The sequence below is a fragment of the Campylobacter sp. B0100352/1 genome (assembly GCF_020135855.1).
Lineage (GTDB): Bacteria > Campylobacterota > Campylobacteria > Campylobacterales > Campylobacteraceae > Campylobacter_D > Campylobacter_D taeniopygiae.
Genome location: NZ_JACHTP010000013.1, coordinates 1 through 43380, shown reverse-complemented (window position 1 = coordinate 43380; position 43380 = coordinate 1). Strand labels below are relative to the sequence as shown.

54 protein-coding genes, 9 tRNA genes and 1 pseudogene are annotated in these 43380 nt (G+C 31.1%); 13 read left to right on the top strand and 51 right to left on the bottom strand.

Annotated elements, in window-relative coordinates:
• The 12 genes and pseudogenes from H2279_RS05165 to recA form a co-directional block, all read right to left on the bottom strand.
• Window positions 1-622, bottom strand: a pseudogene (locus H2279_RS05165) (ankyrin repeat domain-containing protein); the annotation flags it as partial.
• Window positions 623-679: 57 nt separating this feature from the next.
• A complete protein-coding gene (locus H2279_RS05160) occupies window positions 680-1759 on the bottom strand; it encodes a hypothetical protein (protein ID WP_337195820.1) in 1080 nt (359 codons plus the stop codon).
• Window positions 1760-1912: 153 nt separating this feature from the next.
• Window positions 1913-1997: transfer RNA gene (locus H2279_RS05155), tRNA-Leu, on the bottom strand.
• 5 nt (window positions 1998-2002) lie between these two features.
• Window positions 2003-2079 (bottom strand) — tRNA-Arg (locus H2279_RS05150).
• 9 nt (window positions 2080-2088) lie between these two features.
• Window positions 2089-2165 (bottom strand) — tRNA-Arg (locus tag H2279_RS05145).
• Window positions 2166-2170: 5 nt separating this feature from the next.
• Window positions 2171-2247, bottom strand: a tRNA-His gene (locus H2279_RS05140).
• A gap of 16 nt (window positions 2248-2263) precedes the next feature.
• Window positions 2264-2341 (bottom strand) — tRNA-Pro (locus H2279_RS05135).
• 49 nt (window positions 2342-2390) lie between these two features.
• Window positions 2391-3230, bottom strand: coding sequence for a DNA ligase (locus H2279_RS05130; RefSeq protein ID WP_337195821.1), 840 nt, complete (start codon window positions 3228-3230; stop codon window positions 2391-2393).
• On the bottom strand, window positions 3230-3886 hold the full coding sequence (locus H2279_RS05125) for an AMIN domain-containing protein (protein ID WP_337195819.1): 657 nt from the start codon (window positions 3884-3886) through the stop codon (window positions 3230-3232). Before H2279_RS05125 ends, H2279_RS05130 begins: the two co-directional genes overlap by 1 nt.
• Window positions 3876-4079 (bottom strand): hypothetical protein, encoded by a 204-nt coding sequence (locus H2279_RS05120; protein ID WP_137623825.1) that lies wholly within the window; start codon window positions 4077-4079, stop codon window positions 3876-3878. Before H2279_RS05120 ends, H2279_RS05125 begins: the two co-directional genes overlap by 11 nt.
• Window positions 4080-4144: 65 nt before the next feature.
• Window positions 4145-5389 carry a phosphopyruvate hydratase gene (gene eno / locus H2279_RS05115; protein ID WP_337195818.1) on the bottom strand — a complete coding sequence of 415 codons (1245 nt, stop codon included), beginning with the start codon at window positions 5387-5389 and terminating at the stop codon, window positions 4145-4147.
• Window position 5390: 1 nt separating this feature from the next.
• Window positions 5391-6419 (bottom strand): recombinase RecA, encoded by a 1029-nt coding sequence (gene recA, locus H2279_RS05110; RefSeq protein ID WP_137623827.1) that lies wholly within the window; start codon window positions 6417-6419, stop codon window positions 5391-5393.
• A gap of 132 nt (window positions 6420-6551) precedes the next feature.
• On the opposite strand from recA, the gene H2279_RS05105 reads away from it, so the two are divergent.
• The 4 genes from H2279_RS05105 to H2279_RS05090 are packed head-to-tail and all read left to right on the top strand — an operon-like array spanning window position 6552 to window position 8677.
• On the top strand, window positions 6552-7415 hold the full coding sequence (locus tag H2279_RS05105) for a menaquinone biosynthesis family protein (RefSeq protein WP_337195817.1): 864 nt from the start codon (window positions 6552-6554) through the stop codon (window positions 7413-7415).
• A 9-nt stretch (window positions 7416-7424) separates the two neighbouring features.
• Complete coding sequence (gene fliQ, locus H2279_RS05100) at window positions 7425-7694, top strand: flagellar biosynthesis protein FliQ (protein WP_137623829.1); 270 nt, start codon at window positions 7425-7427, stop codon at window positions 7692-7694.
• Entirely contained in the window at window positions 7691-8467 is a 777-nt protein-coding gene (locus H2279_RS05095; RefSeq protein ID WP_337195816.1) for a UDP-N-acetylmuramate dehydrogenase, read from the top strand. Before fliQ ends, H2279_RS05095 begins: the two co-directional genes overlap by 4 nt.
• Before the next feature lie 36 nt (window positions 8468-8503).
• Window positions 8504-8677 (top strand): hypothetical protein, encoded by a 174-nt coding sequence (locus H2279_RS05090; protein ID WP_171000080.1) that lies wholly within the window; start codon window positions 8504-8506, stop codon window positions 8675-8677.
• On the opposite strand, the gene H2279_RS05085 is transcribed toward H2279_RS05090, so the two are convergent.
• The 5 genes from H2279_RS05085 to topA all read right to left on the bottom strand — a co-directional run bounded on the left by H2279_RS05085 (window position 8667) and on the right by topA (window position 14422).
• The gene (locus H2279_RS05085) at window positions 8667-9428 is read right to left on the bottom strand and encodes a hypothetical protein (RefSeq protein WP_337195815.1); all 762 of its coding nucleotides are present in this window, start codon (window positions 9426-9428) and stop codon (window positions 8667-8669) included. The genes H2279_RS05090 and H2279_RS05085 overlap by 11 nt on opposite strands.
• A 16-nt stretch (window positions 9429-9444) precedes the next feature.
• Window positions 9445-10206, bottom strand: a complete 762-nt coding sequence (locus tag H2279_RS05080; RefSeq protein WP_407920025.1) for a 3'(2'),5'-bisphosphate nucleotidase CysQ — start codon at window positions 10204-10206, stop codon at window positions 9445-9447.
• Window positions 10207-10266: 60 nt separating this feature from the next.
• Complete coding sequence (locus tag H2279_RS05075; protein ID WP_337195814.1) at window positions 10267-11442, bottom strand: cation:proton antiporter; 1176 nt, start codon at window positions 11440-11442, stop codon at window positions 10267-10269.
• Window positions 11423-12259 carry a biotin synthase gene (locus tag H2279_RS05070; RefSeq protein ID WP_137623834.1) on the bottom strand — a complete coding sequence of 279 codons (837 nt, stop codon included), beginning with the start codon at window positions 12257-12259 and terminating at the stop codon, window positions 11423-11425. Before H2279_RS05070 ends, H2279_RS05075 begins: the two co-directional genes overlap by 20 nt.
• 63 nt (window positions 12260-12322) lie before the next feature.
• Window positions 12323-14422 (bottom strand): type I DNA topoisomerase, encoded by a 2100-nt coding sequence (topA, locus tag H2279_RS05065; protein WP_337195813.1) that lies wholly within the window; start codon window positions 14420-14422, stop codon window positions 12323-12325.
• Window positions 14423-14578: 156 nt separating this feature from the next.
• Here topA and H2279_RS05060 point away from each other — a divergent pair, with 156 nt between their 5' ends.
• Window positions 14579-15844: an MFS transporter gene (locus H2279_RS05060; protein WP_337195812.1), complete on the top strand. Its 1266-nt coding sequence runs from the start codon at window positions 14579-14581 to the stop codon at window positions 15842-15844.
• On the opposite strand, the gene H2279_RS05055 is transcribed toward H2279_RS05060, so the two are convergent.
• The 24 genes from H2279_RS05055 to rpsJ form a co-directional block, all read right to left on the bottom strand.
• Window positions 15837-18320 (bottom strand): PEP/pyruvate-binding domain-containing protein, encoded by a 2484-nt coding sequence (locus H2279_RS05055; RefSeq protein ID WP_337195811.1) that lies wholly within the window; start codon window positions 18318-18320, stop codon window positions 15837-15839. The genes H2279_RS05060 and H2279_RS05055 overlap by 8 nt on opposite strands.
• A complete protein-coding gene (locus tag H2279_RS05050) occupies window positions 18295-19137 on the bottom strand; it encodes a phosphatase PAP2 family protein (protein WP_171000081.1) in 843 nt (280 codons plus the stop codon). Before H2279_RS05050 ends, H2279_RS05055 begins: the two co-directional genes overlap by 26 nt.
• On the bottom strand, window positions 19118-20287 hold the full coding sequence (locus H2279_RS05045) for a 1-acyl-sn-glycerol-3-phosphate acyltransferase (RefSeq protein WP_337195810.1): 1170 nt from the start codon (window positions 20285-20287) through the stop codon (window positions 19118-19120). The genes H2279_RS05050 and H2279_RS05045 overlap by 20 nt, the downstream gene beginning before the upstream one ends.
• Window positions 20288-20295: 8 nt before the next feature.
• The gene (gene secY / locus H2279_RS05040; protein ID WP_137623840.1) at window positions 20296-21561 is read right to left on the bottom strand and encodes a preprotein translocase subunit SecY; all 1266 of its coding nucleotides are present in this window, start codon (window positions 21559-21561) and stop codon (window positions 20296-20298) included.
• A complete protein-coding gene (gene rplO, locus H2279_RS05035; protein ID WP_137623841.1) occupies window positions 21561-21953 on the bottom strand; it encodes a 50S ribosomal protein L15 in 393 nt (130 codons plus the stop codon). The genes secY and rplO overlap by 1 nt, the downstream gene beginning before the upstream one ends.
• Window positions 21954-21956: 3 nt before the next feature.
• Window positions 21957-22400 carry a 30S ribosomal protein S5 gene (rpsE, locus tag H2279_RS05030; protein WP_002779428.1) on the bottom strand — a complete coding sequence of 148 codons (444 nt, stop codon included), beginning with the start codon at window positions 22398-22400 and terminating at the stop codon, window positions 21957-21959.
• Between the two features lie 10 nt (window positions 22401-22410).
• On the bottom strand, window positions 22411-22767 hold the full coding sequence (gene rplR / locus H2279_RS05025) for a 50S ribosomal protein L18 (protein ID WP_137623842.1): 357 nt from the start codon (window positions 22765-22767) through the stop codon (window positions 22411-22413).
• Window positions 22768-22779: 12 nt separating this feature from the next.
• A complete protein-coding gene (rplF, locus tag H2279_RS05020; protein WP_137623843.1) occupies window positions 22780-23316 on the bottom strand; it encodes a 50S ribosomal protein L6 in 537 nt (178 codons plus the stop codon).
• An 80-nt stretch (window positions 23317-23396) separates the two neighbouring features.
• A complete protein-coding gene (gene rpsH, locus H2279_RS05015) occupies window positions 23397-23792 on the bottom strand; it encodes a 30S ribosomal protein S8 (protein ID WP_137623844.1) in 396 nt (131 codons plus the stop codon).
• A 9-nt stretch (window positions 23793-23801) separates the two neighbouring features.
• Window positions 23802-23987, bottom strand: coding sequence for a type Z 30S ribosomal protein S14 (locus tag H2279_RS05010; protein ID WP_002779433.1), 186 nt, complete (start codon window positions 23985-23987; stop codon window positions 23802-23804).
• Entirely contained in the window at window positions 23980-24534 is a 555-nt protein-coding gene (gene rplE / locus H2279_RS05005) for a 50S ribosomal protein L5 (RefSeq protein ID WP_137623845.1), read from the bottom strand. The genes H2279_RS05010 and rplE overlap by 8 nt, the downstream gene beginning before the upstream one ends.
• 3 nt (window positions 24535-24537) lie before the next feature.
• Window positions 24538-24771 carry a 50S ribosomal protein L24 gene (gene rplX, locus H2279_RS05000; protein ID WP_137623846.1) on the bottom strand — a complete coding sequence of 78 codons (234 nt, stop codon included), beginning with the start codon at window positions 24769-24771 and terminating at the stop codon, window positions 24538-24540.
• A complete protein-coding gene (gene rplN / locus H2279_RS04995) occupies window positions 24771-25139 on the bottom strand; it encodes a 50S ribosomal protein L14 (RefSeq protein ID WP_137623847.1) in 369 nt (122 codons plus the stop codon). The genes rplX and rplN overlap by 1 nt, the downstream gene beginning before the upstream one ends.
• Window positions 25139-25390, bottom strand: a complete 252-nt coding sequence (gene rpsQ / locus H2279_RS04990; RefSeq protein WP_002779439.1) for a 30S ribosomal protein S17 — start codon at window positions 25388-25390, stop codon at window positions 25139-25141. The genes rplN and rpsQ overlap by 1 nt, the downstream gene beginning before the upstream one ends.
• Window positions 25391-25399: 9 nt before the next feature.
• Window positions 25400-25585 (bottom strand): 50S ribosomal protein L29, encoded by a 186-nt coding sequence (gene rpmC, locus H2279_RS04985; RefSeq protein ID WP_137623848.1) that lies wholly within the window; start codon window positions 25583-25585, stop codon window positions 25400-25402.
• Window positions 25572-25997 carry a 50S ribosomal protein L16 gene (gene rplP / locus H2279_RS04980; RefSeq protein WP_137623849.1) on the bottom strand — a complete coding sequence of 142 codons (426 nt, stop codon included), beginning with the start codon at window positions 25995-25997 and terminating at the stop codon, window positions 25572-25574. The genes rpmC and rplP overlap by 14 nt, the downstream gene beginning before the upstream one ends.
• A gap of 2 nt (window positions 25998-25999) precedes the next feature.
• The gene (gene rpsC, locus H2279_RS04975; RefSeq protein WP_137623850.1) at window positions 26000-26701 is read right to left on the bottom strand and encodes a 30S ribosomal protein S3; all 702 of its coding nucleotides are present in this window, start codon (window positions 26699-26701) and stop codon (window positions 26000-26002) included.
• Window positions 26701-27123, bottom strand: coding sequence for a 50S ribosomal protein L22 (rplV, locus tag H2279_RS04970; RefSeq protein WP_137623851.1), 423 nt, complete (start codon window positions 27121-27123; stop codon window positions 26701-26703). Before rplV ends, rpsC begins: the two co-directional genes overlap by 1 nt.
• A 14-nt stretch (window positions 27124-27137) precedes the next feature.
• On the bottom strand, window positions 27138-27419 hold the full coding sequence (rpsS, locus tag H2279_RS04965) for a 30S ribosomal protein S19 (RefSeq protein ID WP_002779444.1): 282 nt from the start codon (window positions 27417-27419) through the stop codon (window positions 27138-27140).
• Window position 27420: 1 nt separating this feature from the next.
• Complete coding sequence (gene rplB, locus H2279_RS04960) at window positions 27421-28251, bottom strand: 50S ribosomal protein L2 (protein ID WP_337195809.1); 831 nt, start codon at window positions 28249-28251, stop codon at window positions 27421-27423.
• Window position 28252: 1 nt separating this feature from the next.
• Entirely contained in the window at window positions 28253-28534 is a 282-nt protein-coding gene (locus H2279_RS04955) for a 50S ribosomal protein L23 (RefSeq protein ID WP_137623853.1), read from the bottom strand.
• Window positions 28535-28536: 2 nt separating this feature from the next.
• Window positions 28537-29151, bottom strand: a complete 615-nt coding sequence (rplD, locus tag H2279_RS04950; RefSeq protein WP_337195808.1) for a 50S ribosomal protein L4 — start codon at window positions 29149-29151, stop codon at window positions 28537-28539.
• On the bottom strand, window positions 29148-29723 hold the full coding sequence (gene rplC / locus H2279_RS04945; RefSeq protein ID WP_137623855.1) for a 50S ribosomal protein L3: 576 nt from the start codon (window positions 29721-29723) through the stop codon (window positions 29148-29150). Before rplC ends, rplD begins: the two co-directional genes overlap by 4 nt.
• Before the next feature lie 10 nt (window positions 29724-29733).
• The gene (gene rpsJ, locus H2279_RS04940; RefSeq protein ID WP_002779353.1) at window positions 29734-30045 is read right to left on the bottom strand and encodes a 30S ribosomal protein S10; all 312 of its coding nucleotides are present in this window, start codon (window positions 30043-30045) and stop codon (window positions 29734-29736) included.
• 261 nt (window positions 30046-30306) lie between these two features.
• On the opposite strand from rpsJ, the gene H2279_RS04935 reads away from it, so the two are divergent.
• Window positions 30307-30840, top strand: a complete 534-nt coding sequence (locus H2279_RS04935) for a phosphatase PAP2 family protein (protein ID WP_337195807.1) — start codon at window positions 30307-30309, stop codon at window positions 30838-30840.
• Window positions 30841-30954: 114 nt separating this feature from the next.
• Here the strand turns inward: H2279_RS04935 and H2279_RS04930 are convergent, their stop codons facing one another.
• On the bottom strand, window positions 30955-32340 hold the full coding sequence (locus H2279_RS04930; RefSeq protein WP_337195806.1) for a dicarboxylate/amino acid:cation symporter: 1386 nt from the start codon (window positions 32338-32340) through the stop codon (window positions 30955-30957).
• A 200-nt stretch (window positions 32341-32540) separates the two neighbouring features.
• Here H2279_RS04930 and H2279_RS04925 point away from each other — a divergent pair, with 200 nt between their 5' ends.
• Window positions 32541-33584, top strand: a complete 1044-nt coding sequence (locus H2279_RS04925) for a type II asparaginase (RefSeq protein WP_337195805.1) — start codon at window positions 32541-32543, stop codon at window positions 33582-33584.
• A 26-nt stretch (window positions 33585-33610) separates the two neighbouring features.
• Here H2279_RS04925 and H2279_RS04920 read toward each other — a convergent pair whose 3' ends face one another.
• The 3 genes from H2279_RS04920 to rsmA are packed head-to-tail and all read right to left on the bottom strand — an operon-like array spanning window position 33611 to window position 37136.
• Window positions 33611-34372, bottom strand: a complete 762-nt coding sequence (locus tag H2279_RS04920; RefSeq protein ID WP_137623859.1) for a pseudouridine synthase — start codon at window positions 34370-34372, stop codon at window positions 33611-33613.
• Between the two features lie 3 nt (window positions 34373-34375).
• On the bottom strand, window positions 34376-36367 hold the full coding sequence (locus H2279_RS04915; RefSeq protein WP_337195804.1) for a ribonuclease J: 1992 nt from the start codon (window positions 36365-36367) through the stop codon (window positions 34376-34378).
• Complete coding sequence (rsmA, locus tag H2279_RS04910) at window positions 36348-37136, bottom strand: 16S rRNA (adenine(1518)-N(6)/adenine(1519)-N(6))-dimethyltransferase RsmA (RefSeq protein WP_337195803.1); 789 nt, start codon at window positions 37134-37136, stop codon at window positions 36348-36350. Before rsmA ends, H2279_RS04915 begins: the two co-directional genes overlap by 20 nt.
• 87 nt (window positions 37137-37223) lie before the next feature.
• Here rsmA and H2279_RS04905 point away from each other — a divergent pair, with 87 nt between their 5' ends.
• On the top strand, window positions 37224-37769 hold the full coding sequence (locus tag H2279_RS04905; RefSeq protein WP_337195802.1) for a phosphorylase family protein: 546 nt from the start codon (window positions 37224-37226) through the stop codon (window positions 37767-37769).
• A 14-nt stretch (window positions 37770-37783) separates the two neighbouring features.
• Window positions 37784-38854 (top strand): 23S rRNA (adenine(2503)-C(2))-methyltransferase RlmN, encoded by a 1071-nt coding sequence (gene rlmN, locus H2279_RS04900; protein WP_337195801.1) that lies wholly within the window; start codon window positions 37784-37786, stop codon window positions 38852-38854.
• Window positions 38855-39021: 167 nt separating this feature from the next.
• Here the strand turns inward: rlmN and H2279_RS04890 are convergent, their stop codons facing one another.
• From H2279_RS04890 to H2279_RS04880, 3 genes are all read right to left on the bottom strand, one after another.
• Entirely contained in the window at window positions 39022-39297 is a 276-nt protein-coding gene (locus H2279_RS04890) for a hypothetical protein (RefSeq protein ID WP_137623867.1), read from the bottom strand.
• On the bottom strand, window positions 39297-39611 hold the full coding sequence (locus tag H2279_RS04885) for a hypothetical protein (protein ID WP_137623868.1): 315 nt from the start codon (window positions 39609-39611) through the stop codon (window positions 39297-39299). Before H2279_RS04885 ends, H2279_RS04890 begins: the two co-directional genes overlap by 1 nt.
• Before the next feature lie 123 nt (window positions 39612-39734).
• A tRNA-Met gene (locus H2279_RS04880) sits at window positions 39735-39811 on the bottom strand.
• Window positions 39812-39894: 83 nt separating this feature from the next.
• Here H2279_RS04880 and H2279_RS04875 point away from each other — a divergent pair.
• From H2279_RS04875 to H2279_RS04860, 4 genes are all read left to right on the top strand, one after another.
• Window positions 39895-39982, top strand: a tRNA-Ser gene (locus tag H2279_RS04875).
• 218 nt (window positions 39983-40200) lie between these two features.
• Window positions 40201-40276, top strand: a tRNA-Ala gene (locus H2279_RS04870).
• A gap of 1 nt (window position 40277) precedes the next feature.
• A tRNA-Val gene (locus tag H2279_RS04865) sits at window positions 40278-40353 on the top strand.
• 184 nt (window positions 40354-40537) lie between these two features.
• Window positions 40538-41170 carry a hypothetical protein gene (locus H2279_RS04860; RefSeq protein ID WP_137623869.1) on the top strand — a complete coding sequence of 211 codons (633 nt, stop codon included), beginning with the start codon at window positions 40538-40540 and terminating at the stop codon, window positions 41168-41170.
• Here H2279_RS04860 and H2279_RS04855 read toward each other — a convergent pair whose 3' ends face one another.
• From H2279_RS04855 to queF, 3 genes are all read right to left on the bottom strand, one after another.
• Window positions 41171-42151, bottom strand: a complete 981-nt coding sequence (locus tag H2279_RS04855) for a Gfo/Idh/MocA family protein (protein WP_337195800.1) — start codon at window positions 42149-42151, stop codon at window positions 41171-41173.
• Window positions 42135-42779 carry an outer membrane beta-barrel protein gene (locus H2279_RS04850; protein WP_337195799.1) on the bottom strand — a complete coding sequence of 215 codons (645 nt, stop codon included), beginning with the start codon at window positions 42777-42779 and terminating at the stop codon, window positions 42135-42137. Before H2279_RS04850 ends, H2279_RS04855 begins: the two co-directional genes overlap by 17 nt.
• A 126-nt stretch (window positions 42780-42905) precedes the next feature.
• Entirely contained in the window at window positions 42906-43289 is a 384-nt protein-coding gene (gene queF, locus H2279_RS04845) for a preQ(1) synthase (RefSeq protein ID WP_337195798.1), read from the bottom strand.
• Between the last annotated feature and the right edge of the window lie 91 nt (window positions 43290-43380).

Sequence of the window (43380 nt, the reverse complement as noted above, 5' to 3'; positions counted from 1 at the left end):
CAAATTTTTGCTCTTCTGAAAGAAGAAAATCGTGCAATAAATTTTCACCCTCTGAATTTTTAAGATTAGGATCTGCTCCAAGTTCTAGTAAAAAATGCAAAAGTTCTAATTTATTAGCCCTTTCTATTTTAGTGGCATCAAGAAGATAATTGGTTTCAAAGATCAAAGGTTCATACCGTCCTTCCTTGCCTTGATAAAAGTAAGCATTGATATTAGCTCCCTTATCCACTAAAAGTTTAATGATTTTTTTTGTTTTTTCCAAAACTATGTGATGATCTTCATCTTCTATTGTAAAACTAATAAGAGTCAATAAAAAATTCAACCATTTTTGATCTTTTATGAATTGCAAAATAAATTCATGAAATTCATGATCATATAATTCGTGACCACCAAATAAGTGAGAAGCCATATCAGGTCTTTGGTATGGATATAAGTCATAAACATCTTTACCTTTTGGATCTTCTATAATATACATTGTATTTAAATCTGTTTTTTTAACATATTCTTGCCATTCTTGATAATATTTATCTTTAATACTATGCTTAATTTCTGTATCAAAAAACCATTGAAGCATAGAATTTGCTTGAAATTCTTCATAAGAGATGATTTTTTCTTCAGCCATTTGTTTTCCTTTTTTGTATAATTGATGTTGATTATTCTTAAATCCAGCACCTCAAAACTATTTTTTAATACTAGATATTATATCTAATGTAAGCAATATAGATATATCTTCAGCGACTTTGATAAACCTTTTATAAAAATAGCTATTCTTATCTATTTTCAATTTATTTTTAGCTACAACTTTCTTGTAATTATTTATATATTTATCCAAAATAATTTTATAAATAGTTGCAAACTCGGTATTATTTATTATATTGGGATTTTTTGTATCTAATAAATCAATATCTATCTTGTTTTTTACAATATAACCCATTACATCTTTTTTCATTTTATACAAATAATTAACCAAAGTGATAAATTTGATAAAACCAAACAATGTTATGCACTCATCATTAAGCGTATATATATTTAATTTGTCATTTTTAATATCTTTTTTTACATCATAATGCCCTATGATCTTAATATAACTTGGTTTAAATAGATTATATTTAAAAATGATTATACTAAAATACCCCGCTATATTAAATATTATTCTATCATCGTTAAAGGAGGATACTTCAATATCATCTGCTAATTCATTACAATAAATACACAATAAACAAATAATGGCTTCAATATTGTTTTTAACATGATTATCTAACCTTAGATTTTCATATTTCTTTAACATTAATTTTAATTTATGGGTTTTGTTTATTAACTTATTAAATTCACTTCTATCAATATTCACATAATCTAAACCGTTGTAATCAGGATTAAAATATGGTAGTCTGGTATTGATAAGATTATTATAAGACTCATTTACAAACATAGTATCCGATGAAATACTATCATACCAAATATACTCGGTAAATTTAATAACTGGATGATTTAATTTAAACACTTTAAAAAAATTCAAAGTGTAATAAAATCCTTGTATTGAAAAAACCCCTTGATAATTATCTAATTCTATATCAGGTAACTCTGGATTTATAAAGTTTATAAATGTTGTACTAGATACGATATCATATTCGGTAAGAGTTCTCTCTCTATCATTATTGAATAAAATTCTAATTAAATACAATATAAAACTATTATATTCACTTGATGCTTCTTTTTTGATATTAAATATATCTTTTAAGCTCACAGGTATTTTTTTCATGTTTTTCCCTTTTTAACATTACATTACAAAAATTAAGATTATTTAATGTGTATTTTAGCATATATTTATTGTTTTTGCTTTTAATAAAATTTAAATAAGTATATTTTTTCTTTGATTAAAATTTTATCGCGATTAAAAATGAGAAAAATGAAGTGGTGCGGATGAAAGGACTTGAACCTTCACGCATTGCTGCACCAGATCCTAAGTCTGGCGTGTCTGCCAATTTCACCACATCCGCAAAAGTGGTACGCTCAAGAGGATTCGAACCTCTGACCTACGGCTTAGAAGGCCGTTGCTCTATCCAGCTGAGCTATGAACGCATAAAAGGTTGGTACGCCCGATAGGAATCGAACCCATAACCTACAGATCCGAAGTCTGTCGCTCTATCCAGTTGAGCTACGGGCGCTCTGATGGGGTGAGTGATGGGAATCGAACCCACGACCCTCAGGACCACAATCTGATGCTCTAACCGACTGAGCTACACTCACCATTTTATAATTAAAATGGTCGGGGTGAAAGGATTCGAACCTTCGGCCCCTTGGTCCCAAACCAAGTGCGCTAACCAGACTGCGCTACACCCCGAATTTAAAAACTAGTATTCTATCAAAAAAGAAATCATAAGTCAAGAAATTTATTCTCTAATGCGTAAAAAAACTGGAAAACGCGGAAGTGAATTTTTAGTCAATCCGCTGAATTTATAAGTAATAATAGTTCCTATAGAAGGTGGATTTTTTCTATCTTGATCCTTTAAACCACTGCCTATTTTAATGATTTTGCCATCCATTGTTTTACATATTAAAGCACCGATTTGATTTTCAAACCTTCCCTTGCCTTTTGTATAGCCGATCACCTGACATTCTGCATCGTTATAGGGTTTTAATTTTAAAGCTTGTTTGCTTCTGCCTTTTTCATAAGGATTTAAACTTTTGCGTATAACCACACCTTCACCTTTGTTTTTTACAATATTCTCGTAAAATTCATTTAAATGTTTTTCATTTTCAATAGGAATTTGTGGAATGATTTTTATATATGGATTAGGATTTTTTTGTAAATATTTTTGTAAAACTTGAAGTCTGTTTTCAAGGTTGCAAGGATTGAGATCGAATTCTTCACAAGCATTAGGCACGTCAAAAACATTATAGCTTACTTTTTTCCATAAATTTTCATCCGAGTGTGTTGTTCTTATGAGAGAAGAGATTAAATCAAATTGATTTCTACTTATCCAAAGTTCCCCATCAAGAGCAAAAGGAGGAAAATTTTTCATAAAAAAAGAAGGTGGTGTTATGGTTTGATTTTTTCGAGTTTTTAAAGATTTTCCGTCCCAAATTCCACGAACGCCATCAAGCTTTTCACTCATTACATATTCATTCAAATTTTTATTTTGAAAATCCTGCTTATTGAATTGAGTCAAAAGCAAGATTTCATCAGCAAAAACAAAAGAAGAGAAACAAATTAAAAGAAAAAATCTAATCAAGATAAATGAACCATATATCCTGTAGAATCTTTTTGTATTTCATAATTATACACACCATCGAGATAAATCACAAGTCTATAATATCCTTTATGAGATCCAAAATCTATACGTTTAAATATAGAATTTTTAAGTCGTATGTTTTTAGTCGGATAAATTGCTGTGGATTTAAAATCGATAATAATCTTACTAGGATTGCCCACTGAAAAATCGCTAATAAGATCATCTTGAGTGTTTAATTTGATTTTATTTTTATAAACAGTATAGGATATAAAATCATAAATTTTTGCAATTTGCAAAGGGATATCAACTTCAGTTGTTTTATTTGTTTCTTGGCTAGTATTTTGTGGTATAGTGACAGAAACATCTAAAATTTTTGAAGGCTCTGGGGTTTTAGAATGTGTTAAAACATAAGAATCGTGCCAATTGACACTTTTATTAATATCAACGTTTAACTTATCTTCGCTACCATCTGCTTTAACATAATGAAAAGTGATACTTTTTAAAATCCTTGCATCAGAATTAAATTTAAAAGTTCTCTCTTGAAATTCTTGCGGAACAATCATTTTTTCTTTTTTTTCCACTTTAAAAGGGTTTTCATCAGCATTTAAAAAAGATATAAAAATTAAAAATATTGTCAAAATTCTAGTTTTCATTTGGATACAATCCTTTTAATTCAAAATAATCTTTTTGGGCTTTAGCATTTTGCTTTTTAAGCAAAGATATTTGTTTGGTTAAGTCTTCTTTAGTAGCCTCCAAAGAAAGCAAAGTATCTAAGGAATATTGCCCAAAAAGCATATTCCCAAAATAAATCGCTCCAACAATAACCAATAAAGTCCAACAAAACATTTTTACAATATGAACATAAAAGCCCTTCTTTTTGGTGCTTTCATCATATTCTTTTAATAAATCACTCAGAGTTTCTCTCCTAAATACTCATCATTATCTAGCTCTATTTCAAGCAAACGATTATATTTTGCAGTTCTTTCCCCTCGTGCTAAAGCACCGGTTTTAATTTGCCCTGTATTTAAAGCAACAGCAAAATCAGCGATAAAGGTATCTTCGCTTTCTCCGCTTCTGTGAGACATAATGCATTTATAATTATTTCTTTGAGCTAAACGCACTGTTTTCATTGTCTGGGTAATAGTGCCAATTTGATTTGGCTTTATTAAAACAGCATTGGCCATTTTTTTCACAATGCCTTCTCGCAAAATATCTTCATTGGTAACAAACAAATCATCCCCAACGAGTTGAATTTTATCTCCTAATTTTTGAGTGAGTTTAATCCATCCATCAAAATCATTTTCAGCTAAACCATCTTCAATACTAAAAATAGGATATTTTGAGCAAAGTTCAATGTATTTTTCAATCAAATCATCACTAGAAAGGATTTTGCCCTCTATGTGATATTTTCCATCTTTAAAAAATTCAGTACTTGCTACATCTAAGGCTAGTTTAATATTTTTTTCATATCCAGTTTTTTTAATACATGTCATTAAAAGCTCTAAAGCTTCTTCATTGCTAGATAAATTTGGAGCAAAACCACCTTCATCTCCTAAAGCTGTAGAATGCCCAAGACTTGCTAATTCTTTTTTCAAATTAGCATAAATTTCACAAACCGATCTTAAAGCCTCTTTAAAACTTGAAAAACCAAAAGGCATAATCATAAATTCTTGAAAATCTATATTATTATTTGCGTGGGCGCCTCCATTGATAATATTACACATTGGAACAGGCAAAATGCTTGCATTAACTCCGCCCAAATAACGATACAAAGGGATATTTAAAGAATTAGCAGCAGCACGCGCTAAAGCCATAGAAACACCTAAAGTCGCATTCGCTCCAATTTTAGAATAATTATTTGTCCCATCAAGCTCTTTTAACACCTCATCAAGTTGAGTTTGATTGTAAGCATCAAGACCTATAATACTTTCAGCGATAATTTCATTCACGTTTGAAATAGCGTTTAAAACGCCTTTTCCAAAAAATCTTTCATCATTATCACGCAATTCCAAAGCCTCTTTTGAACCAGTGCTTGCACCACTTGGAACTATAGCAGATCCCACACTCCCATCATTTAGCATAATCTCCGTTTTAAGGGTGGGATTACCTCTACTGTCTAAAACTTCAAAAGCTCTTACATCTTCGATCAATAACATCTCAATCCTCTTCATCGTTTTCAGAGGCACTGATCATACCTTCAACGCCTATAGAATTTTGAATTTCTTTCGTGATTTCCTCAGCTATTTCAGGATTTTCTTTTAAAAATGCTTTTGAATTTTCTCTACCTTGTCCTAATTTTTTATCTTTGTAAGAAAACCAAGCCCCGCTTTTATCGACAATATCAAGTTTAACACCATAATCGATTAACTCGCCTTCACGACTCAAGCCTTCTCCAAACATCACATCAAATTCAGCTTGTCTAAATGGAGGAGCCACTTTATTTTTAACCACCTTCACTTTAACGCGGTTTCCTATAACCTCTTCACTTTGCTTTAAACTTGCTACTTTTCTAACATCTAAACGCACAGAAGCATAAAATTTAAGTGCATTTCCTCCAGTTGTTGTTTCTGGTGTTCCATAGCCCATAGCACCTATTTTCATACGAATTTGATTGATGAAAATAACCGTTGTATTCATCTTATGTACAATACCAGTAAGTTTTCTTAAGGCTTGCGACATCAATCTTGCTTGAAGACCCACATGCTGATCTCCCATATCGCCTTCAATTTCCGCTTTTGGTGTTAAAGCAGCGACACTATCAACAACGATAAGATCGATAGCACCACTTCTAGCGATAGTCTCTACAATTTCCAATGCTTGTTCGCCAAAATCAGGTTGAGAGATATAAAGATTATCCGTATCAACGCCTAAATTTCTTGCATATTTAACATCCAATGCGTGTTCTGCATCGATAAAAGCACAAATTCCACCTGCTTTTTGACATTCTGCGATAATATGAAGAGTAAGGGTTGTTTTACCAGAACTCTCAGGTCCATAAATTTCAATAATTCTTCCTTTAGGCACACCTCCTATACCTAAAGCAAGATCTAAGCCAACCGATCCAGTGCTTATGCTATCAATTTGTTCAACTTCCTTATCTCCTAGCCTTAAAATTGTTCCTTTTCCAAAAGCTTTATCAAGGCTTTTTAAGGCTGCATCTAAAGATTTTTTCTTATTGTCGTCCATTATATTCCTTAAAAAATTTTAATTTAAGAATTCTACAAAATAAAATTAAATAATGTTTTATTTTTATAAATTTTTAAATGAAATTTTATAAAATAGTTTCAATAAAAAATTTACTCAAGGTTAAACTACACAATGAAAAAAACGATAACAGTCGCACACTCTCCCGATGCTGATGATATATTTATGTTTATGGCGATTCACTTTGGTTGGGTGGGCAATCATTTTAATTATAAAAATACTGCTTTAGATATACAAACCCTTAATGAATTTGCCTTAAAAAATGAATTTGACGCCACAGCCATTTCTTTTGGACTTTATCCATTAATCGCCAAAGAATATGCACTTTTACGCACAGCAGTAAGCTTTGGACAAGGTTATGGGCCTAAATTGATTAAGAAAAAAAATGTTCAATTAAAAAGGAATTTTAAAGTCGCTCTTAGTGGAGCTAATACAACCAATGCTTTAATTTTCCGTATGAAATATCCTGAAGCTAGGATTATTTATAAAAACTTTTTAGATATTGAAAATTCGGTTTTAAGTGGAGAAGTAGATGCTGGAGTATTGATCCATGAAAGCATTTTGGATTTTGATCAAAATCTTTGTGTGGAAGCTGAAATTTGGGATATATGGCTAGAATTAGCCAAAGAAAATTTACCCCTACCTTTAGGTGGAATGGCTTTACGCAGATCTTTACCTTTAAATGATGCTATTGAAATTGAAAAAGATTTAACTCTTGCGGTAAAAATCGCTGATTCAAATCGCAAAATTATAGCTCCAATGCTACTAGAAAGAAATCTTATTCGTGTAGATAAAGACAAGCTTGATACTTATCTTAATCTTTATGCAAATAAAAATTCGATTAGCATGGATGAAACACAATTTAAAGCTATTGATACCTTATTTAAATTAGGATATGATTATAAATTTTATGATAAGATTATAAATGTAAATGATTATCTCATACCTAGCGAATATGAACAAGCAAGAAATTCTTAAGGGGAAAACATGGATGAAGGTACTTTAGTTGGATTAGGAGTTCAAACTTTTAAAATCACACTTTTACTATCTTTACCTATGCTTTTGGCGGGTTTAATTGCGGGTTTGATTATCAGTATATTTCAAGCGACAACACAAATCAATGAAATGACACTTTCTTTTGTGCCTAAAATCATTTTAGTGGTTATTGTAATCATCTTCTTAATGCCTTGGATGACGACTACGATGATTGATTTTACTCAAAACATTCTCAATCAAATTCCAACTTTTATTAAATGATTATTGATTTTAAAAAATATTCATCCGTTCGCATAGGCAATGAATTTGAAGTTCAAATTTTAGATCAAATCAGTGATTTTGAAGGTTTTTTAATAGGAGGGGCTAACAATTTACTCGTAAGCCCTAAGCCAAAAAATATAGGAATTTTAGGTGAAAAATTTGATTTCATTGAAATTCTAGATCAAAAATCAGATTTTTTACATCTTCGTATAGGATGTAAAACTAATTCTAGAAAAATATATAATTTTGCCAAACAAAATAATCTTTGCGGCTTTGAATATCTTAGTAAAATTCCTGGTACCCTAGGAGGACTTTTGAAAATGAATGCGGGGCTTAAAGGAGAATGCATCAGTCAAAATTTAATTAAAATCGCCACTTCAAAAGGCGAAATTTTACGTGAAAATATCGATTTTGATTATAGGTTTTGTCCTTTAAAAGTGCTTTTTTTTTGGGCGGAATTTAAATTAGAATTTAGCTTTGATCACGCAAAAGATGAAGCTTTAAAAAATGCTAGAAATAATCAACCTAGCGGGGCAAGTTTTGGATCTATTTTTAAAAATCCTCAAGGAGATTTTGCTGGACGCTTGATTGAAGCAGTTGGCTTAAAGGGTTTTAGCAAAGGCGATGCGATGCTAAGCGATAAACACGCTAATTTTCTCATCAATAAAAAAAATGCAAGTTATGAAGATGCGATCTTTTTGATCGAGCTAGCAAGAAAAAAAGTTTTTGAAGAATTTGGAATCATGCTAGAAAATGAAGTTATTATCATTTAATTTTTTGTTCTTATTAATTTAAACACAGGAAAAAATATGCAAATTTATATCAATTTAGAAGAGATGAATAAATGGCAAATCAAAGACGAACTTAGAAAAATCTTATCTCGACTTGATCCTATAAGCGCACATGAAATAGCAAAAGAATTAAGAGAGGAATTTTTAAGTATAGAGGAACTACAAGAAAAAATTAAAAACATTAATGCATAAGCGTTAATGTTTTTACTTCCTTAAGGATAACTTCTGATAGCATTTTAGGCATTTGATCTATGATATTTTGATAGTTTTTGCTTGAATTTTTAGGATCAAGAGCAAAATTTAATTTCACATTTTTTGCCTGAAGAATTTTGCCATTACTTAAAGCAATAATCTTAAAATTGATTTTAGCAACAGCATCTTTAGTTACGGTTATAAAATAGTTTGTGGTATTGACATAAAAATCATCTAAATTAACTACGATAAGATAATCTATAAATTTAGCATAAATTTTATTTTTATCTCTCTCATGTTTTAAAAAAGGGCTAACATTGATCAGTTTAGCATCTTTAGGGCTAAATCTTGATAAAATTTTAGGACTTTGATACAAACCATTTGCTACAGAATTTGCAAAATTTAGATTTAAAGCATTGATCAATCTTTTAGAAAATAAAGTTGAAAAGTCTCTAGCTTCAACTCTAAGCCCATCGGATAGATACCCAAAATTTATTCTAAAGCTTAAAACAATAGCAAAATCTTTATCTTTATCCTTGGTTAAAGCAGGTTTTTTTTCAATCAAACTCGAGCTATCAAAAACAGCTTTTTGATTGTCTAAACTAGAATTAATTGGATTTTGTCCAAGATCTATCAATTCAAAATTATCTTCACTTGGCTTTAGCTTAATAATCTTTTTTTGCGACAAATCATTAGCAAAAAGATTAAAATTTAAAAACAAACTTATAAATAAAATAAAAACTAATCTCATTGATAACCCTTGATTATTATAAAAAATCTTTCAAAAAACTTTTTTGAGAAACACATATAAAAAATTGCGATCTATGCTCTAAAGGACTATAAGGAATTAAATTTTGATCCAACATCCCCATAAATCCACCATTTAAATTGACCAAAAAATCTCCCGCTGCTATATCCCAAATATTTAACCTCTCAAGACGTCTATAAATTCCTGCTCTGCCCTCTAAAATAGCACAAAATTTAAGCCCTGAACCAATATTAACAGCCTCTAATTTATGTTTTTGTGCGAATTCTAAATCCGTTTTACTTAAATGATTTACACTCAATAAGGCTTTAAACTGATTATCTTTAAACCATTTTTCATCTATATTTAAAAACTCATCATTTTTATAGACTTTACTTTCTTTATGTCCATAATAAATATCTTCGGTTGATGGATTTTTAATAAGCGATAAAATAGGTCTATTCTCATGAATTAAAGAAATCATGATGCAAAATTCATCCGAACCTTTTAAAAATCCACTCGTGCCATCAAGTGGATCGATAAGCCAAAAAGTTTGCAAATTTTCACTTTCTTTTCGGCTTAGAATTTTTTCTTCAGATAAAACCTTTATATCTGTTTTTCCTAAAATATCATTTAAAATTTGATCGGATGCTAAATCAGCTGAAGTTAAAGCCGAGCCATCCTCTTTTTTCCAATCTTTTAAATTTTTTCGCTCTTGCATAATAGCCTTAGAAGCTTTATTTGCTGCTTCAATAGCAAGTTCTAACCAATAATCTAAGCGCATCACTTTCCTTAAATTTAAAACTTTAATCCAATATTAGCCAAAATATTCCAACAATCAAAATCACTTCTTGATATTTGAAATAAACTTAATCGCACTCATTACCAAAATAGCCTCAAATAAAGCTGTTAATATCAGTGCTGAATAAATTTCTTGATCAAGTACTTTTGCAGAATATCCCAATGTAGCCGTTGCGATCAACAAAGTTAAAGGCATAGAATGACCTAATCCAAATAAAACCATGTTTTTAAATCCTATCGTTTTTACAAAAACACTCGCACATAAAATTCTTAATCCCACCATCACAAGCATCAATAAAATAGCTTTTAAAACAATATGATAATTTAAAATCATCGATAAATCAAAAGTTGAACCCGTATAAATAAAAAAAATCGGAATTAAAAAACCATAACCAAAAGTTGAAATTTTATATTCTAAATCCTTTTTATGACCCAAAAAAGTCGCGATAAAAGATCCCGCGATAAAAGATCCCAAAACAATTTCAAGTTTTGTGATAATCATAGCAACGATGATTAAAATAAAAATTGCCATACAAAATCTAATATCTTTTTCGTTTTTATCTTCCCAAGGCATAAGAACGATTTTAAATTGAGGATACCACCAAAAAAGAACACCAAGAAATTTAAAAATCAAAAAGCAAAGACTTAAAAAGATGCCAAGATATAAAATACTTTGCGCTACATCTACGATTGTTGTTTGCTCTTGTAAAAATGCCCCAGCTATCGTTAAAAGAACTATGGAAATAACCTCAGCTAAGGTTGCGACTATCATGGCTATATTTAACCAATCACACTCTTTTCCAAAATCCTTGTAAAGTAAAGACAAAAGCCCTACACTCATAACAGGAATAATCAAAACAAAGACAAAAGAAAGTTTAAAAATCCACACAATCAGTAAAGATAAAACATAAAGTAAGATAATATATAAAAAGCTTTTTTTAATGATCTCTTTATCAAGGCTAAAAAAAGTTCTTAAATTTATTTCCATACCTGCGATAAACATCAGATAATAAAAACCCACATTAGCTAAAATAGAAAAATTTTCACTCTTTCCAATAAAGCCAAAATAAGCCACAATCGATCCTAAAATAATTTCAGTGGCTGAAATTGGCAAACGTAAAATTTTAGCAATATGTGGAGAAAATAATAAACAAAGCGCTATAACTATAAGAATTTTTAAGTCAATTAAACCTTGCGTATCAATGACATTGTGATGCAAATGTAAATCCCATCTTTTTTAACTCGACTATATCACGACTCGGTTCTTCTCCTTTTGTCGTAAGATAATCGCCTATAACAATAGCACCCGCACCCGCTTTAAAAATTTCATATTGTCTTTCACCTAAAACAACCTCTCTCCCGCCTGCAACCATAATTACAGTTTGTGGCAAAGCCTCTTTGGTATCACTAACAATCTTTAAAGCTTCATCAGCATCCAATTTAGGAACTTTTAAATTTAAATTATCATTAGCGATAAAAAAATTAATCGGGCTTGAAAAAGGTTGCAATTCTTGCAAAGATTTTCTTAGACTTATTCTATCTTCAAAACTTTCACCCATGCCATAAATTCCACCACAACAAAGCATAAGCCCTGCTTCTTTAGCATTAAGATTAGTTTGAAAACGACTTTCCCAAGTATGGGTGGTGCAAATTTGAGGAAAAAATTCTTTAGAGGTTTCAAGATTATGATTATAAGAAAAAATTCCCGCTTTTTTTAATTCTTTAAGTTGTTCTACACTGGCCATACCATTACAAGCTATAAGGAGTAAATCAGGAACTTCTTTTTTAACCGCCATCGCAGCCTCGCAAACATATTCTAATTTTTCATCATCAAGTCCAAGTCCAGCGGTTACTAAACAAAATCCTAAAGCCTCATTTTTCTTAGCAATTTTAGCCTCTAAAACAATTTGAGAAATTTCTTTACGTCTATATTTTTGAATATCTGTTTTTACATGAGCACTTTGAGTGCAGTATTTGCAATCTTCTGAGCAATTTCCGCTTGCTATATTAGAAATAGCACAAAGCATGATTTGCATCGTTTCTCCTATTTAACAATTAAAACTCGCATTCTAACAAAAAAAGACTTAAATAAATTTCTTTTATTCTTTCATTTCTTTTTTGATTTTGCATTTAAGACATTCTAAAAAAGTACCTTTTTTTAGTTCCTTAATAACCAAATTTTCGCCACATTCTTCACATTTTTCATCACTTGGCTTATATTTAGAAATAAAGTTACATTTTGGATAAGCACTACAACCATAAAATTTTCCACGCTTAGAAAAACGTTCTACAATTTCACCTTTTTGACAACTAGGACAAATTATGCCTATACTATTGGTTTTTTTTGCGGTTGTGTTTTCTTCATTTGCTTTATTTTCATTTTTTAAATTTCTAGAATATTTGCATTTTGGAAAATTTAAACAAGCCACAAATTCACCAAAACGTCCCTTTCTTATCGCAAGTTCTCCTCCACAATCAGGACAAGTCTCACCTAATTTTGTCACCGTTTTTTGACTTGCAATCTTTGTTTTTCCCTCTTCGATTTTTCTCATAAAAGGGTAATAAAATTCTTTTAAGATATTTTGCCAATCCGCTTTATCTTCGGCAATATCATCTAAAGTATTTTCAAGATTTGAAGTGAATTTGCTATCTACAATATCACTAAAATTCTTTTCAAGCACTTCAGTTACATTAAAGGCAATATCACTAGGAATGAGTTGCTTTTTATCAATTTTAACATAATCACGACTTGTAAGTATGGAAATAGTCGGAGCATAGGTTGATGGACGTCCTATACCTAAGCTTTCTAATTTTTTCACAAGCCCTGCTTCAGAATATCTTGAAGGTGGCTCAGTAAAATGCGAATTCATTTCTAATTTTTGAATTTTTAAGTTCTCGCCTATTTTAAGATTAGGCAAAATTTTATCCTTATCCATATCTCCATAAACTTTATAATATCCATCAAAAAGAATTTTTCTACCACTTATTTTAAATAAAGCTCTATCATTTTTTACAAAAACATTTTGCGTTTGAGAAATAGCAGGATTCATCTGACAAGCTAAAAAACGATTATAAATGAGTGTATAAAGCTTTAATTCATCTTTATCTAAAAATTTAGCTGCAATTTGTGGCGTAAATTCCAAATTTGTAGGACGGATAGCTTCGTGTGCTTCTTGCGCACCCTTAGCCTTTGTTACATAAACATTAGCTTTACTAGGCAAATAATCTTTTCCAAAATCTTTTTGGATCAATTTTCTTACCTTATCAACCGCTTCTTTAGCCAAATTCAAACTATCAGTTCTCATATAAGTGATCACACCCATCATGCCTTGATGAGTATTAACCCCTTCATAAAGTTTTTGAGCTAACATCATAGTTTTTTTAGGATTAAACCCTAAACGATTGCTTGCACTTTGCTGTAAAGTTGAAGTCATGAAAGGAGGCGGTGGAGCGATTTTTCTTTCCTTACTTTCTATATTTTCTATCACATAACCGCCATTTTTACAAGATTGAAGAATCAATTTTGCACGATCTTTATTGGTAATGGTTAATTTTTCAATTTTTGCCTTATCAAATTCAACCAACTCAGCATCCAAATCGGAATTAAAAATCATATCAATGCTAAAATACTCCAAAGGCACAAAGGCACGAATTTCTTTTTCTCTATCAACTATGATTTTCAAAGCAGCACTCTGAACACGACCAGCACTCAAACCTCTTTGAATTTTTTGCCCTAGCAAAGGACTTAATTTATAACCCACTATGCGATCCAATAAACGCCTAGTTTGTTGGGCATTGACTGAATGCATGTTAAGTTTTCTTGGATTTTTTAAAGCATCTTCAATCGCACTTTTGGTGATCTCGTGAAATACAATACGAGGTAAAATATTTTCATCCTTACCTATAGCTTTGGCAATATGATACGCTATAGCTTCACCTTCCCTATCCTCATCCGTTGCAAGATAAACTTGTGAAGCATTTTTTGCTTTTTCCTTAAGCTCTTTAACCAAACTGCTATGATCGCTTGCTATTCTGTATTCTGGTATAAATTCATCATTTTCTATTTTTATACCAAAGCTTGTTTTAGGTAGATCTCTTATGTGCCCTTTAGAAGCTATAACCTCATAATTTTTCCCTAAAAAATTACCTATAGTTTTAGCTTTAGCAGGAGACTCTACTATGATTAAATTTTTTTTCATGAGCTAGACCTCAAATGCTGATTTTTAGAAACATTTCATTATATTAATAAATAAAAGCTGAATTTAGCTAAAAAAATTTAAAAATTTACTTATAAATTGCTAAAAATAGAAACATATAATCAATTTGGAGTATAATAAAATAAAAAAGGCTTTAAAATGCGAAAACATTATCAATTTCACCCCAATGATACAAAATTAGATAAGAAAATAGTTGAAATTACCGAAAAATCTACCTTTAAAATCGCAGTATTTTCTATGGCGGCTATGACCATGTTGGGCAGCGTGGTTATTTCTTCAGCATTGCCAGCAATTAGTAGGCATTTTGAAAATCTTTTAACTCAAGCAGGTGCTACAAACTCAACAAGTTTTACTTTAGCTCACCTTGATATCTTAGTGAGATTGGTTTTAACCATGCCCGCCATTTTTGTCGTTATCTTATCACCTTTTGCAGGAATTTTAATGGATAAATTTGGTAAATTAAAATTTGTTTTTCCTGCAATGATAATATGGACTATAGCTGGAGTGAGTGGATTTTTTCTCAATGATATCTATACTATTTTACTTTCTAGAGCTATTTTTGGAATGGCTACAGCTTTTATCATGACTGGAGCTTCAGCTTTACTTGGGGATTATTATAGCCATGGTGGATTTAATCGGCGTGAAAATGCCTTGAGTTTGCAAGGTTTTTTCTGTGCAGTTGGGGGTGCTGTTTTTATTTCTATTGCGGGTTTTGTTTCTAGTTATTCTTGGCGTTATCCTTTTTTAGTTTATGGGCTTGGAATATTTATTACTCTTATAGCTATACTTTATCTTTTTGAACCACGTTTTAAGTTTTATAATCACAGTAAAGTGGAGGCAAAAACAAATTATTGGCAATTCCTTCCTGTTTATTTTATAGGATTTTTTATTATGGTGGTATATTATATTTCTCCAACACAACTTCCTTATTATATCGAGGAGCATTTAGGCTTAGATCCTAAATACATCGGAATTTCTATGTCTGTTTCTGCCCTTTGCTATGGAGTTTTTTCGCTTAGCTATAAATATATTATGCGTTTTTTAAGCATTAAGCAAATTTATATTTTGACTTTATTTATAGTGGGATGTTCCTTTTTATTATTGTTCTTAGTTCATAACTTTATAGCGGTTTTAATGGCCTTAGCATTATTAGGAACCGGAGGGGGTGTTATGCTTGTCAATAATACCGCTTATCTTTTTTCCATATGTCCTGAAAATGCAAGAGCTAGAGCTTATGGGATACTAGCAAGTTGTATTTTCCTTGGACAATTTTTAAGCCCTATTATATCTCAACCTATAGTAAGACAAATAGGACTAGTTGATGCTTTTTTAATATGGGCTATTGTGATTTTTACGGTTTGTGCTATATTTGTATTTTTAAAACAAAAAGCTAGGGTTAATTAAGAATATAAACCCTACCTTTTCCACCATCAACTTTTACCTTCATTCCGTTTTTAAGAATTTTCATAGCATTTCTTACACTCATTACAGCAGGTAACTTCATCTCTCTTGCAGTCACCGCTCCATGTGATAAAGCTCCTCCACTTTCTGTGATTACGCCTTTTGCAGTATAAAAAAGCGGTGTCCAAGCAGGATTGGTTGTTCGTGCAACCAAAATCGCATCTTTGGGAAAATGTGAAAAATCATCTTTAGAATGCACCAAATAAACCTCTCCTACGCTTACTCCTATACTTCCAGCCACCCCTTCTAGGATTTCACTTTCATTTTCGATTATTTCATCCTCTTCGCCTAAATTCCAAGCAGGGATTTTTTTGGAATTTTCAAAATATTGTGCTTTTTCTTTTTCTATTTCCAAACGCACTTTATCGATAGTTATCTTGCCTTCCTTATAAGCTGAAATTGTCTGCATATGGGCAAAAAATACATCCATAGGATCTTTTATAATGCCTAATTTTACAAAATGCTTACCTATAGCCTTAGCCGCCTTTCTTACTAAAATACTCAAACGCGTTGTTTCATAATGCTCCAAATCATCCAAAAGTGTATAAGTTTTTACCAAATTTAAAAGCTCATCAAAGCCAAAATGCCATTCTTTTGGCAATAATGCAAAAAGCTCATTTTTGGTATCAAAGTATATTTTTTTCTTTTGGAATTTTTTATTATTTGAAAAATCACTATTTAGCAAAAGCTTAATGTTATCAATTACTACTTCAGGTGCTTCAACCCAAGTAGGATGATAAGGATCAAATTCTATTTCCCTATGTCCGTGATTTTCTAAAAATTTTAAAAACTGTTGAGAAATTTTATATCCGAATATTTTTTCTTTAAGCTCTTTTGAGTTATGTTTTTCAAATTCACTTTTTAAAAACGGATCTTTTGCGATCAATTTAGCTAAAGAGAGTAAATCTTCATTGACTTGCGCAGTCTTGCTCTCATCAAAACTGGTTAAAATATCAAAATAAAAACTAGACTTTTCTCCTACTAATTTTTCTAACAATATTTTTAAAATTTTATAAAGCAAGCTTTGAGTTATAGATATAGCAATATTTGGACGAAAGTACATTGTGCCAAGTTTCACCACATCATCTAAAAAGTCAAAAGCTTGTTTATTATCTGATATTACTTTATTTTCTAAAGCCCCTATACCTTTTAAATAATAATCCAAATCCCTCATCCATTGCTTTGGTAGCTCATAAACATGAGGATATTTTTGCAAAATTTGCTCTAACGCTGTATTTAAATTTTTAAAATCAATTCCTAAATTGCCACTTTGCATATAAAGCCAAATGATATTTTGATTACCATAAATATAATTATTAAAACTCGCAAACCATTTACCTTTAAAACTCGGTAAATTCATCATCTTAAAAGAATATTCTAAAGAAATATGAAAAGCTTTATCCACATAATCCCAAGTAAAAGGAGTAATTACATTTGGATAACGCTCTGCTGATTCATCACGCGTCCATCGCTCTGCTAATGTTGTAATCGCTCTTGCTTGAAGCAAATAAAGCTCATTTTTTTCTATAGCCCATTCTATATCTTGTGCAAAAGCATAATAATTTTCCACCTCGCAATTTAACTTTGCAATTTGCCTTAATTTCTCCTCGGTAAGGCAAGGAATTTCTTGTTTTTCTTTGCTTACTTTTTCCTCTTTTGTGCCCAATTTATCTTGAATAATACAAATTTCTTTTTTGGCTATATGGGTAGAAAGTAAGGAAAAATCACTCTTTGAAAGGGAATACTCATCCACATCAAATTCACCGCTTACCACACTTTCGCCCAAACCATAATTTGCATTGATTAAAATTTCATCGTTACGATTTTTAACAGGATTGATAGAAAAACTTACCCCTGCAAAATCAGCATTAACCATTTTTTGTACCACAACAGCCATACAAGCTTCATTTTGAAAAAAGTTTTTTTCTTCACGATATAAAATAGCGCGACTTTGCCATAAAGAAGCGAAACAAAGTTTAATATGCTTTAAAATTTCATCTCTACCATAAATATTTAAAAAAGTATCATGCGCTCCCGCAAAAGCAGCAGAATTTAAATCCTCCATTGTAGAAGAAGAACGCACACTAAAAGCTGTATTTTCATCAAATTCTTTTAAATTTTCATCAAATTCTTTTAAAAATTGTTGGTCAAATTCAAGCTCTAAAAAAGCTTTCCTTAAGATCTTACTTTGCTTTTCTAACTTATCTAAATCTTGATAATCAAAAGTATGATTGAAACTTTCAATCAAATTTTTAACATTTTTATTATTTTCTATAAATTTGTAATAAGCTTTTACGCTAATAATAAAGCCTTGTGGCACCTTAAAACCAGCTTTTGTTAGTTTAGCTAAATTTGCCCCTTTGCCGCCACAAAACTCTAAGATCGTAGCATTTTTATCGCTGAATTTTAAAATTTGCATTGAAAGTCCTTTTTGCAAGTTGATAAGACAAGTATGCCAAAATAAAACCAACAATACAATCAATCAAATAATGATAACGCAAATAAATCGTAGAAAACCAAAGTAGAATACAAGGAATAAGCCAAAAATAAAAATGTTTTTTATCAAAATGTTTCAAAAAAAGTAAAATAAATAAAGAAACCCCGCAATGCAAACTTGGAAAAACATCGCTAAAATTACTAAAATTTGGATAAGCTTTGTTTAAAAAATCTCTAAAGAAAAATCCGTTAAGCGAACTTTTAAATTCACTTGCATAATAAAAATAAGGGCCTATAGCTGGAATAAAAATATACCCTAAAAATCCTATAGCATAAAGACTTAAAATCCCATTGTAAAAGGCTTTTGAAATTTTTTCATCTCTACAAAGATAAAAAATGAAATAAAATAAAAGTTGCACCATAAAAAGCAAATAAGCGATGCTTAAAAGCTCTGTAAAATAAGCATTGGAAAAATTATCAAAAAATAGAGATAAATTTTTAATGTCTCCTAAAATAAAAGCATCAATTAAAGCAAGATAATAATCCTTTTTACCAGCATTGATTAAGGGAGAAATTTCTTTTATTAAGGTAAAAATGCTATTCATGAAAAGAACATAAATACCAAATTTCAAACGATAATTTTTAAGAAACAAAAGAACAAAACTAGCCATTAAATAGCCTAAAATAATTAAAGTATAAATACTAAAAAATACATCAAAAACAAGCCTTAAAAACATAATACCAAAAAGACAAAGCCATAAACATTCAAAAAGCTGAATTTTATTCTTTAAAACACTCATTAATCTTCTCTTGCAAATCATCATAATCTTGTTTTAATCGCTTAAAAAATATGGCATTAAGCAAAGATATTCCATGTTTTTTAAAAGCTCCATAAAGATGAAATCCCCATAAAGATAAACCCATACATAAAAAAGCTAAAAACGGAGAAAATAAAGCTAAAATCACATAAAAAATTGTAAAAATACTTACTCCAGATAAAATTTTATAAAGACTTATAGTGTGTTTTTCTTTGGAAAATTTCGCCGCAATAAAAGAACCTATAAGAGTAGGTAAATTCAACAAAAAAGTAGGTGCTACAATAATCACTGTAATTAAAAACACCCACAAGCTTAGCCAAAAAGATTTGGGAAAAATGGCACAATTTTTATATAAAAAAGCTTTATGGCTTTTATTTTCATAAGACTTCAACTTTTCTTGCAATTCTAGAATCTTAGAATTCTTTAATATTTTTAAATACAAATCATCTCTATATAATGAAGCAAAAACAGCTAAATTTTGGCAAATTTCTTGCTCTTTTTCATCTTTAAACTCTATTAATATGCTTTCTAAAGCTGTGCTGATTTGAGTATGTAAATTTTCTTTATCTTGGATACAATCCCACTTTAAATTCTTTCCTTTTACAATAAAAACCTTAGAACCCATTTTAGCAGGATCATCATAAAAAATGCTCAAGGGTGTCATTTCTAAAGTATCTTTTTTTAGCATTAAATGTGCTATTTTGGAAGCTCCGTTATCAAATTTTAAATGTTTAGGATTTAAAGCACTAGTACCCTCGGGAAATATTCCCAAAGTATTGCCATTTTGCATCAAATTTAAGCATTGTTTTAAAGTGCTAAAATTATCATTTTCTTTTATTTTTAAACCTTGTTTTAACGCCTTTTCTCTGTCTTTTTTTCTCGTGATCTCAATACCATGAAAGAAAATTTTACCTAAAAAACTACGTCTTAAGTTTTTGGCTAATAAAAATTGGATTTGAGGAAAAATAAAAGCGTATAAAAAACCATCAATGGCGCCGTTTCTGTGTGATAAAACAGCCATTTGTCCCAAAGGATCATTTTTGGATAAATCTAAAAAAATAACTTTTCTAAAATAAGCAAAAATAAGCAAGGAAATGAAAAATTTAGAAATTCCTTGCTTTATTTTTTGCATTATATATTCTACAAACCTACCGCGCTTAAGGTTTGATATTTACTCATATAAATTTGAGCTTCGATTTTTCTCATCGTATCAAGTGCAACTTGCACTACAATAAGCACTGAAGTGCCACCAAATTGAAAAGGCACTCCCATAAATTTCACTAAAACCCAAGGCAAGGTTGCTATAATTCCTAGATAAATAGAACCAGATAGGGTTAAACGAGAGGCTACTTCATTTAAATAATTTGAAGTTCCTTCTCCTGGACGAATTCCTGGGATAAAACCACCTTGCTTTTTAAGATTATCTGCAATATCCTTAGCATTAAATGCTATAGAAGCATAAAAATAAGCGAAGAAAATCACAAAAATAAAAGTCAAAATGTGAAATACATATCCATTAGGATTTAAAAAATCATTAACAGCTTGTATATAAGGATTTGTACTGGTTTGCAAAATGGTTGTCGGAAACATTAAAATCGCACTTGCAAAGATTGGAGGAATGACTCCGCTAAGATTGATTTTAATCGGAATATAATTCATAATACGTTTATTTTGATTTTGCATCACTACCTTGCGAGAATAAGAAATAGGAATTCTACGTTCTCCAAGCTCTACATAAATAATAGCACCTATCGTAATTAAAATCAAAACAAAAATAGCAAAAGCGGTTAAGAAATTCATCTCTCCTGAATTTACCTGACCTATAGTCCCTGAAATCGCTCTTGGAATCCCTGAAACAATACCTGCAAAAATAATTAAAGAAATACCATTTCCTATACCTCTTTGAGTGATTTGTTCTCCAAGCCACATTAAAAGCATAGTTCCTGCAAGCATTGAAATAGCACAAAGCGCGATAAACATATTTAAATTTTCTATCATAATAGCACTTGATCCACCCTTGCCGTGTAAGCTTTGTAAGCCTATAGCCACACCTATACTTTGAGCTAAAGTGATCAATATAGTCGCATAACGGATAATTTGCATGTATTTTTGCATACTATCGCGTTCTTTTTTCATCTTACCGATGCTTGGAAAAGTTGCTGCGAAGAGTTCCATTATAATAGAAGCAGTGATGTAAGGCATAATTCCTAAAGAGATAATAGAAAAACGTTGTGCTGCCCCACCGCTAAAAACATTAAATAAACCTAAAGCATTATTTTGATTATGGTTAAAAAAATCCGCAATCACATCAGCATTGACGCCAGGAACTGGAATATAAGCCAGAACCCTATAAGCAAATAAAAAAGCTAAAGTGATTAAGATCTTATTCGTCAATGCTCTATTCATTATTTTGTTCCAGTGACGCTAATATTCTCGTCTTTAATTTTTGATACTAAGCTCTTAGCACTAGCACCGATAAGCTTAACTTTTTTCACAGATTTTGAAAGCTTGTGAACACCTTTGATGTTTTCAATTGTAATTTCAGCTAGATCTTTTACAGCTGTAATTTTTTCAACATTGATTACATAAGGTTTTTCTACTTTAGATGTAAAACCTACTTTTGGTAATCTTCTTTGAAGTGGTTGCTGACCTCCTTCAAAACCTCTTTTTTCATTATAACCTTTTCTAGCAGTTTGGCCTTTTCCACCTTTAGTGGCAGTTTTACCCATACCACTGCCTTGGCCACGACCTATTCTTTTAGTTTTGTGCGTTGAACCCGCTGCTTTTGTTAAATTCATGACTTATCCTTTTAGCATTGTTAAAGCTTTAATAGTAGCGCGAACCACATTAGCTGAATTATTTGAGCCTAAAGATTTAGTTAAAATATCTTTAATACCAGCAAGCTCTACAATAGGACGCGTAGAACCACCAGCAATAACTCCCGTACCTTCGCTAGCTGGTTTAAGTAAAATTCTACTTGCATTGTATTTTACTTCTACATCGTGAGCAATAGTTGAACCTTTGGTTTTTACTTCAACAATATTTTTAAATGCATCATCGACTGCTTTACGAATAGCATCTGGAACTTCTTTAGCTTTTCCATAGCCAACACCTACTAAACCTTTGCGATTACCAACAATCACTAAAGCAGTAAATCTAAATCTTCTACCACCTTTAACTACCTTAGTAACTCTACCAATATCAACAATGACTTCTTCAAATTCTTCTCTATTATATTTTTCCATCAATTACCCCTTATAGCCTAATGCCATTTTCTCTTAAAGATTCAGCTAAAACTGCGATCACTCCATGATAAACATAACCATTTCTATCAAACACAGCTTGCTCAATTTTTTTAGCTTTTAATAATTTCGCAAATTCAGCGGCAATTTTTTTAGCCCCTTCTTTGTTGGCTTTAATGCCTAATTTGCGTCCATCTGCTGCAGCCAAAGTTACAGCTTTAACATCATCGATTGCTTGGATATAAAGAGTTCTATTTGATTTAAATACAGAGATTCTTGGAAAATTTTCACAACCAGAAATTTTTGCTCTGATTCTCTTTTTTCTTTTAATTCTTAAACTTAATTTTCTTTTTAATACATTTGCTCTCATTCTTTAGTCCTCTTATTTCTTAGATGTCTTACCGGCTTTGCGGATAATACGCTCATCTGAATACTTAACGCCTTTTCCTTTATATGGCTCAGGTGGTCTAAATTCACGAATTTGAGCAGCAACTTGTCCTACTACTTGCTTATCACTTCCTTTGACAATCACATTATTTTTATCAACTACAATTTCAATGCCTTCAGGAATATTATAATTAATAGGATGTGAAAAACCGAGGCTTAATTCTAAAATTTTTCCTTTTAAAGCAGCTTTATAACCTACTCCATTGATTTCAAGAGTTTTTGAAAAGCCTTGAGTTAAACCTACAACAATATTATAAGCTAAAGCTCTATAAGTTCCCCAATAAGCCCTGCTTTGTCTGTCTTCACCTTTTGGAGAAAAAAGAATATTGTTATCTTTAATCTCAACATTAACATGAGCTTTTGTATCAAGCTCTTTTGCCAAATTTCCTTTTTTAAATTTAAGTAAATTTCCTTCTAATTTAACCTCTACTCCACTAGGAATAGCGATTGGTTGTTTACCTATACGAGACATATTTTTTCCTTTTTATTTGTCTAGGATATTTCTACTTTTTGCAAAGAATGGATACCCAATGCCATAAAAAGCAGATTTTTTTACCAAATGGTACATAAAATTTCGCCACCAACTCCTGCTTTATAAGCTTCATCGTTGGCCAAAACACCTTTACTTGTGCTTACTACAATCGTACCATAACCATTTTTAAAACGTTTAATTTCATCTTTTCCTTTATAAACACGACGACCTGGTTTTGAAACCCTTTTGAGTTCATTAATCACACTTTTACCTTTTTCATCGTATTTTAAGATCACATTGATAAATTTCTTTTTATCTTCTTCGATAACATTAAAACTTTCAATATAACCTTTAGCTTGAAAAATTCCAACCAAAGCTTCAACAACTTTAGAGTGTAAAAGTTTAGTTGTTTCAAGTTTTCTCATTCCCGCATTGCGAATTCTTGTTAATGAGTCTGAAATTATATCATTTATCATTTTATTTCCTTACCAACTTGCTTTTTTAAGACCTGGAATTAAGCCTTCATTGCCCATTTTTCTCAAGCAAACTCTACAAATTCCAAAATCTCTATAAACTGAATGCGGACGTCCACAAATTTGGCATCTAGTATAGCCTCTTACTTTAAATTTAGGCTTACGTGCTGCTTTTGCAATCATTGATTTTTTAGCCATCTTTTCTTCCTTTTGCAAATGGTACACCGATAAGTTCTAATAGTTTTTGTGCTTGCTTATCGTTTTGTGCTGTTGTAACTATAGAAATATTCATACCATGAGTTCTTAAAATTTTATCATACTCAACCTCTGGAAACATAAGTTGTTCATCAAGACCAAAGTTATAATTTCCACGTCCATCAAAACCATCCCTACTTAAACCTCTAAAGTCTTTTACTCTTGGAAGAGCAATAGAGATTAGCTTATCAAGAAAAGCATACATATTATCTTTTCTTAAAGTAACCATAACTCCAACTGGAAATCCTTCGCGGACTTTAAAACCAGCTACAGATTTTTTTGCTTTAGTGATAACAGCTTTTTGTCCAGCAATTAAAGAAATTGTGTCAGCAATATTTTGCAACACTTTTTGATCCTTAGCAAGTTCTCCAGCTCCCACACTGATAACTACTTTTTCGATCGCTGGAATAAGCATAGGATTTTTAATATCAAATTCTTTAACCAATGCAGGTTTAATGCTTTGATTATATTTTTCTTTCAATCTCATCATTGCTTACTCCTGAATTTTTGCCACATTAGAAATATCCATTGGCATTTCTTTATTGATAAAGCCACCATTTGGATTTTTATCACTAGGCTTGATCGCTTTTTTAGCAATTTTACATCCCTCAACTACTACTTTAAGAGTTTTTGGATATACAGCTAAAACTTTACCTGTTTTACCTTTATCATCTCCTGTGATAATCTTTACATTATCACCTTTTTTTATTTTTAATTTAACCGCCATTATAACACCTCCGGTGCTAGTGAAACAATTTTCATAAAGCCACCATATCTAACTTCTCTACCTATTGGTCCAAAAATACGAGTTCCTATAGGCTCTCTTTTGTTATCAAGAATTACTGCAGCGTTTTCATCAAAACGAATTAAAGAGCCATTATCTCTATGAATTTCTTTTTTAGTTCTAACGATAACCGCTTTTACCACTTGACCTTTTTTTACCTTACCATTTGGCAAAGCTTTTTTTACAGATGCAACGATAACATCACCTACAGTAGCATATCTTCTTTTGCTACCACCTAAAACCTTAATACACATAAGTTCTTTTGCACCGCTATTATCAGCTACTGCAAGTCTTGTAAAACTTTGAATCATTACTCAACTCCTGTTGCTAATACAGATTTTAAGCGAAATGATTTTCTTTTAGAAAGTGGTCTGCATTCTACAGCAACAACAGTATCACCAACTTTAACTTCATTTCTTTCATCATGAATTAGATATTTTTTAAAGCGTTTTACGATTTTTCTATATCTTGGATGAACAACCTTTCTTTCAACCAAAATACTTGCTGTTTTTTCTCCAGCAATTTTCACAACAACGCCTTGAATTTCTCTTTTAAATGCCATTTGTTATCCTTATTTTAAAGCGTTAATTGCTGTATTGATTCTAGCAATGTCTTTTTTAACTTCACTAACTTCTTTAGGATTAGTTAGCTGCATTGTTTTTAGCTTTTGTTTTAAAGTGAATAAAAGCACCTTTTTTTCTTTTAGCATTGTTGCAAGCTCAGCTGCTGTTTTATCTTTAATCTCAGTATATTTCATTTTGGCTCTCTCTTGTAACAAACTTAGTTTTAAATGGCAATTTATGCATTGCTAAAGTTAATGCTTCTTTAGCCATTTCTTCGCTTACTCCTGCCATTTCATAAATAATACGACCTGGTTTGATATTCATTACCCATTCTTCAACAGCACCTTTACCTTTACCCATACGAGTTTCTAAAGGCTTTTTGGTTAAAGGTTTATCAGGGAAAACTCTAATCCAAGTCTTACCTTGTCTTTTAACGAAACGAGTTAAAGCGATACGAGCCGCTTCAATTTGACGTGAATTAATTCTTCCTGCTTCAGTTGCTTTTAAAGCAAATTCGCCAAAAGTAAATTCAGTCCCACGATTAGCATAACCTCTGTTACGCCCTTTCATCATTTTACGATATTTTGTTCTTTTTGGCATTAACATGATTACTTACTCCTTCTTGTGCGTCTTGGTTTTTTAGCTGGAGCATTTTCTTCGGTTTTTTCAGCCTGCAAACCTTTTTGCAATACTTCACCTTTAAAGATCCAAACTTTAACGCCTATGTTACCATAAGTGGTTCTAGCTTCAGCAAAACCATAATCGATTTTTGCTCTTAAAGTATGAAGTGGCACACGTCCTTCAAGATACCATTCTGTTCTTGCCATTTCAGCACCACCTAAACGGCCAGAAACTGAAACTTTAATTCCTTTGGCACCTGCTTTTTGTGCTCCTTGGATTACTTTTTTCATTGCTCTTCTAAAAGCAATTCTTTTTTCAAGTTGAGTTGCTACGCTTTCAGCTGCAAGTTGTGCAGAAGCTCCTGCTCTTCTTTCTTCTTTGATATTGATATTGACATCTTTTCCGATAAGATCTTGTAATTCTTTTCTTAAATTATCAACATCGCTACCTTTTTTACCGATAATAATACCTGGTCTTGCTGCAACTACAGTTACACGAAGCTTTTTAGCAGTTCTTTCGATCAAAATTTGACTGATTCCTGCATAATAAAGTTTTCTTTTTAAGAAAGCTCTTATTTTATAATCTTCGCCAATATTTTCTACCAAATTAGCTTTAGTTGGAAACCATCTTGACTCCCAATTTCTATTGATTCCTAGTCTTAGACCAATTGGATTTACTTTTTGTCCCATTAGCTTTCCTTTTTCGCTGTTACTTTTTTAGTGCTTGTTTTTTTAGCTGTTGTAGTCGCTTTTTTTTCAGAAGCTTTTTTAGTTGCTTTCTCTTCGATTTTTGTTTCTACTTTTGCTACTTCTACTAAAATATGTGAAGTAGGTTTTCTTATGCGACTTGCACTTCCTCTAGCACGTGGTCTAAATCTTTTTAAGACAGCACCTGCATCCACACGACAACTTTTTACAATCACTTCATTTGCTTCAAAACCACCATTTGCTACCGCACTTGAAATTGCATTTGCAATATATTTTGCTCCCTTATTTGGCATAAATTTTAAACTAGCCATTGCAAGTTCTGCATTCATCCCCTGAACTTCTCTAGCAATAAGTCTTGCTTTAGTCGGAGATAATCTTATGAATTTAATTAAAGCTTTACTCATAAATACACCTCTCCTTATTTACCTATCTTTTTCTGAACAGAACCTTTATGGCCTTTAAATGTTCTAGTCGGAGCAAATTCTCCAAGTTTATAACCGATATGATTTTCAGTTATATAAACTGGAATAAAACTTTTTCCATTATGAACATTAAAAGTTAAACCTATCATATCAGGAATGATAGTGCTTCTACGAGACCAAGTTTTTATAGGTTTATTATCATTAGCCTTTTTAGCAGCGATGACTTTTTTCATTACATGATCATCAACAAAAGGACCTTTTTTTAGTGATCTAGCCATCTTACTTTCCTTTTCTTCTTGAAATTATTAGTTTATCACTAGCTTTTTTACGGCGAGTTTTTGCACCTTTAGTTGGTTTGCCCCATGGAGTTACTGGATGGCGTCCAGAATTTTTCTTACCTTCTCCCCCTCCGTGTGGGTGATCAACTGGGTTCATCGCAGAACCACGAGTTTGAGGACGGATACCTCTATGGCGATTTCTACCCGCTTTACCTATAGTGATGTTAGACCATTCTTCATTGCCTACTTCACCGATACTAGCCATACATTCAGCTAAAACTTGTCTCATTTCTCCACTTGCAAGTCTTAAGATTACATATTTTTCTTCTTTACCCATAAGTTGAGCATAAGCACCTGCTGAACGGATCATTTGACCGCCTTTTCCTGGCTTTAATTCAATATTATGAACAATAGTACCCACAGGAATATTTTTAAGCTTCATTGCATTACCTGGTTTAATATCAAGTCCGCCTTCTGCTGCAGCAACTATATCACCTACGCCTAATCCACGTGGTTGGATAATATATCTTTTTTCACCATCTCTATAAGAAATAAGAGCGATTCTACAATTTCTGTATGGATCATACTCGATTGCTTCTACTTTACCCTCGATACCAAATTTACGACGTTTAAAGTCTATAATTCTATAAAGTTTTTTAGCGCCAGCTTCTTTATGGCGACTTGTAATTCTTCCGTAACTATTGCGTCCTGCATGAGATGGAAGTTTAACAAGTAGTGAGCGAACACTCGGTTTTGCTGTAATATCTTCTGAGCTTAAACCAGTGATATATCTTCTACTTGGAGTATATGGTTTATAAGTTTTAATTGCCATCTTAAGCCTCCACATTTTCTAAGCTAACACCCTCAGGTAGCTTAACATAGAATTTTTTATAATCGTTTCTTTGCCCCAAACGACCTCTAAAGCGTTTAACTTTTCCACTCATTCTTAAAGAATTGATACTTTGTGGAGTTACGCCAAAATACTCTTTTAAAACAGCTTTTAAACTTGTTTTAGTCATCTTTGGAGAAGTTTGAATAACTACGACACCTTGCTCTTGCAAATTCAAACTTTTTTCTGTATAAAGTATTGTTTTAATATCAGTAATATCTGCCATAATTATCCTTCTTTTGTAATAGATTCTAACGCTGATTTTTCCATAATAACAGCATTAAACACAGATACCAAATAAGCATTAACTTCGGTTACATCTACAACATAGCAATTTGCTAAATTTCTGTAAGCTAAAAGTGTTTTTTCATCTAGTAAATCTTTAACAATTAAAGCATCTTTTACACCAAGCTTTTTAATAACAGCATTTGCATCTTTAGTTTTTCCGCTTTCTATAGCTAAAGAATCTGCAGTAAATAAAGCACCTTTAGCTGCTTTATCCGCTAAAGCTCTTTCAAGTGCTAATCTTTTTTGTTTTTTATTTACTTTTTGAAAATAATTTCTTTCATTAGTTGGACCAAAAGCAACAGCACCGCCTACCCAAACATTTGTTCTAGTTGAACCTGCACGAGCACCACCACGACCTTTTTGTCTCCAAGGTTTTTTACCTCCGCCACTTACATCACTTCTACCTTTAGTATGAGCTGTATTTGCTCTAAGACTAGCAAGGTAAGATTTTACATATAAGTAAAGGTTATGTGGATTTACTTCTGCGTATTTTGAAGGTAAATCAAGTTCACCTGCTTTTTCTAGTTTATCATTTAAAACGGTTACTTTACTCATTTTGCAATCCTTATTTTACCCATAGCTCCATTGTATCCTGGAACTGCACCTTTAACAACTAAAATCTTATTTTCACTATCATAAGACACGACTTCATTCTTAACAGTTATTTTTGTATTTCCATAATGTCCTGCCATTTTCATACCTGGTTGAACACGACCTGGCCATTCTCTATTACCTATAGAACCATGACGTCTATGAAATCTTGAACCGTGACTTGCCGGACCTCCAGCGAAATTATGTCTTTTCATAACACCGCTATAACCTCTACCTTTAGAGTTAAAACTTACTTTTAAAATTTTAGCTTCACTCAATGGAGTTTCATCTAAATCACCTGCTTCAGTATTTGCCACTTCTAAAGTTGCAAAACGATTAAATTCAGCAGAAAGGTTGTATTTTTTTTGTTGTCCTGCGATACATTTATTATTTGTTTTACCTTTTGAATATGCTACTATCGCTTTTCCATTCTCAACTTCGCATACTTTTGCATTAACAACTCTTAGCAAAGTTACAGCGATACTTGGACTATTGATAGTTCTACTCATTCCAATTTTTTCTACAATGTATTCCATATTCTATCCTTTATTTACCCATAGCTCTAACTTCAACGCTTACTTCTGGCGCCAAATCAAGCTTAGTTAAAGAATCAACTGTATCTGGAGTCGCTGCTACAATATCTAGCATACGAGCGTGAATTCTGATTTCAAACTGCTCACGAGAATCTTTATTAATATGTGGAGATTTTAAAACTGTATAGCGTTTGATTTTTGTAGGCATTGGTATTGGACCTCTAATATCCGCACCTGTTCTTTTGACAGCTTCTACGATTGCTGCAACTGTTCTGTCTAGTACTCGATGGTCATAAGCTTTAAGCTTAAGCCTAATTCTTTCCATGATATTTCCTTTAAAAAGAACTCGTTAGTTTAAAACTAACCAAAAATAAAAATGAGAGTATAGTAAATTTGGCTTTCAAAAGTCAAGAAAATTTGATAAAAAATTATATTTTTATCCTTTTTAAAAGGAAAAAAATATAATTATATCTGGATGAAAAATTTAAAAATATTAATAAAAAATAATTTAAAAATACTTTTTTAAGTTTAAATTCAGGGGGGGGGTAAAATACAAATCTCATTATTTTTTATTTGGAGGTTTGATATGAAATTAATCCAAGCTTTTTTATTATTGATTTTCATTTCTAATTTAAATGCAAATATTTTTGATGATAAAAAGCAAGTCAAAAATGCAGGAGATATAACTCAAATTGCAGTCCCAATTTATGCTTTTGGATTGCTTTTTTATAATGATGATTTTAAAAATGGAATTTTACCCTATACATTGAGTTTTGCTGCAACTCAAGCAAGTGTAGAAATTCTTAAACGTATTGTTAAAGAAGAAAGACCTGATAAAAGCAACAATCTATCCTTTCCTAGTGGACATAGCGCGGCAGCATTTTTTGGAGCGACTTTTATCCATAAAAGATATGGGATTAAACAAGCAATTATTCCTTACATCTTAGCCACTTATACAGCTTATTCTCGCGTAAAAGCAGATAAACACTACACAAGAGATATTATAGCAGGTGCTGCAGTAGCTGGATTTTGGAATTTTGTTTTAGTAGATCGTGTGCCTAATTTGATGCTAGAACCTAGAACAGATGGGTTTTTCTTAAGATATGCAAAAACTTTTTAACAAATATCAAGATCTTAGATACTTATAAAAATCTATAGTTCAATTTCAATTCAAAGAATTTAAAATCTTATAAATTCTTTGAAAAAATTTTAATTCTACCTAAAAATTTATATTTTAATTTTCTTGATATTTTTTCATGTCTAAATTTTTCATTTCTTTATCTGTTATAAGACTTACAACCATAGCTCCTGAAACATTGCTACAAGTTCTTGCCATATCAAGTATAGGATCTATAGCTAAAATGATAGCCAGTAAGGCAAAATGACTTTGCATTCCAAGTCCTGAAAGCATAACAGAGATGATCATTATCGTGATACCTGGAATTCCAGCGATACCAAAAGAAGCAATGATACATAAAGCAATCGTTATTAATATTTCACTCATACCCATAGGTATATTTAAGGCATGAAACATAAAAACAGCAATCATTCCTGCATAATATCCGGCACAACCATTCATTCCCATAGTTGTTCCAAGACTTGCAACAAAAGAAGCATTAGTATGAGTAACGCCTAAATTTTGAGTTAAAGTAGAAATGGTAACCGGTAAAGTTCCTGCTGAACTTCTTGAGCTAAAGGCCATCAATAAAGCCGGCAAAGCCTTTTTAAAATACATAAAAGGATTTAACCCATGAAGCAATAATAATAACGCATGTAAAATAAAAACAGCCGCAAAAGAAACATACAGCAAAGCTATAAAATAAATTGAATCAATAAGCACCTTATAGCCATTTAAAATCAAGGCATTAGCGATCATTGTAATGATAAAATAAGGCATGATTTTTATCACATAAAAACTGATCTTCATGATAACTTGATGTAAAAAACTAGTCAATAAAGAAAAAATTCTAAATCCACGATTTTCTTTTAAACTTCTTACCCCAAAAGATAAAATAAAAGCAAAGATAATCACCCCTAAAATATTGTTTGAATTCATAGCGCTGATGATATTATTTGGGATTAAATTTAAAATGATCTCATCTAAACCTTTAAGTTCGTGAAGATTTTTTGAATTTGATGCAAAAGCTATGTTATTTCCAAGATTTGCAACCATTGCAATACAAATTCCAATACAAGCTGAAATGCCCGTTGAAAATAAAAACCAAAAAAAAGCACGAGAAAACAAAGATTTTATTTGAATCTTTTCATCTAAATGTATCAAAACATGGATTAAAGAAATAAATACCAAAGGAATGACTAAAAGCCTTAAAATGCTTATATACAAAGTGTTTAAAAAATTCATCCAAATATGAATTTCATAAAACCAACGTAAAGAATTTGAAGAACTAAATTTTGATATTTCTTCATTAGGAAAACCTGCTAAATAAAGTAAAAAATACCCTAAAGCAAAACCAAAAATTAAAGAAATTGCCATGATTAAATAAAATTTTAGTCTTTTTTTGAAAAATTTGAGCAAGGCAAAAAGACAAACAATTAAAATAATGAGTAAGAAACTTTTAATTTGGGATAAATGAAAAAAATTAATTAAAAAATTTTCCATAAAAAACCTCTAAAAATGTTATTTTGCAACCTGCAAACTTAAAGGGGCAAATTATAGCATTAAAAATTTAAAAATCAATTTTATTATTTTTTATAAATGAGTAAAAATACTTTCTTAATTTTTAAATATTTAGTTTAAAATTTATTTATTTTTATTTAAATTATATTATAATTTTTAAATATTTAAAAAAGGAGGAAGGTATGAAAAATATTATTTCATTAATAGTATTTTTGCTATTGAGTGTTAGTTGCTTAGAAGCTAAGCCAAAAATTGTGATTTTAGCAACCGGTGGGACTATAGCTGGTTCGATTGATAGCGAACTTGAAACAACGGGATATAAAGCCGGAGTTATAGGCGTAGAAACCCTAATCAAAGCTGTTCCTCAAATCAAAGATATCGCACAAGTAAGCGGAGAGCAAATTGCTAATATCGATAGTTCTAATATGAATGATGAAATTTGGTTAAAATTAGCCAAAAAAATTAATGAATTGCTTAAAAAAGATGTGGATGGTATTGTAATCACTCACGGAACTGATACCATGGAAGAAACAGCTTATTTTTTAAATTTAACCGTAAAAAGCAATAAACCTGTTGTCTTAGTCGGTGCTATGCGTCCAGCAACTGCTATGAGTGCGGATGGCCCAAAAAACCTTTACAATGCTGTAGCTTTAGCAGCTAATAAAAATGCAAAAAATAAAGGCGTGATGATCGCAATGGATGATAAAATATTAGGCGCAAGAGGAGCAGTTAAAACCCATACTCTTAATGTTGATGCCTTTACTTCACCTGATTTTGGAAATTTAGGTTATATAGTTGATGGAAGAGTCTTTTTCTACAATACAATCTCGAAGGATCATACTACAAAAACTCCTTTTGATGTTAGCAAATTAAAAACTTTGCCAAAAGTTGATATACTTTATACTTATTCCAATGATGGAAGTGGTGTTGCAGCTAAGGCTTTGTTTGATAATGGGACTCAAGGTTTGGTTATAGCAGGAAGTGGAGCTGGAAGCATCCATGAAAACCAAAAAGAAGTCTTAAAAGATTTAATGAAAAAAGGATTAAAAGTAGCTGTAAGCACTAGAGTGGTTGCAGGATCTGTAGCAGTCAGCAAAGATGATCAGAACTTAGGTTTCATCAGTGCCCAAAATTTAAATCCTCAAAAAGCAAGGGTTCTTTTGATGTTGGCTCTTACAAAAACTCATGATAGTGCCAAAATTCAAAAATATTTTGAAAAATACTAAAATATTAAAAAGTCCGAAAGGGCTTTTTAATATTTGATTTCATTGGATTTTAAAAAATCTCGTAATTTATCATATTCTCCATTTTCCAAATAACGATATTTTCCGGCTTTTAAAACACCTAGATCCAAAGCCCCAAAAGCCACACGCTTAAGATCCATTACTTCTAAATCAAAATGCCCAAAAAATCGCCTAAGTTCTCTATTTTTACCTTCATTGATCACTACTCTTAATTTGGTATAACCTCCACTAGAGCCAAAAATTTCAAAATCCAAAAAAGGAGAAAAAGTCATAGAGGTAATTTTAGTTTTTGCATGAGCGCCTTTTTTTTCATTTTTTATCTCTAAGCCATTTTGCATAGCCTCTATAACTTGTTTATTCACCACGCCTTTAACTTTAAGATAATATTCACGTTCCAAATCACTATGCATTAAAGCATCGGCTATAACAGGAGAGTCCGTTAGCAAAAGCAAACCTTCGCTTGCAAAATCAAGTCTTCCTACGCTAAGCCAAGTATTAAATTGTCTTGGCAAAGTATCATAAATCGTCTTTCTTCCACGATCGTCTTTTTTGCTGACTATTTCACCTTTTTGTTTATGATAAATGATGACACTAAATTGCGTTCTTTTTTGCAATCTTTTTCCTTTTAAAAAAACCTTGTCATCAAATTTAACCTCATCACTTAAAAGGGCTATTTTATTATTGATTTTTACTAAGCCCTGTTTAATCAGCTCATCAGCCTCACGACGAGAGTAACGACTATTGTGTGATATAAATTTATTGATTCTCATTGATCACATCACAAAAATAGTTGGAACTATGGTTGGATATTTTTTAATTTTTCTAAAAATATGTTTTCTAAGCACTTGACGAATTTGATTTTCTAAAAATCTCGGATCATTTAAAATTTCATCTTTTACATTGGCAAAAAATTGACTCAAAACATCTGCCATTTCTTTAGAAAAAGCATGATCGTGTTTATCAGCCACAAGTCCATAACTAAAAACTCTAGGTTTATTAATAAGAGTTTTTGTTGCCTTATCAAGTTGAGCGATGATCACAACTATACCATTATCTGCTAAATTTTGACGATCAATAACAACATCATCGGCAATTTGCTTATTGATTTGATTATCTACAAAGACTTTACCAGTTTTAACCGTTTTAACACGCTTGATATATTTTTGGCAAATTTCAACTTGATCCCCATCGCTCATAAGATAAATATTTCTTTCTGGAATTCCACATTTCATAGCTGTTTCTTTATGCTTTAAAATATGATTATATTCTCCATGTACTGGCAAGAAAAATTTAGGTTTTACAAGCGTTAGCATTAATTTTTGCTCTTCTATACTTGCATGACCACTTACGTGAATTTCGCTGAATTCTTGATACGCAACCTTAGCTCCCGCTTTCAAAAGATAATCAAGCACCGCAGAAACATTAGCTTCATTGCCTGGGATTGCCTTAGCAGAAATAATAATCTGATCTGTAGGTTTGATTTTGATGAATTTATGCTCATCTGTTGCCATTCTATAAAGCGCACTCATAGTCTCACCTTGACTACCTGTGGTTACAATCAAAACTTCATTGTCTTTAAATTTATTCACCTCATCTGCATCGATAAAAATTTTACGATCAAGTTTAATATAGCCAAGCTCCATAGCTGTATAGAGATTTCTTTCCATAGAACGGCCTATTACGCAAACTTTTCTTCCGTATTTTAACCCGTAGCTGATCGCTTGAAAAACACGGTGTATATTTGAACTAAAAGTACTCATTATCACTCTGCCTTTAGTCTTAGAAAAAATTTGATCAAAAGTTGGCCCTACTGAACTTTCGCTTTTAGTATAACCTTCTTTATAAGAATTGGTACTATCACTCAAAAGGCATAAAACACCCTCTTCTCCATAATAAGCCAAACGATTTAAATCACTAGGATAGCCATCGATTGGAGTTTGATCTATTTTAAAATCTCCTGTATGGATAATCGTTCCTGCATCGGTTTTAATCGCTAAGGCTGAAGCATCGATAATAGAATGTGTAATATGGATCCATTCTACACTAAATTCACCTATTTCATAAACCTTTCTTTTCTCAACCGGTCTAAACCATTTTCTTTCAGCTTTAAGATTGTGTTCTTCAAATTTATTTGAAATCATTCCAAGAGCTAAAGGTGTAGCGTAAATAGGAAATTGAAATTCTTTGAAAAAATACGGCACAGCTCCTATATGATCCTCATGTGCATGAGTGATAACAATACCTTTTATTTTATCTTTAATTTTTCTAATATAACTAAAATCAGGTATGATGATATCTACCCCGTGCATAGTCCCATCTGGAAAACTCATACCGATATCTACAATAATTGCTTCATTATTTGTTTCAAAAACAGTGATATTTCCACCAATTTCACCGAGTCCCCCAAGGGGAATAACGCGGATTTTATGTTCGCTAGAGTTATTGTATTTTAAAGGGTGCAAACGATTTTCATGTGAAACACGATTAGCTTCTATACATTCTGCAAGAGCTATTTGCCAATCTTCATTTCCACTAAGTTTAGAAGGCAAATTGCGATTTCTTTTTTTTCTTTTTTCTTTAGATTCTTCATCAGTATTTTTAAAACCAGCACTAGCTTTTTCATTTGAATTTTTCAAATTCACCTGATCGGATGCTTCATTATCAGAATCTGTTGTTTTTTTCTTGCGATTTTTGAATTTATTATAAAATCTATTTTTCTTTGTTTTTACAGAATTTTCATTATTTTCATTGTTGTTTTCGTTCATAGTCTTCCTTTACTCTTTCGTAAATTTTAAGGTATGAATCAACGCAAATTTCATGTGGCCTTGAGTTTAATTTAATTTCCAACTCTTTAAAAATTTCTTCCAATTTTATCTTATGGTTTTTTAAATTCCCCATAAGCTGTTTTCTTGGAGATTTGAAACATTCTTTTAAAAATCTCTTAAAAGTGTCGATATGGCAAAAATCTTTGTATTCCCTAAATTTAGTCATTTTTATCACCGCTGACATCACCTTAGGCGGTGGAGAAAAATATTCAGGACTAACATCAAAAAGTATTTCGCAATCACAAATAACAGCGCTTAAAATTCCCAAAGCTGAAAAATCTTTCTCTCCATGCTTAGCACAAAATTTCAACGCCATTTCTTTTTGTACCATTACTATTAAGCCCGAGCAATTTTCATCTTCTAAAACTTTCAAAATCAAATGACTTGCTATATAGTAAGGTAAATTAGCAACTAAAAAATACTTCTTTTCATCTAGACATGCAATTTCGCTTGCATCTTTATGAATTAAATTAAGCCTTCCGCACTCTAATTCTTTTTGAAATTTATTTTGCAAAATAGGGATAAGATCTGAATCAATCTCATACGCTTTTACATTAGAAATTTTCAAAAGTTCTTGCGTTAAATCACCTAAGCCAGGCCCAATTTCTACTATATTTTTTACACCATTGGGTATGGCTTGGATGATTTTATCTAATATGCTTTTATCATTTAAAAAATTTTGTCCGTAATGTTTTTTTGCTTTTACCATGATTGAACTTTTTATTTTAACCAAAAATTCTTAATTTTAAGTCTTATTTAGTTAAAATTATACTAAAAATATATTTAGGAGAACTTTATGATTGTTTGTGCTGGTGGTAATGAAAATTTTTCTTTTGCTAAAAGTATAGGAGTTGGGCTTATAGAATCGGGTATTAATTTAACAGAGCTTTGCTTAAAAGAAAAACCTAAAGATCTGCTTTTTATAGGAAGTTGTGGAATTTATGATAAAGGTGAAATTCTTGGAATTTATGAAAGTTCCCATGTTTTCAATATAGAATATTCTCAAATCAGTGAAAATTTTTATACCCCAACACTTAATGAAATTCATTTTAATACTAATATTGAAAATGTTTCACAAGAAACATCTTACAAGATCAATTCTTCAAATTATATTTGCCAAAATACTTCTGCGGCTAAAAAATTAGCTGAATTTGGATTAGATTTTGAAAATATGGAAGTTTTTTCTGTCTTTAGTGTTGCGAAAAAATTCAATATTCAAGCAAAATGCATTTTGTGTGCGACAAATTTTTGCAATGAAAACGCACATGAAGATTTTATAAAAAATCACAAAAAAGCCAAAGAAAAATTAGAAAATTATTTAAAAGAACACAACTATATTTAATCAAGGAAGATTATTTGGACAAACCTATTAATATCTTAGATTTTCTTCCTGAAGAATTGGAAGATAAAATTCAACCAACGTTTCGCGTGAAACAAATTTATCAATGGATCTATCAAAAATACGCCGATAGCTTTTTAGAAATGAGTTCTTTGCCTAAAAATTTAAGAGAAGAATTAAATAAAGAATATTATTTCGATGCTCTAAAATGCGTCTTTAAAGAAAAAAGCAAAGATGAAAGCATAAAGTATCTTTTTGAATTAAAAGATGGCTTACGCATAGAAAGCGTTTTATTGCCGATGAAAAAAGAAAAATTTGATGAAGAAGGCAAAAGAATAGCTCATGCAAAATTTACAATCTGTGTTTCATCTCAAGTAGGATGTAAAAGCGGATGTAGCTTTTGCTTGACTGCAAAAGGCGGACTTAAAAGAAATCTTAGTGCTGGAGAAATTGTTGCACAAATTCTTTACATTAAAAAAGATAATCAAATTCCTTACGAAAGAAGAATCAATATAGTTTATATGGGCATGGGCGAACCCCTTGATAATCTTAAAAATGTCGCCAAAGCAGTTAAAATACTCTCTTGTAATGATGGTCTAGCTATCAGCCCTCGCAGACAAACCATTAGCACAAGTGGCTTAGCTAAACAAATAAAAGAATTAGGCAAAATGAATTTAGGAGTACTCCTTGCTATATCCTTACATGCGGTAAATGATGAGCTCCGTACGGAATTAATGCCGATCAATAAAGCTTACAATATCGCCGCTATCATGGAGGCAGTCAAAGAATTTCCTATAGATCAAAGAAAACGAGTGATGTTTGAGTATTTATTGATTGATAATGTAAATGATAAAATAGAACACGCTAAGGAGCTTGTTAAGCTTTTAAATGGTATCAAGGCTAAAGTAAATTTGATACTTTTCAATCCTCACGAAGGAAGTTTATATCAACGCCCTAAATTAGAAAATGCTATCAAATTTCAAGATTTACTCAGTCAAAAAGGTGTCACTTGCACCATAAGAGAAAGCAAAGGTCTTGATATTTCAGCGGCTTGTGGGCAATTAAAAGAAAGGGTAAAAACACCGTGACAAGTTTAGATATTTTTGAAATTATTTTTGTATCAGCAGTGGTAATTGTTGGCTTTTTTGGAATGGCTTGGGTAATTTTTAAAGACAAAACAAATAAAAACTAATTCTATCTCCCAAATAGACTAATTAATACTCCACTTTATCCAAATTAAAAATAAATGATAAAATCATTTATTTTTAATTATTTTCAACCAAAGCTGATTTGATCTTGGAAATTCTATTTTTTGAAGTTGCTTGAGAATTTTTTTGAGTTCTTTATCATCCAAATTTAAAAATTCTTTACAAAAGAAACCTTCCTCAAAAACATTGAATCTTTCATCTGATATTTTTTGAACTTTTATAGCTCTGTCTTTTTTTGAAGTTTGAAAAATCAAAATATCCAAAGTATTGATTTGCTTTAAATTTTTAAAACAAATTTGAATAAAATCTTTATTTTGTATCATTACACTACTTTTGCTATTTCTTTTGTAAAATCAGCCTTGATCAAAGTCTTAGAAATATAAAAAATCCTAATATCATCTCCATCAAAAATATATGCCAAACGGTAAGCTTGTTTAGGTAACTTTAGCTTATACTCATAAATCGTTTTATCTTTGTATTTATAGCCCTTAACTTGTTTTATTTTATGCGGAGCTTGATTTATAAAGGTTTTTGTATTTTCACAAATAATTTCACAAATAGATTCTTTATCCATTTTTAAATGTGAAAAAAATTTTTCCAAATATGAATTATTTTCTAAAATAATATTTTTTTCCATGGCCTATTTTTAGCATAAATTACTTAAAAATTAGCAAAATTATAAGAACTCTTTAAATAAATTAACAATTATAAAACAAATATTTAAAATTTGTTAAATTATATTGAGATAAATTTGGAGAAATGGTGTCAAGGGGGAGACTTGAACTCCCGACCTCCGGCTTATGAGACCAGCGCTCTAACCAGCTGAGCTACCCTGACAAAAAGTTTTTAAGTCAAAATTATAGCTTTTTTTTCTAAAATTTTTCTTTATTCTGAAAAATTTTAGCTATAATAACGATTTTAGACAGGTGTCCGAGCGGTTGAAGGAGCACGCCTGGAACGCGTGTAAAGTGCAAGCTTTCGAGGGTTCGAATCCCTTCCTGTCTGCCATTGATCAAACTTATGCCGATGGTAAAGTTATCAAAAACTTACCTAAATATTTATAAAAAAATTAATCAATAAATTTAATCAAACTATTTTTGTTATTAAAAGCCAATCAAAAAAATTTTACAAATATTCCAATAAAATTGCAAAAAATTTAATTTTTACTTAAAATTTTCAGGCAAAAAAAAGTAATATTTTACTAAAATTCAAATTTCTTAAAACAAGGGGCATTAGCTCAGCTGGGAGAGCACAACGCTGGCAGCGTTGGGGTCAGCGGTTCGAACCCGCTATGCTCCACCATGGTTCCGTAGCTCAGTTGGTAGAGCACTACCTTGACATGGTAGTGGTCGTTGGTTCAAGTCCAATCGGAGCCACCATTTTTTAAAACTTTTAATAATCTTTATTTGATCATTCTAGTATAAAATGGATTAAAATAAATTCTCATTAAAACGATATAGTAAATTAGTTATGATATAATTTAGTTTTAAAAATATAAAAGCTAATTTGATATTTTAAAGAAAAATTTTTCAAAATCAACCCTTTAACAAGAAAAGGATTTTTATGTTAAAAGAATTACTTGAAATTAAAAAAGAAATGGAACCCATTATCCATGAAGCCAATGTCAAACTCAATGTTTTAGCAAGAGAGGTTATTGTTCGCAAAAAAGAATACGAAATTTACGGCCCTATGGTTGATCGCGTATATCTTGATAATGCAATTTATGTCAAAGTAATGTCAAGCGGGCGTGATACAAAAAGCGATAACGTTCAAATAAAAAATGGTTTTTACATGGTTTTTGTTGCTCCAGAAAAAGAAAGTACAAAAGATATAAAAAATAAACTCAAAGTTGCTTATGAGGGACTTGATAACAAATTCATCTCTTCTTTGATCCGTTCTTGCCAACGTTTTAAAGAAATTGTCAATAAAACTCAAGCGACTTTAGCCAAAGCTTCTCAAATGAATGTTTTAATCAAAACCAATCTAGGTGAAGCCAGTGCCGCGCTTAAATTTAATATCACTATAGAATACACCAAAGATAATCAAAAGCTTTCGCGTGAAAATTCAAAATCCGCTGGAAGTTTTAGAGATACAAAAACTGCGATTAATCTTGTTGTGGATAAAAATACAGAATCAAGAATTTGTGAAAAATTGCTTGATGATGTTGAAAAATATTTTATCGGTGGGGGTAGTTGATCACTCGCCGATAAATTTCACTCCCATTTTTTCACGCACCCTATCCATCAAATTCATCATTTTTAAAATTTCTTCATGATTCATTTCATCACATTCTATTTTATTTTGTTCTAGGGCTTTAAAACAGGCCTCAAATTCGTATTCAAAACCATTGATTTGACTTGGCACGAGACAATCTTTTATTAACTTTCTTTCTTTATCGTAAGCTTTTATAGAACTTGGATTGTTGATATTATCGACGCAAATATAACCTTTTGTTCCATTTATAACGCCTTTTCTATCACTAATAGCAGCTACACTTGAATTTAAAAAAGCAAAAGCACCCTTTTGAAATTCTAAGATAATCCCATTGCTTTCATCCACACCACTAGGCATTTTTTTACACGTTGCAATAATATTTTTAATTTCATCTTTTAAAAAACTAAGAGCAAAATTAAGTGTATAAATTCCTACATCAAGTAAAGCACCACCACCAAGCTCTAAACTTGTTATGCGGTTTTTATGTGTAACATTGTAGGCTAAATTTGCTTCTATGCTAACTATTTCGCCGATTAAATCTTTTGCCAAAAGATCTTTAATGATATCTATATAAGGCATATAACGCGTCCAAATTCCTTCAGCTAAAAGCACATTTTTAGCCCTTGCTAATTCCACCACCTCTTTAGCCTGTTTGAAATTTAAAGTGAAAGATTTTTCGCAAAGCACATTTTTATGATTTTCAAGACAAAGCTTTATATGATCATAGTGTAAAGAATGTGGGGTGTTGATATAAACAAGATCGATATTTTGATCTTTAAGTAATCCTTCATAATCAGTATAAAATTTTTCAAAACCATGCGTCAAAGCAAAATCTTTTGCACGGCTTAAAGATCCCACCGCATACGGGTGGAATCCTGCTTGTTTTAGCATCGGTGCGATTTTGTTTGCTATAGATCCAGCACCTAAAAAAGCGATATTTTTTCGCTTAGAATTTGTAAGCATATCCTAGATATACACCATAATTTGTTTGCTTAGGATCATAAAAATTAGATCCAATTGTACTTTGGTAGAAATTTCTAGAATTATAACGAATTTGTTCTGCCTTAACGCCAAACTCTATTTCATTGCGTGGAGTAAGTTCATAAAGAGCACCCAATTTCGCTCCATAAACAAAACCATCAAAATTCTGAGATAGAGATAAAAACGATGTTTTTAGATCGATATTAGTTTTTGCATAACCAGAATACACACCTAAAACCGCCCTTGTATTTGTGAAAAGCTTTGGAGTGAAATCATAGCCTAATAAAAACTTATGTGTCGTAAAATCGCCCTCTATTTGAATTTTTGGAGTTTTAATCAAATCATTAAATTCGTCAGAATAATTATAAGCGGCATAAATTCTATGTGATTCATTGAAACGATATCCAGCTCTTAATCCAAAATTAGGGATATTTCCTGACACATCTCCATTGAAAGTCATACCTGTTAAATTATGCTTAAGATCACCTTTTACATTAGAATGCATCCAAGCAGCATCAGCTCCTATGAAAAATCCTGATTTTTCATCCGCTAAAGCTATATTAGCAAACAAGCACACACCGGCAACTATACTCAATAATTTTTTATCCATGTCTTCCCTTAAAATTTTAATCAATCTAAAATTTTTTAGATTTATAAATTATATAATTTTAATATTTAATATCATATTTATTTTAGAAAAATTTTAAATTTTTATTAAAAAATGGGAAGATTCTACTCACTTAGGTACCACCATATCACTGCGGCATTCTATGACTGTATGCACATTTCCACGTGGATTGAAGTCCCCTACAACTTTGATCCATTTTGGTTTGAGTTTATCTTTTAAGGTATTGTAAATTTCATTGATACTTGCTTCATGTGAAACATTTCTATACATGAAAGTATTGATATAAAGTTTTATAGCTTTAAGTTCAACGACGAATTGATCCGGTATATACTCAAGATATATCGTTGCAAAGTCAGGATAACCACTCCTAGGACAACAACACATGAATTCAGGTAAAGTGATCTTTATGATATAGTCATTTTTAGCATCATTGGGCCAAATTTCCATATTATCTACATTAAATTCTTTGATTTCTTTTTCACCATAACGCATTTATTTTTCCTTACAATAAATTTAAAAATTCAAATTATAGCAAATTTCATTCTTGCAAAAAATATTATCAAGCTTATATTGCCTTTGATCA

What these genes read in the sequence shown, in the direction of transcription:
- rplE (WP_137623845.1), bottom strand. Translation starts at nt 24,534, where the DNA reads ATGATGAGATTGAAAGAAAAATATAATCAAAGCATTAAACCTGCATTG.
- H2279_RS05105 (WP_337195817.1), top strand. Translation starts at nt 6,552, where the DNA reads ATGAAAAAAACGATAACAGTCGCACACTCTCCCGATGCTGATGATATA.
- H2279_RS04860 (WP_137623869.1), top strand. Translation starts at nt 40,538, where the DNA reads ATGTTAAAAGAATTACTTGAAATTAAAAAAGAAATGGAACCCATTATC.
- H2279_RS04905 (WP_337195802.1), top strand. Translation starts at nt 37,224, where the DNA reads ATGATTGTTTGTGCTGGTGGTAATGAAAATTTTTCTTTTGCTAAAAGT.
- rpsH (WP_137623844.1), bottom strand. Translation starts at nt 23,792, where the DNA reads ATGATAAATGATATAATTTCAGACTCATTAACAAGAATTCGCAATGCG.
- rplP (WP_137623849.1), bottom strand. Translation starts at nt 25,997, where the DNA reads ATGTTAATGCCAAAAAGAACAAAATATCGTAAAATGATGAAAGGGCGT.
- rplN (WP_137623847.1), bottom strand. Translation starts at nt 25,139, where the DNA reads ATGATTCAAAGTTTTACAAGACTTGCAGTAGCTGATAATAGCGGTGCA.
- H2279_RS04925 (WP_337195805.1), top strand. Translation starts at nt 32,541, where the DNA reads ATGAAAAATATTATTTCATTAATAGTATTTTTGCTATTGAGTGTTAGT.
- H2279_RS05160 (WP_337195820.1), bottom strand. Translation starts at nt 1,759, where the DNA reads ATGAAAAAAATACCTGTGAGCTTAAAAGATATATTTAATATCAAAAAA.
- H2279_RS05010 (WP_002779433.1), bottom strand. Translation starts at nt 23,987, where the DNA reads ATGGCTAAAAAATCAATGATTGCAAAAGCAGCACGTAAGCCTAAATTT.
- rplB (WP_337195809.1), bottom strand. Translation starts at nt 28,251, where the DNA reads ATGGCAATTAAAACTTATAAACCATATACTCCAAGTAGAAGATATATC.
- H2279_RS05090 (WP_171000080.1), top strand. Translation starts at nt 8,504, where the DNA reads ATGCAAATTTATATCAATTTAGAAGAGATGAATAAATGGCAAATCAAA.
- H2279_RS05120 (WP_137623825.1), bottom strand. Translation starts at nt 4,079, where the DNA reads ATGTTTTGTTGGACTTTATTGGTTATTGTTGGAGCGATTTATTTTGGG.
- rplO (WP_137623841.1), bottom strand. Translation starts at nt 21,953, where the DNA reads ATGAATTTAACAAAAGCAGCGGGTTCAACGCACAAAACTAAAAGAATA.
- H2279_RS04955 (WP_137623853.1), bottom strand. Translation starts at nt 28,534, where the DNA reads ATGGCAGATATTACTGATATTAAAACAATACTTTATACAGAAAAAAGT.
- H2279_RS05125 (WP_337195819.1), bottom strand. Translation starts at nt 3,886, where the DNA reads ATGAAAACTAGAATTTTGACAATATTTTTAATTTTTATATCTTTTTTA.
- H2279_RS04890 (WP_137623867.1), bottom strand. Translation starts at nt 39,297, where the DNA reads ATGATACAAAATAAAGATTTTATTCAAATTTGTTTTAAAAATTTAAAG.
- H2279_RS04920 (WP_137623859.1), bottom strand. Translation starts at nt 34,372, where the DNA reads ATGAGAATCAATAAATTTATATCACACAATAGTCGTTACTCTCGTCGT.
- rpsC (WP_137623850.1), bottom strand. Translation starts at nt 26,701, where the DNA reads ATGGGACAAAAAGTAAATCCAATTGGTCTAAGACTAGGAATCAATAGA.
- rpmC (WP_137623848.1), bottom strand. Translation starts at nt 25,585, where the DNA reads ATGAAATATACTGAGATTAAAGATAAAACAGCAGCTGAGCTTGCAACA.
- rplX (WP_137623846.1), bottom strand. Translation starts at nt 24,771, where the DNA reads ATGGCGGTTAAATTAAAAATAAAAAAAGGTGATAATGTAAAGATTATC.
- H2279_RS04915 (WP_337195804.1), bottom strand. Translation starts at nt 36,367, where the DNA reads ATGAACGAAAACAACAATGAAAATAATGAAAATTCTGTAAAAACAAAG.
- rplD (WP_337195808.1), bottom strand. Translation starts at nt 29,151, where the DNA reads ATGAGTAAAGTAACCGTTTTAAATGATAAACTAGAAAAAGCAGGTGAA.
- H2279_RS05050 (WP_171000081.1), bottom strand. Translation starts at nt 19,137, where the DNA reads ATGAGTGTTTTAAAGAATAAAATTCAGCTTTTTGAATGTTTATGGCTT.
- rpsE (WP_002779428.1), bottom strand. Translation starts at nt 22,400, where the DNA reads ATGGAAAAATATAATAGAGAAGAATTTGAAGAAGTCATTGTTGATATT.
- H2279_RS05095 (WP_337195816.1), top strand. Translation starts at nt 7,691, where the DNA reads ATGATTATTGATTTTAAAAAATATTCATCCGTTCGCATAGGCAATGAA.
- eno (WP_337195818.1), bottom strand. Translation starts at nt 5,389, where the DNA reads ATGTTATTGATCGAAGATGTAAGAGCTTTTGAAGTTTTAGACAGTAGA.
- rpsJ (WP_002779353.1), bottom strand. Translation starts at nt 30,045, where the DNA reads ATGGAAAGAATTAGGCTTAAGCTTAAAGCTTATGACCATCGAGTACTA.
- H2279_RS05060 (WP_337195812.1), top strand. Translation starts at nt 14,579, where the DNA reads ATGCGAAAACATTATCAATTTCACCCCAATGATACAAAATTAGATAAG.
- rplC (WP_137623855.1), bottom strand. Translation starts at nt 29,723, where the DNA reads ATGGAATACATTGTAGAAAAAATTGGAATGAGTAGAACTATCAATAGT.
- H2279_RS05070 (WP_137623834.1), bottom strand. Translation starts at nt 12,259, where the DNA reads ATGCAAATCATGCTTTGTGCTATTTCTAATATAGCAAGCGGAAATTGC.
- rplF (WP_137623843.1), bottom strand. Translation starts at nt 23,316, where the DNA reads ATGTCTCGTATAGGTAAACAACCAATCGCTATTCCTAGTGGAGTAGAG.
- H2279_RS05080 (WP_407920025.1), bottom strand. Translation starts at nt 10,206, where the DNA reads ATGCGCTTAGATTATTGGTTAGAACTTGCTATTGAAGCAGCAAATAAA.
- H2279_RS04935 (WP_337195807.1), top strand. Translation starts at nt 30,307, where the DNA reads ATGAAATTAATCCAAGCTTTTTTATTATTGATTTTCATTTCTAATTTA.
- recA (WP_137623827.1), bottom strand. Translation starts at nt 6,419, where the DNA reads ATGGACGACAATAAGAAAAAATCTTTAGATGCAGCCTTAAAAAGCCTT.
- rsmA (WP_337195803.1), bottom strand. Translation starts at nt 37,136, where the DNA reads ATGGTAAAAGCAAAAAAACATTACGGACAAAATTTTTTAAATGATAAA.
- queF (WP_337195798.1), bottom strand. Translation starts at nt 43,289, where the DNA reads ATGCGTTATGGTGAAAAAGAAATCAAAGAATTTAATGTAGATAATATG.
- H2279_RS05055 (WP_337195811.1), bottom strand. Translation starts at nt 18,320, where the DNA reads ATGCAAATTTTAAAATTCAGCGATAAAAATGCTACGATCTTAGAGTTT.
- H2279_RS04855 (WP_337195800.1), bottom strand. Translation starts at nt 42,151, where the DNA reads ATGCTTACAAATTCTAAGCGAAAAAATATCGCTTTTTTAGGTGCTGGA.
- rpsQ (WP_002779439.1), bottom strand. Translation starts at nt 25,390, where the DNA reads ATGGCATTTAAAAGAGAAATTCAAGGCGTTGTTGTGAAAATTGCTGGA.
- topA (WP_337195813.1), bottom strand. Translation starts at nt 14,422, where the DNA reads ATGAAAAAAAATTTAATCATAGTAGAGTCTCCTGCTAAAGCTAAAACT.
- rplV (WP_137623851.1), bottom strand. Translation starts at nt 27,123, where the DNA reads ATGAGTAAAGCTTTAATTAAATTCATAAGATTATCTCCGACTAAAGCA.
- rpsS (WP_002779444.1), bottom strand. Translation starts at nt 27,419, where the DNA reads ATGGCTAGATCACTAAAAAAAGGTCCTTTTGTTGATGATCATGTAATG.
- rplR (WP_137623842.1), bottom strand. Translation starts at nt 22,767, where the DNA reads ATGAGAGCAAATGTATTAAAAAGAAAATTAAGTTTAAGAATTAAAAGA.
- secY (WP_137623840.1), bottom strand. Translation starts at nt 21,561, where the DNA reads ATGAATAGAGCATTGACGAATAAGATCTTAATCACTTTAGCTTTTTTA.
- fliQ (WP_137623829.1), top strand. Translation starts at nt 7,425, where the DNA reads ATGGATGAAGGTACTTTAGTTGGATTAGGAGTTCAAACTTTTAAAATC.
- H2279_RS04850 (WP_337195799.1), bottom strand. Translation starts at nt 42,779, where the DNA reads ATGGATAAAAAATTATTGAGTATAGTTGCCGGTGTGTGCTTGTTTGCT.
- H2279_RS05085 (WP_337195815.1), bottom strand. Translation starts at nt 9,428, where the DNA reads ATGAGATTAGTTTTTATTTTATTTATAAGTTTGTTTTTAAATTTTAAT.
- H2279_RS04930 (WP_337195806.1), bottom strand. Translation starts at nt 32,340, where the DNA reads ATGGAAAATTTTTTAATTAATTTTTTTCATTTATCCCAAATTAAAAGT.
- H2279_RS04885 (WP_137623868.1), bottom strand. Translation starts at nt 39,611, where the DNA reads ATGGAAAAAAATATTATTTTAGAAAATAATTCATATTTGGAAAAATTT.
- H2279_RS05045 (WP_337195810.1), bottom strand. Translation starts at nt 20,287, where the DNA reads ATGCAAAAAATAAAGCAAGGAATTTCTAAATTTTTCATTTCCTTGCTT.